Annotated in this window: 47 protein-coding genes (2 of these 47 running past the window's edge); 31 read left to right on the top strand and 16 right to left on the bottom strand. The window is 66.3% G+C overall.

Annotation, left to right across the window (positions count from 1 at the left end; genetic code table 11):
* Both acs and CFP68_RS00505 read left to right on the top strand, forming a co-directional pair.
* Positions 1–155, top strand: the end of a protein-coding gene (gene acs / locus CFP68_RS00510) for an acetate--CoA ligase (RefSeq protein ID WP_099824129.1). The gene continues 1795 nt to the left of window position 1, outside the view; 155 of the gene's 1950 nt are visible here — the last part of the coding sequence; its start codon lies off the left edge, out of view; its stop codon occupies positions 153–155.
* A gap of 137 nt (positions 156–292) precedes the next feature.
* Positions 293–886: a PRC-barrel domain-containing protein gene (locus CFP68_RS00505; RefSeq protein WP_099823345.1), complete on the top strand. Its 594-nt coding sequence runs from the start codon at positions 293–295 to the stop codon at positions 884–886.
* A gap of 125 nt (positions 887–1011) precedes the next feature.
* Here CFP68_RS00505 and CFP68_RS00500 read toward each other — a convergent pair whose 3' ends face one another.
* Both CFP68_RS00500 and CFP68_RS00495 read right to left on the bottom strand, forming a co-directional pair.
* Positions 1012–1245 (bottom strand): hypothetical protein, encoded by a 234-nt coding sequence (locus CFP68_RS00500; protein ID WP_145953369.1) that lies wholly within the window; start codon positions 1243–1245, stop codon positions 1012–1014.
* Positions 1246–1256: 11 nt separating this feature from the next.
* Positions 1257–2483, bottom strand: a complete 1227-nt coding sequence (locus CFP68_RS00495; protein WP_420915806.1) for a Zn-dependent hydrolase — start codon at positions 2481–2483, stop codon at positions 1257–1259.
* 894 nt (positions 2484–3377) lie between these two features.
* On the opposite strand from CFP68_RS00495, the gene accB reads away from it, so the two are divergent.
* From accB to aat, 3 genes are read left to right on the top strand one after another with little or no spacing between them, the layout of a single operon-like run.
* On the top strand, positions 3378–3863 hold the full coding sequence (gene accB / locus CFP68_RS00485; RefSeq protein WP_099823337.1) for an acetyl-CoA carboxylase biotin carboxyl carrier protein: 486 nt from the start codon (positions 3378–3380) through the stop codon (positions 3861–3863).
* Between the two features lie 10 nt (positions 3864–3873).
* Positions 3874–5220: an acetyl-CoA carboxylase biotin carboxylase subunit gene (gene accC / locus CFP68_RS00480; RefSeq protein WP_099823335.1), complete on the top strand. Its 1347-nt coding sequence runs from the start codon at positions 3874–3876 to the stop codon at positions 5218–5220.
* A gap of 10 nt (positions 5221–5230) precedes the next feature.
* Positions 5231–5878 (top strand): leucyl/phenylalanyl-tRNA--protein transferase, encoded by a 648-nt coding sequence (gene aat / locus CFP68_RS00475; protein WP_099823333.1) that lies wholly within the window; start codon positions 5231–5233, stop codon positions 5876–5878.
* Here aat and CFP68_RS00470 read toward each other — a convergent pair.
* From CFP68_RS00470 to CFP68_RS00450, 5 genes are all read right to left on the bottom strand, one after another.
* On the bottom strand, positions 5845–6264 hold the full coding sequence (locus CFP68_RS00470) for a DUF2155 domain-containing protein (RefSeq protein WP_241523897.1): 420 nt from the start codon (positions 6262–6264) through the stop codon (positions 5845–5847). The two genes, aat and CFP68_RS00470, sit on opposite strands and share 34 nt — an antisense overlap.
* A complete protein-coding gene (locus CFP68_RS00465; RefSeq protein WP_099823331.1) occupies positions 6261–6644 on the bottom strand; it encodes an NADH:ubiquinone oxidoreductase subunit NDUFA12 in 384 nt (127 codons plus the stop codon). The genes CFP68_RS00470 and CFP68_RS00465 overlap by 4 nt, the downstream gene beginning before the upstream one ends.
* A 68-nt stretch (positions 6645–6712) precedes the next feature.
* A complete protein-coding gene (locus CFP68_RS00460) occupies positions 6713–7093 on the bottom strand; it encodes a RidA family protein (RefSeq protein ID WP_099823329.1) in 381 nt (126 codons plus the stop codon).
* A gap of 69 nt (positions 7094–7162) precedes the next feature.
* Entirely contained in the window at positions 7163–8428 is a 1266-nt protein-coding gene (clpX, locus tag CFP68_RS00455) for an ATP-dependent Clp protease ATP-binding subunit ClpX (protein WP_099823327.1), read from the bottom strand.
* Between the two features lie 136 nt (positions 8429–8564).
* Entirely contained in the window at positions 8565–9194 is a 630-nt protein-coding gene (locus CFP68_RS00450; RefSeq protein WP_099823325.1) for an ATP-dependent Clp protease proteolytic subunit, read from the bottom strand.
* Positions 9195–9338: 144 nt separating this feature from the next.
* On the opposite strand from CFP68_RS00450, the gene CFP68_RS00445 reads away from it, so the two are divergent.
* The gene (locus CFP68_RS00445; protein ID WP_099823323.1) at positions 9339–10523 is read left to right on the top strand and encodes an FAD-binding domain-containing protein; all 1185 of its coding nucleotides are present in this window, start codon (positions 9339–9341) and stop codon (positions 10521–10523) included.
* 28 nt (positions 10524–10551) lie between these two features.
* Here CFP68_RS00445 and glpK read toward each other — a convergent pair whose 3' ends face one another.
* A complete protein-coding gene (gene glpK, locus CFP68_RS00440; RefSeq protein WP_099823321.1) occupies positions 10552–12036 on the bottom strand; it encodes a glycerol kinase GlpK in 1485 nt (494 codons plus the stop codon).
* A 42-nt stretch (positions 12037–12078) separates the two neighbouring features.
* Entirely contained in the window at positions 12079–13713 is a 1635-nt protein-coding gene (gene glpD, locus CFP68_RS00435; RefSeq protein WP_099823319.1) for a glycerol-3-phosphate dehydrogenase, read from the bottom strand.
* A gap of 203 nt (positions 13714–13916) precedes the next feature.
* Between glpD and CFP68_RS00430 the strand changes: the two genes are divergently transcribed.
* A complete protein-coding gene (locus tag CFP68_RS00430; RefSeq protein WP_099823317.1) occupies positions 13917–14951 on the top strand; it encodes a glycosyltransferase family 2 protein in 1035 nt (344 codons plus the stop codon).
* Positions 14948–15907 carry a glycosyltransferase family 2 protein gene (locus CFP68_RS00425; protein WP_099823314.1) on the top strand — a complete coding sequence of 320 codons (960 nt, stop codon included), beginning with the start codon at positions 14948–14950 and terminating at the stop codon, positions 15905–15907. Before CFP68_RS00430 ends, CFP68_RS00425 begins: the two co-directional genes overlap by 4 nt.
* Before the next feature lies 1 nt (position 15908).
* Here CFP68_RS00425 and CFP68_RS00420 read toward each other — a convergent pair whose 3' ends face one another.
* Entirely contained in the window at positions 15909–16661 is a 753-nt protein-coding gene (locus CFP68_RS00420) for a WecB/TagA/CpsF family glycosyltransferase (RefSeq protein WP_420915805.1), read from the bottom strand.
* Between the two features lie 218 nt (positions 16662–16879).
* Between CFP68_RS00420 and CFP68_RS00415 the strand changes: the two genes are divergently transcribed.
* The 8 genes from CFP68_RS00415 to CFP68_RS00380 all read left to right on the top strand — a co-directional run bounded on the left by CFP68_RS00415 (position 16880) and on the right by CFP68_RS00380 (position 35550).
* Entirely contained in the window at positions 16880–18337 is a 1458-nt protein-coding gene (locus tag CFP68_RS00415) for a hypothetical protein (RefSeq protein ID WP_099823312.1), read from the top strand.
* A gap of 230 nt (positions 18338–18567) precedes the next feature.
* Positions 18568–25020, top strand: a complete 6453-nt coding sequence (locus CFP68_RS00410; RefSeq protein WP_099823310.1) for a type I polyketide synthase — start codon at positions 18568–18570, stop codon at positions 25018–25020.
* 13 nt (positions 25021–25033) lie between these two features.
* Positions 25034–26041, top strand: a complete 1008-nt coding sequence (locus tag CFP68_RS00405) for a glycosyltransferase family 2 protein (protein ID WP_099823308.1) — start codon at positions 25034–25036, stop codon at positions 26039–26041.
* Positions 26038–30582 carry a MupA/Atu3671 family FMN-dependent luciferase-like monooxygenase gene (locus tag CFP68_RS00400; protein ID WP_099823306.1) on the top strand — a complete coding sequence of 1515 codons (4545 nt, stop codon included), beginning with the start codon at positions 26038–26040 and terminating at the stop codon, positions 30580–30582. The genes CFP68_RS00405 and CFP68_RS00400 overlap by 4 nt, the downstream gene beginning before the upstream one ends.
* 11 nt (positions 30583–30593) lie before the next feature.
* Positions 30594–31283 (top strand): 4'-phosphopantetheinyl transferase family protein, encoded by a 690-nt coding sequence (locus tag CFP68_RS00395; protein ID WP_158234108.1) that lies wholly within the window; start codon positions 30594–30596, stop codon positions 31281–31283.
* 3 nt (positions 31284–31286) lie between these two features.
* Complete coding sequence (locus CFP68_RS00390; RefSeq protein ID WP_241523896.1) at positions 31287–32264, top strand: hypothetical protein; 978 nt, start codon at positions 31287–31289, stop codon at positions 32262–32264.
* Positions 32261–34726 (top strand): hypothetical protein, encoded by a 2466-nt coding sequence (locus CFP68_RS00385; protein ID WP_099823302.1) that lies wholly within the window; start codon positions 32261–32263, stop codon positions 34724–34726. Before CFP68_RS00390 ends, CFP68_RS00385 begins: the two co-directional genes overlap by 4 nt.
* Entirely contained in the window at positions 34723–35550 is an 828-nt protein-coding gene (locus CFP68_RS00380) for a glycosyltransferase family 2 protein (RefSeq protein WP_099823300.1), read from the top strand. The genes CFP68_RS00385 and CFP68_RS00380 overlap by 4 nt, the downstream gene beginning before the upstream one ends.
* On the opposite strand, the gene CFP68_RS00375 is transcribed toward CFP68_RS00380, so the two are convergent.
* Entirely contained in the window at positions 35547–36743 is a 1197-nt protein-coding gene (locus CFP68_RS00375) for a glycosyltransferase (RefSeq protein WP_099823298.1), read from the bottom strand. The genes CFP68_RS00380 and CFP68_RS00375 overlap by 4 nt on opposite strands.
* A 150-nt stretch (positions 36744–36893) precedes the next feature.
* Here CFP68_RS00375 and CFP68_RS00370 point away from each other — a divergent pair, with 150 nt between their 5' ends.
* On the top strand, positions 36894–38255 hold the full coding sequence (locus CFP68_RS00370; RefSeq protein ID WP_099823296.1) for an oligosaccharide flippase family protein: 1362 nt from the start codon (positions 36894–36896) through the stop codon (positions 38253–38255).
* A gap of 3 nt (positions 38256–38258) precedes the next feature.
* Here the strand turns inward: CFP68_RS00370 and CFP68_RS00365 are convergent, their stop codons facing one another.
* The 5 genes from CFP68_RS00365 to CFP68_RS00340 all read right to left on the bottom strand — a co-directional run bounded on the left by CFP68_RS00365 (position 38259) and on the right by CFP68_RS00340 (position 43715).
* Entirely contained in the window at positions 38259–39548 is a 1290-nt protein-coding gene (locus CFP68_RS00365) for a GumC domain-containing protein (protein WP_099823293.1), read from the bottom strand.
* A 63-nt stretch (positions 39549–39611) separates the two neighbouring features.
* A complete protein-coding gene (locus CFP68_RS00360; RefSeq protein WP_145953368.1) occupies positions 39612–40505 on the bottom strand; it encodes a P-loop NTPase family protein in 894 nt (297 codons plus the stop codon).
* A 238-nt stretch (positions 40506–40743) separates the two neighbouring features.
* Positions 40744–41553: a sugar transferase gene (locus CFP68_RS00355; protein WP_241523895.1), complete on the bottom strand. Its 810-nt coding sequence runs from the start codon at positions 41551–41553 to the stop codon at positions 40744–40746.
* A 561-nt stretch (positions 41554–42114) separates the two neighbouring features.
* Entirely contained in the window at positions 42115–43017 is a 903-nt protein-coding gene (locus CFP68_RS00345; RefSeq protein WP_099823286.1) for a sugar kinase, read from the bottom strand.
* The gene (locus CFP68_RS00340; protein ID WP_099823283.1) at positions 43017–43715 is read right to left on the bottom strand and encodes a GntR family transcriptional regulator; all 699 of its coding nucleotides are present in this window, start codon (positions 43713–43715) and stop codon (positions 43017–43019) included. Before CFP68_RS00340 ends, CFP68_RS00345 begins: the two co-directional genes overlap by 1 nt.
* Positions 43716–43822: 107 nt before the next feature.
* Here CFP68_RS00340 and uxaC point away from each other — a divergent pair, with 107 nt between their 5' ends.
* From uxaC to selD, 14 genes are all read left to right on the top strand, one after another.
* Positions 43823–45229 (top strand): glucuronate isomerase, encoded by a 1407-nt coding sequence (gene uxaC / locus CFP68_RS00335; protein WP_099823280.1) that lies wholly within the window; start codon positions 43823–43825, stop codon positions 45227–45229.
* A 31-nt stretch (positions 45230–45260) separates the two neighbouring features.
* Positions 45261–46238, top strand: a complete 978-nt coding sequence (locus CFP68_RS00330) for a TRAP transporter substrate-binding protein (RefSeq protein ID WP_099823278.1) — start codon at positions 45261–45263, stop codon at positions 46236–46238.
* A 61-nt stretch (positions 46239–46299) separates the two neighbouring features.
* Entirely contained in the window at positions 46300–46824 is a 525-nt protein-coding gene (locus tag CFP68_RS00325; RefSeq protein WP_206601885.1) for a TRAP transporter small permease, read from the top strand.
* Entirely contained in the window at positions 46824–48104 is a 1281-nt protein-coding gene (locus tag CFP68_RS00320; protein WP_099823273.1) for a TRAP transporter large permease, read from the top strand. Before CFP68_RS00325 ends, CFP68_RS00320 begins: the two co-directional genes overlap by 1 nt.
* A gap of 10 nt (positions 48105–48114) precedes the next feature.
* A complete protein-coding gene (locus tag CFP68_RS00315) occupies positions 48115–48426 on the top strand; it encodes a cupin domain-containing protein (RefSeq protein WP_099823271.1) in 312 nt (103 codons plus the stop codon).
* 11 nt (positions 48427–48437) lie between these two features.
* The gene (gene kduI / locus CFP68_RS00310) at positions 48438–49259 is read left to right on the top strand and encodes a 5-dehydro-4-deoxy-D-glucuronate isomerase (protein ID WP_099823269.1); all 822 of its coding nucleotides are present in this window, start codon (positions 48438–48440) and stop codon (positions 49257–49259) included.
* Positions 49256–49984 carry a 2-dehydro-3-deoxy-D-gluconate 5-dehydrogenase KduD gene (gene kduD, locus CFP68_RS00305; RefSeq protein WP_099823267.1) on the top strand — a complete coding sequence of 243 codons (729 nt, stop codon included), beginning with the start codon at positions 49256–49258 and terminating at the stop codon, positions 49982–49984. Before kduI ends, kduD begins: the two co-directional genes overlap by 4 nt.
* Positions 49962–51398 (top strand): mannitol dehydrogenase family protein, encoded by a 1437-nt coding sequence (locus CFP68_RS00300; protein WP_099823264.1) that lies wholly within the window; start codon positions 49962–49964, stop codon positions 51396–51398. The genes kduD and CFP68_RS00300 overlap by 23 nt, the downstream gene beginning before the upstream one ends.
* A 482-nt stretch (positions 51399–51880) precedes the next feature.
* The gene (locus CFP68_RS00295) at positions 51881–52378 is read left to right on the top strand and encodes a flavin reductase family protein (protein ID WP_099823262.1); all 498 of its coding nucleotides are present in this window, start codon (positions 51881–51883) and stop codon (positions 52376–52378) included.
* 70 nt (positions 52379–52448) lie between these two features.
* Positions 52449–53105 (top strand): ABC transporter ATP-binding protein, encoded by a 657-nt coding sequence (locus CFP68_RS00290; RefSeq protein WP_099823260.1) that lies wholly within the window; start codon positions 52449–52451, stop codon positions 53103–53105.
* Positions 53102–55507: an FtsX-like permease family protein gene (locus CFP68_RS00285; RefSeq protein ID WP_099823258.1), complete on the top strand. Its 2406-nt coding sequence runs from the start codon at positions 53102–53104 to the stop codon at positions 55505–55507. The genes CFP68_RS00290 and CFP68_RS00285 overlap by 4 nt, the downstream gene beginning before the upstream one ends.
* A complete protein-coding gene (locus CFP68_RS00280; RefSeq protein WP_099823255.1) occupies positions 55497–56546 on the top strand; it encodes a lipocalin-like domain-containing protein in 1050 nt (349 codons plus the stop codon). Before CFP68_RS00285 ends, CFP68_RS00280 begins: the two co-directional genes overlap by 11 nt.
* Positions 56539–57096 (top strand): pyridoxamine 5'-phosphate oxidase family protein, encoded by a 558-nt coding sequence (locus CFP68_RS00275; RefSeq protein ID WP_099823253.1) that lies wholly within the window; start codon positions 56539–56541, stop codon positions 57094–57096. Before CFP68_RS00280 ends, CFP68_RS00275 begins: the two co-directional genes overlap by 8 nt.
* A 224-nt stretch (positions 57097–57320) precedes the next feature.
* On the top strand, positions 57321–57671 hold the 5' portion of the coding sequence (gene selD / locus CFP68_RS00270) for a selenide, water dikinase SelD (protein WP_338152791.1). It continues 1845 nt past the right edge of the window; the window shows 351 of its 2196 coding nt (coding positions 1–351); it begins with the start codon at positions 57321–57323; its stop codon lies off the right edge, out of view.

The raw sequence follows: 57671 nt of genomic DNA, 5'->3' as shown, positions 1-57671 counted from the left end.
CGCCGGGTCTGCCCAAGACCCGGTCGGGCAAGATCATGCGCCGGATCCTGCGCAAGATTGCCGAAAACGATCACACCACCCTTGGCGACACGTCGACCCTTGCCGATCCCGATGTGGTGGACGACCTGATCGCCAATCGGATGAACCGCGACTGAAACGCACCGGGCCCGCCCCCACGCGGTCGGGCCCGCACGACACCACCGCGACTCTGTGCGCCGCGCGACGATGCGACGGAACCAGGGGTCGCGTTCGGGCTTGTATCTCCAAACGCCACCTTGCGAAGGAGAACACCATGTTCGACACCAGACACGCCCTTCTCGCGGCAACCGCCTCGCTGGCCCTTGCCGCTGCGCCCGCCTTTGCGGACACCCACACCACCACGGTCGAAGACCCCGACGCGACCACCATGCAGGACGCCGGCACCGCGATCGAGGATGCAGCGGAAACCACCGGCCAAGCCTTGGAAAACGCGGCCGATTCCACCGCCGATGCGACCGCTGAACTGGCCGATGACGCCGCCATCGCGGCCGGCAACCTGGCAGATCGGATCGACAACGAATGGAGCGAGATCGCGGATGCCCGGATGAGCGACCTTGTCGGCGCCAACCTTGTCACCGCCACCGGCGAGGACGTGGGAGAGATCGAGAATTTTGCCCTGCAGAACGGCAATCTCGTTGCGCTTGCGGGGATCGGCGGATTCCTGGGGTTGGGCGAACACGACGTTGCGCTGGACATGTCGCGCCTCGCCTATGACCGGGAAAACGACAATTTCATCGTCGAAGGATACACCCAGGAAGATCTGGAAAACATGCCGCAATACGATGATGCGACAGTGACCGTTCTGGAAAACCCCAACATGACACTGCGTGAGGTCGTCGCCCGCTGACCTCTCGAACGTTCAACGCACAGAAGCAAGCGATCGAGGCCGCAACATCCCACGATGTTGCGGCCTTTTTCATTCATATCGGCGAGAGCGGACGACGGCTTGTCGGCAAGGATCGTCCTTGAGCCTTACTGCGGATCGCAGACCTGCTGACCCGTCGCATCCACAAGGGCGACGCCGGTCTGCGGTTCGGTCGCCTCGATGCCGATACCATAGCATCCGTTCCCATCCTTGATCAGGAAGGACGGATCAACCCCCGGCGGCAAGGCCGCGATCGCTGCGGCCGACGGCCCGCTGGTGGTCTGAACGCATCCCGCCAAAGCAAGGCCCGCCATCACAAAAACCATTCTTTTCAAAGCCATACTGGCCCTCCTTATTCCTGAATCTGAGCTGTCTCGACCACGGCGTGAAACAGAACATTCGTCCCCGCCGCGGCCCATTCGGGGGTGATTTCCTCGGCTTCGTTATGACTCAGCCCATCGACGCAAGGGCACATGATCATGGCCGCCGGAGCGACGCGGTTGATCCAGGCCGCATCGTGACCGGCGCCCGAGATCAGGTCCATATGGCTCAACTCCAGCCGTTCGGCGGCACGGCGCACGGCCGCCACGCAGTCGGCATCGAAGGTGACCGGATCGAACCCGCCGATCTTTTCAAAGCTGACCTCCAGCCCCATGTCGCGACAGATCGCCCCGGCACCTTCCTGCACCTGACGCTCCATATCGCTCAGCGTGGTCAGGTCGGGCGAGCGCAGGTCGATCGTGAACACGGCCCGCCCCGGTATCACGTTGCGCGAATTGGGCGAAATCGCCATGGCCCCCACCGCGCCGCTGGCGTCGGGGGCGTGGATCCAGGCGACTTCATCCACCAGATCGATGATCCGCGCCATGGCCAGTCCGGCATTGCGTCGCATGGCCATCGGGGTCGGGCCGGTATGGCTTTCCTTGCCGGTAATCGTGACCTCGATCCAGGCCAGCCCCTGAACGCCGGTCACGACACCGATGTCGCGGCCTTCGGTTTCAAGGATCGGCCCCTGTTCGATGTGCAGTTCGAAATAGGCATGCATCTTGCGCGCGCCCGTCACCTCGTCACCCGCCCAGCCGATACGGGCCAGTTCATCACCATAGGTCAGACCGTCGGCATCGCGGCGCGCATAGGCCCAATCCTTGTCGTGCAGACCGGCAAAGACGCCCGACGCCAGCATGGCCGGGGCGAACCGCGCGCCTTCCTCGTTGGCGAAATTGGTCACGACGATGGGGTGCTTGGTGCGGATGTCCATGTCGTTCAGGGTGCGGATCACCTCAAGCCCGCCGAGAACGCCCAGCACGCCATCGTATTTGCCGCCCGTCGGCTGGGTGTCGAGGTGGCTGCCGACATAGACCGGCAAGGCGTCGGGGTCCGTCCCCTCACGCCGGGCAAACATGGTGCCCATGGTGTCCAGCCCCATGGTCAGGCCCGCGGCCTCGCACCAGGTGCGAAACAGCGCCCGGCCTTGTGCATCCTCGTCGGTCAGGGTCTGACGGTTGTTGCCGCCTGCCACACCGGGGCCGATCTTGGCCATTTCCATCAGGCTGTCCCACAGGCGGGATCCATCGATCATGAGGTTTGCACCGGGCGATGGCCGTGACGCTGACATTCTGCGTGTTCTCCTTGACGGGCCGGGCCGGTTTCGAAATCTGCCCGACCGGATCGGGCCAAGCTAACAGAGGGGGATCGGCAGTCAAGAACGCCCGCCCATGCCGCAGGCGGCAGGCGTTAACACCTTGGCAAGATTCGCACCCTATCCTTGAGGAAGGATATTCAAGTCACGCGAAACGGACGGAGGAACGAGATGCAGACGATCACACCGGTTGCGACAAGCGGCGTTTCTTCGGCGGATACAGCGGGATGGCGCGATATTCAGGCGGCGTTGCGCAGTGTTCAGAAAAACCGCGGCCTGACGCCCGCCGCCGGATCGGAAACCGTGACCGCCCGGCCGGTCACCGCCGCAACGGGGGCCGAACGGGGCGTCATATTGGCCGCACGAACGCCCGCACATGCCGAAAACCCCCTGGCACCAACCGGTCCGCGTCCGACATTCCAGACAACGCCGCTGGAGAGGTTGCGCATCGACGTGATGGAACGCCGCACGCCCCCCGCGCAGGACGGCCCCGCGCCGACATCCGGCAATGCCGCCGGCATCGAACGGGCAGAAGGTGATACGACCACAACCGTCCATGCGATATATAGAGACACGCAGAACTTCGACCCGGCTGCGAGGCCGAAGCACCAACTGGACATGATAAGCTGAACGCCCGAGCGCTTGCTGCGCACACCATGTCGTGAAGACCTCCCGGCACAAGGCGGCGGTGGTTCATCCCGCGCGCACCATTCCGGGTGGTCCGGAAACCGTCGCGCCATTACGCCTTTTATCCCTTTGTCGTGTGACGTATACCGGGGCAAACCGGCTGGACCCCCGCGCAAGACGGGCGGCGTATCAAGGGATGCACAGAGCATGACAGACGAAACCCACAAATCCGACGTGGCCTTCATTCAGGCGCTGGCGGAATTGCTGCGCGAAAACGACCTGACCGAACTGCGGGTAAAGCGCGAATATGCCGAAGATGACAGTCTTGATGTCCGCGTGCGACGCGGCGGCGCGCCCGTCTATGCCGCCATGCCGGCCCCGGCACAGGCATCCGCGCCCGTTCCGGCATCGGCCGCGGCCCCCGCGCCGGCGCCAGTGAACGACGATCCGGCAAGCCATCCGGGCGCGGTCGGCTCGCCCATGGTGGGAACGGTCTATCTTTCGCCCGAACCCGACAGCGCCCCCTTCGTCAAGGTCGGCGACAGCGTGACCGAAGGTCAGACCCTGCTGATCGTCGAGGCGATGAAGACGATGAACCACATTCCCGCACCGAAGGCCGGCACGGTCAAGCGCATCCTTATCGAGGACGGCGCGCCGGTGGAATATGGTGCACTCCTGATGATCGTCGAATAGGACAGGCCCCATGTTCGAGAAAATTCTGATCGCCAACCGGGGCGAGATCGCCCTGCGCGTGATTCGGGCCTGCCGCGAGATGGGCATCGGATCGGTCGCCGTCCACTCGACCGCCGATGCCGACGCCATGCATGTGCGCATGGCCGACGAATCGGTCTGCATCGGCCCGCCGTCCAGCGCGCATAGCTATCTTTCGGTGCCCGCCATCATTTCGGCGTGCGAGATCACGGGCGCGCAGGCGATTCACCCCGGATACGGTTTCCTGTCGGAAAACGCGAATTTCGTCCAGATCGTCGAAGATCACCAGCTGACGTTCATCGGCCCATCGGCCGAACACATCCGCATCATGGGCGACAAGATCACCGCCAAGGAAACCATGCGCAACCTCGGCGTGCCCTGTGTGCCCGGCTCGGACGGCGGTGTTCCCACGTTGGAAGAGGCGCACAAGGTCGCCAAGGCCATCGGGTTCCCGGTGATCGTCAAGGCCACCGCCGGCGGTGGCGGTCGTGGCATGAAGCTGGCCAAGACCGAAAAGGATCTGGAAAGCGCGTTCAAGACGGCGCGATCGGAATCCAAGGCCGCGTTCGGCAACGACGAAGTCTATCTGGAAAAATACCTCGCCACGCCGCGCCACATCGAAATTCAGGTGTTCGGCGACGGCAAGGGCCGCGCCGTGCATTTGGGCGAGCGCGACTGTTCGCTGCAACGCCGCCATCAGAAGGTTCTGGAAGAAGCGCCCGGCCCCGCCATCAGCGCCGAACAGCGCGCGCGCATCGGCAAGACCTGCGCCGACGCCGTCGCCGCCATCGGCTATTCCGGTGCGGGCACCATCGAGTTTCTGTATGAAAACGATGAGTTCTATTTCATCGAGATGAACACGCGCCTTCAGGTTGAACACCCGGTCACAGAAGCGGTGTTCGGCGTCGATCTGGTGCGCGAACAGATCCGTGTCGCCGCCGGCCTGCCGATGGAACTCAGCCAGGACAATCTGAAATTGACCGGTCACGCCATCGAGGTGCGGATCAATGCCGAAAAACTGCCCAGCTTTTCGCCGTCACCGGGACGGATCACGCAATACCATGCGCCCGGCGGTCTGGGGGTCCGGGTCGATTCGGCGTTGTATGACGGATACCGGATTCCGCCCTATTACGACTCTCTGATCGGCAAGCTGATCGTCCATGGCCGCGACCGGCCCGAGGCGATCGCGCGCCTGTCGCGCGCCCTGGGCGAGTTGATCGTCGACGGCGTCGACACCACGGTGCCACTGTTCATCGCGTTGCTTCAGGAAGAGGCGGTGAAAACCGGTGGCTACAACATTCACTGGCTCGAACACTGGCTTGAAACCAACATGGGCTGACCCGGTGTCGATGCACGCACCGCCCTTGACGCCGGAGCTGGTCTTGCAGGCCTACGCCAGCGGCGTGTTTCCGATGGCCGACAGCCGCGACAGTGCCGAAATCCACTGGATCGACCCGCTGTTTCGCGGCATTTTCCCGCTGAACGAATTTCACCTGTCCCGCTCGCTGAAGCGGCGGGTGCGGCAGGATCCGTTTCGGATCACCTTTGACCAGGATTTCGCGGGCGTCGTTGCCGGCTGCGCCGCGCGCGATGAAACCTGGATCAACACGGCCATCATGCGGACCTATGGCGCGCTCCACCGGGCGGGCTTTGCCCATTCGATCGAGCTGCGCGAGGGCGCCGAGCTGGTGGGCGGCGTTTACGGTGTCTCGATCGGCGCGGCGTTTTTTGGCGAATCGATGTTCTCGCGGCGGCCCGATGCGTCAAAGGTCGCGCTGGTTTACCTGATCGACCGGTTGCGCCAGGGCCGATATCGATTGTTCGACACCCAGTTCCTTACGCCGCATCTGGAAAGCCTCGGCGCGCGAGAAATCAGCCGCGCGCGGTTTCATCGCCTGTTGCGGGCGGCACTGTCGCAAGGTGCGGATTTCGATGCGGCTGGTCCGACTCCGCCATCGCCCGCTCAGGTCTTGCAGCGGATGACCCAGACGTCATAGCGGGGATGTTCGAGGGCGTTCAAGGCCGGGCTCGAGGCGATCATCCAGCCTTGGAACAGAGGCAGATCGACCCCCGCTTCGCGGATCACGATCCAGGCGAACGCGTCGCCCGCGGGGTTGTTGACCGGATAGCGGCATTCCCCCAACGTGATCTGGACATGCCCCAGCGCCAGCGTTTCGCCCACGGCGATGTCGATCTGGCTGACCACGCCCGACACCTTGTCGAGCCCGCGCAGGATGGCGCCGCGCGCCTGCCCGACCTCGACCCGGCTGGTTTCGGTGGTCTGCGCCGCGACCTGCGCCGCGGCCATCAGCAGGATGGCGGCGGACCAGGCCAGACCACGCCTGACCCCGTCGCGGCACGCAGCAATGGAAACGGCTTTCACTCCGGCGACCAAGCCTCGTAATCCGAGCGGGGCTTGGTGTCCGAACGCCGCAAGGATCCCGCCGGGGCATAGGCCAGATCGGTGCCCGTCATGTTGGGGATATGGGGCTTTTCCCAAGGCTTGCGGGCGACCGGCGTTTCGGTCGGCGGAGAATCCCAAGTGTGATGCAACCAGCCGTGCCATTCGGGGCTGACGCGGCTTGCCTCGGATTCGCCGTTGTAGATTACCCAGCGCCGGGACTTGTCGGCGTTCTGATAGAAGATGTTGCCGGCCGCATCTTCACCCACCTTCGTGCCCTTGCGCCACGTCCAGAGTTGGGTGTTCAGGGTTTGCCCGTTCCACCAGGTGAAAACGCGCAGGACTTTGGAAAGAATGCCCATGGATGCCTCCGGATTGCTTGCCCCTGATATGAACGATGCGGGCGCCATGGTCCAGTGGCTAGTGCACATCACGCGCTGCGGCGCGCGGTCACTTCTATCTCGATCTTCATTTCGGGTTCCTGCAGTGCCGCCACGATCATCGTCGCCGCCGGTCGCGCGTTGGCGAATGCCGCCGAAACCGCGGGCCAGCAGGGCGGCCAGTCGGCCGGATCGGTCAGGATGTAGCGCACGCGCACCACATCATCCATCGACGCGCCGGCATCCTCCAACGCCCGCGCAATGGTGGCCAACGTGTTGTCGCATTGCGCCACCACATCTTCGGGCATCGTCATGGTGGCATAATCATACCCCGTCGTGCCCGCCACGAAGATCCAGCCGTCGACCGCCACGGCGCGCGAAAAGCCGATCCGCTCCTCGAACGGTGATCCGGTGGAAAACTTCTTCCGCATATCGTGGCTCCCTACGCAAAGGGGCCGCCGAATGGCGACCCCTGATGGCATGACGGATGGCCCATCAGCTCAGCCCGCAGTGGCGGGGGCCGATTTCTTCTTGCTGTCCGAGTGGATCATCAGCGGACTTGCATCGGATGTGACCGCTTCCTCGTTCACGACCACTTCTTCGACGCTGTCCATGCCGGGCAGTTCGAACATCGTGTCCAGCAGGATATCCTCCATGATCGACCGCAGACCACGCGCACCGGTCTTGCGGGCGATGGCACGCTTGGCGATGGCCTGAAGCGCGTCCTCGGTGAAGGTCAGCGTCGTGTTCTCAAGCTCGAACAGGCGCTGGTATTGCTTGACCAGCGCGTTCTTCGGCTTGGTCAGGATCGTGACCAACGCTTCCTCATCCAGATCGGTCAGCGTCGCGATCACGGGAAGGCGGCCGACGAATTCGGGGATCAGGCCGAATTTCAACAGATCCTCGGGTTCGAGTTCCGTGAATACCTCGCCGATGCCGCGGCTGTCGTTGTCCTTGACGTCGGCGCCGAAACCGATGCCCTGCCCCTTGCCGCGCGCCGCGATGATCTTGTCCAGACCGGCGAACGCACCGCCACAGATGAACAGGATGTTGGTGGTGTCGACCTGAAGGAATTCCTGCTGCGGGTGCTTGCGCCCCCCCTGCGGCGGCACCGACGCCACGGTGCCTTCCATGATCTTCAGCAACGCCTGCTGCACCCCCTCGCCCGAGACGTCGCGGGTGATGCTGGGATTGTCGGACTTGCGCGTGATCTTGTCGACCTCGTCGATATAGACGATGCCGCGTTGCGCGCGTTCGACGTTGTATTCCGACGCCTGCAACAGCTTGAGGATGATGTTCTCGACATCCTCGCCGACATAGCCCGCTTCGGTCAGGGTGGTCGCATCGGCCATGGTGAACGGCACATCCAGGATCCGTGCCAGCGTCTGCGCCAGCAGGGTCTTGCCACAGCCCGTTGGCCCGATCAGCATGATGTTGGATTTCGCAAGTTCGATGTCGGATTTCCCGGCATTGTTCAGGCGCTTGTAGTGGTTGTGCACCGCCACCGAAAGAACCCGCTTGGCATGCATCTGGCCGATCACGTAATCGTCCAGCACCTCGCAGATGTCGCGCGGGTTTGGCACACCGTCGGACGATTTCAGACCGGCGGTCTTGGTTTCCTCGCGGATGATGTCCATGCACAATTCGACGCATTCATCACAGATGAACACGGTCGGACCTGCAATCAGCTTGCGGACCTCGTGCTGGCTCTTGCCACAGAACGAGCAGTAGAGGGTGTTCTTGCCGTCGCTGGAATTGTTCGCCATCGATTTTCCTCTGGGCCGGGGGTCGTCGTGTTTCCGGTCGGTTCGCTCCGACCTGTCCGCCCTTCGGCACAAGCCTAGGGCAGACGATTTTCAGGCACAACGTCAAAATGCCGGTGTGGCGGGGTCGGTCGTTTGCTCAGGTTTCGGCGTCGGGACGCACCCGGTTCTCGACGATCTCGTCGATGTGACCCCATTCCTTCGCCTCTTCCGGAGACATGAAATTGTCACGCTCAAGCGCTTTTTCAACCGCCTTCAGGGTCTGACCGGTATGCTTGACGTAGATCCGGTTCAGCTGGTCCTTGATCTTCTGGGTTTCGGCGGCGTGGATCATGATATCGGTCGCCTGGCCCTGGTATCCCCCCGACGGCTGGTGAACCATGATCCGCGCGTTGGGCAACGCAAAGCGCATGCCCTTTTCGCCGGCCACAGACAGGACCGACCCCATCGACGCCGCCTGTCCGACGACCAGCGTCGACACCTTCGGCTTGATGTATTGCATGGTGTCATAGATCGACAGGCCCGAGGTCACGACACCCCCGGGGCTGTTGATGTACATGCTGATGTCCTTGGTCGGGTTCTCGGCCTCAAGATGCAGAAGCTGTGCGACGATCAGCTGGCTCATCCCGTCGTGGACGGGGCCGTTGACGAAGATGATGCGTTCCTTGAGCAGGCGCGAAAAGATGTCATAGGCCCGTTCCCCGCGCGAGGTCTGTTCGACCACCATGGGCACGAGGTTATTGGTGAAATAGTTTACCGGATCTTGCATTGTGCCTGCCTGCCTTGGGATGGACGTGGAATAACTTGGATTTGCTTACCGGAGTCTTAGTGTTGCGCTCTCCGGGCTGCAAGGGCGCGAGGGCACGAACGCCGCGACAGTTGATCGCCTTGGCGCGCGGCTTACCTGCACGGGATGAACGATTTCACCCCCACCCGCGCCGCCGGTCTTGACCGGATGGCCCGTTTTCTGCCCCGGGCGGCGGCGCATTATGGCGCGCGGCGCAATTACGACGCCGATCCGCCCGCCACGTCGGCCCTGTCGCCGTGGCTGCGTCACCGTCTTGTGACCGAGCCCGAGCTTCTGGCGCAGGTGTTCGACACCCACGGCCGCGACGCGGCGGATCGGTTCGTGACCGAGGTGATCTGGCGGACCTATTGGAAGGGTTGGCTGGAAATGCGCCCCTCGGTCTGGGCGGATTATCGGCGCAACCTGAACGCCGCGCTGCACCGGGTGCAGACCCAAGACGGTCTGCGCGCCCGGTTCCACGCGGCTTGCCGGGGGCAGACCGGCATCGCATGCTTCGATCACTGGGCGCATCAGCTGGCCACCACCGGATGGCTGCACAACCACGCGCGGATGTGGTTCGCGTCGATCTGGATCTTCACCCTGCGTCTGCCTTGGGAGCTGGGCGCCGACCTGTTCCTGCGTCAACTGCTGGACGGCGATCCGGCATCCAACACCCTGGGGTGGCGATGGGTCGCGGGGATACAGTCGCGCGGCAAGCATTATGTCGCCACCGCCGACAACATCCGTCGCTTTACCGAAGGCCGGTTCGACCCGCGCGGCGACCTGGTCGAGGATCCCGCACCGCTTGATGCGCCGGAACCGCCGGCGCCAGGGCCCCTGCCCGTTTCGGCGCCCATCGAGACGGGCACGCGGATCGGGCTGCTGATCACCACCGACGATCTGGGACCGATGCCGTCGATGCCCGGCGATCCGGTCGCGGTTTTCATGCTGGATTGCACCGCCGCGCGATCGCCGTTGCAGGTGTCGGCACCGGTCGCGGCGTTCGGCGCGGGTGCCGCGCAGGACGCGGCCATGCGCGCGCCCCAAGGTGTGCCCCTGAGCCACGGACAAGACCCCGGCGATATCACACGCTGGATCGACGCGAACCGGCTGGATCTTGTCGTGCACCATCACGCGCCGGTCGGCCCGGCCGCAGATACGCTTGCGGCCGTCAGGCCGGTGCGGCGCGTCGGATTTGCGCCGCAGGTGCGCGCCTATGACGCGGCATTGTGGCCCCATGCACGGCGCGGATTCTTCCGCTTTCGCAAGGACATCCCCGACCTTGCGCCACTTGTCCGCCCCGCACGATGAGCGGGGGCGGACAGCGCGCTGATCCCTCTCAGACGGTCAGCGTCGCGCGCACGGCCTTGCCCCATGCGGCATATTTTTCGGCGCGGGTTTCTTCGTCCATCTGCGGCTCGAACTTCCGTTCCAGCGCCCAGCTTTCGGCAAAGCCCGCACAGTCGGGATAGACCCCGGCACGCATCCCGGCCAGCCACGCCGCTCCCAACGCCGTCGTTTCCAGAACCTCGGGGCGGTCCACCGCCGCGCCGATGATGTCGGACAGGAACTGCATGGCATAGTTGCTGGCGCTCATCCCGCCGTCGACCCGCAGGGTGGCATCGCCCGGCGCATCCCAGTCGTCGTGCATCGCCTCGAGCAGATCGCGCGTCTGATATCCGACGGATTCCAGCGCCGCCTTGGCAAATTCGGCCGGGCCGGAATTGCGCGTCAGACCATAGACCGCACCGCGACATTCGGCGTTCCAATAGGGCGCACCAAGACCCGTAAACGCCGGCACCAGGATCACGCCCTGCGACGGATCGGCGCTTTCGGCCAGGGGATGGGTTTCCTTCGCGTCGCGGATGATCTTCAGCCCGTCGCGCAGCCATTGCACCACCGCCCCGGCGATGAAGATCGACCCCTCCAGCGCATAGGTCGGCTTGCCGTCCAGCTGATAGGCGATGGTCGTCAGCAGCCGGTTTTGCGACCGCACGGCGGTATCGCCGGTGTTCAGCAGGGCGAAACAGCCGGTGCCATAGGTCGATTTCAGCATCCCGGGTTCGAAACAGGCCTGCCCGACCGTCGCCGCCTGCTGATCGCCGGCGACGCCGAGGATCGGGATTTCATGCCCGAACAGATCGGCGCGGGTCATGCCGAAATCGGCGGCGCAATCCTTGACCTCGGGCAGCATCTCCATCGGGATGTCCAGAAGCTTGGCGATCGACGTCGACCAGCGTCCCTTGTGGATGTCGTACAGCATCGTGCGACAGGCGTTGGTGGCGTCGGTCACATGGGATTTTCCGCCGGTCAGCTTCCAGATCAGGAAGGTGTCGACGGTGCCGAACAACAGCTTGCCCTGCCGTGCCTTTTCGCGCGCGCCATCGACCTCGTCCAGAATCCACTTCAGCTTGGTGGCCGAGAAATACGGGTCCAGCAACAATCCCGTCCGCGTCGTCACCATGTCCTCGTGACCATCGGCCTTCAGCTTCTGACAGATTTCCGAGGTGCGCCGGTCCTGCCAGACGATGGCGTTGTGAATTGGCTTGCCGGTGTCCTTTTCCCAGACCACCACCGTCTCGCGCTGGTTGGTGATACCGATGGCGGCGATGTCGGCGGCGTCCACGCCGGTCTTTTCGATTACCGCGCGACAGGTGGCGGCGGTGGTCGACCACAGGTCGGAACTGTCGTGTTCGACCCAGCCCGACGCGGGGTAATGCTGGGGAAATTCTTCCTGCGCGCTGCCCACGATCTTCATGTTTTCGTCGAACAGGATCGCCCTGCTGGACGTCGTGCCCTGATCAATGGCAAGTATGTGCGGCATGACGCCTGTCTCCTCCCGGTTTCATCGTTTATTGCCGACGTTTTACGCGTGCTTTTCGCCCGGCGCCACATCCGACATCCAGGCGTCCAGCGCCGCGATCTCCTCCGCGCTCATCCGCAGGCCCAGTTTCGATCGCCGCCAGACCACGTCGTCGGCGGTGCGTGCGTATTCGCGCGTCATCAGCCAGCGCACTTCGGCCTCGCGCAGCGTGCCGCCGAAAGATTGACCCAGATCGTCGGCGGTCCGGGCATCGCCCAAGACCGTCCTAGCCTCGGTGCCATAGGCGCGGATCAGACGCCCGGCCCAATAGTCGTCGAGGAACGGAAACATCGACTTCAGATCGGCCGTCAGGTCATCCACGCCATTCACCGGGAAATCGCCACCGGGCAAGGGCACCCCCGCGGTCCAGTCGCCGCTGGCGCGCGGAAAGAACGGATGCAGCTTGGCAAAACTCTGTTCGGCCAGCTTGCGATAGGTCGTGATCTTGCCGCCGAACACGTTCAGCAGCGGTGGTTCCGACCCCTTGCCGCCATCGGTGTTCGGGCCTGCGTCTAGGCTCAGCACGTAATCGCGGGTCGCGGCCGTGGCCGATTTCGCGCCGTCGTCATAGAGCGGGCGAACGCCGGAATAGGTCCAGACGATATCATCGCGGGTGACCGGCGTGCGGAAATAGCCCGAGGCGAAGGCGCAAAGGTAATCGGCCTCTTCATCGGTGCATCTGGCGGGACGCGACGGATCGTGGCCGTGATCCTTGTCGGTGGTGCCGATCAGCGTGAAGTCAGTCTCATAGGGGATCGCGAAGATGATCCGCCCGTCTTCGCCCTGGAAGAAATACGCCTTGCCGTGATCGAACAGCTTGGGCACCACGATATGGCTGCCGCGCACCAGACGCACGCCTTCGGCGGAATTGATCCCGGCGGTGTGGCGGATCACGTTTTCAACCCAAGGGCCGCCGGCATTGACCAGCGCGCGGGCGCGCACCTCTTGGACGGTGCCGTTTGTCGTATCCTCAAGTGTGACGACCCACTGGCCTTCGTCGCGCCGCGCCTCGGTCACCTTGGTCTGCACCATGATCCGCGCGCCCCGCGCCTCGGCGTCGCGGGCGTTCAGCACGACCAGGCGTGAATCCTCGACCCAGCAGTCGGAATATTCATAGGCTTTCTTGAACTTCGGCAGGATCGGCTTGCCTTCGGGGGCCGTTGTCAGATCCAGCGTTTTCGTTCCGGGCAGGTATTTTCGCCCGCCGAGGTTGTCATAGAGGAACAGCCCGAACCGGATCAGCCAGGCGGGCCGCCGACCCTTCATCCACGGCATCACAGTGTTGAGCAGCTTGCTGGTCGGCGTTTCGCCCTCGAACCGCATGTCGGGGCTGTAGGGCAGCACGAACCGCATGGGCCACGAGATGTGCGGCATCGCCGACAGCAGGGTTTCGCGTTCGATCAGGGCCTTGCGCACCAGCCCGACCTCGAAGAATTCGAGATACCGCAGCCCGCCGTGAAACAGCTTGGTCGAAGCTGACGAGGTGGCCGAGGCCAGGTCGTTCATCTCGGCCAGGGCGACGGACAGGCCGCGCCCCTGCGCGTCGCGCGCAATGCCGGTGCCGTTGATGCCGCCGCCGATCACGAAAATGTCGAACGGATGTGCCTGCGTGCCCTGCGTCTGGGTCGTTTCTGTCATTGTGCCGCCTTGTCATGACCGGCGCCGCACCGGGCGCCTTGTGTCGTTCGGGGTGGGCCGCACGCGCGGCCGCGATGTCGGCTGCAATGGTAAGGGGCACGGACGGATGTTCAACCCCGCCCACCCCGCGACCGGTTCGCCGCACGTCTTAACAATGCCACAGAGCGGGCCTAGGGTGCGCCACGGCATCGGACGGATCAGCAATGCAGAACGACCAACGGCGCACCTTCGGCGACAGGGTGCGCGCAAAACTGGACAGGGTGTGGCACGCGGCACGATTGCGCGCGGGCCTTTCGCATGTTTCGGGGCCAAGGCGGCCGACCCTGCGGGCCGACGACGTGGTGGTGGTGGCGCTGGTGCGCGACGGTGCGTATTACCTTGATCCGTGGCTGGCCCATTACCGCGCCATCGGCGCGCGGCATTTCGTGTTCATCGACAACGGATCGGGCGACGGCACGCGCGCCTTGCTGGCGCGAAATGACGATTGCACCGTGATGCGCGCCGACCTGCCATGGGGCGCGTTCGAGAACGGGTTGCGCGAAACCGTCGCGCGGCGGTTCGCGACCGGCCACTGGGTCCTGTTCGCCGACATGGACGAGCTGTTCGATCTGCCGCCGGGGTTCGACCACCTGTCGGCGCTGGCGCATTCCCTGCGCGCCGAAGGCCAAAGCGCGCTGATCGCCCAGATGCTCGAGATGTTTCCGGCGGCCCCCCTCGGCACCACGAAGGATCTGCCCTTCGACGCGGTGCTGACGGCGTTCGACCGCTATGACATCTCGACCGTCAAACGCTTCGCCTATCACGATCCGGCCATCGGCTTTGCCTGGTATCTGGCGCACAACACCCTGGCCAACCCCGACATTCCGGTGATGTTCGGCGGCGTGCGCGCCCGTGTCTTTGGCGAAGACTGCTGCCTGACCAAGCATCCGCTGGTGTTTCTGGATCACCGCGCGCGCCCCGGCGTGCATCCCCACGCGGCGGCCCATGTGGCCTGCGCGCCGTTCACCGCGCTGATCCGGCATTACAAGTTCGCGGGCGACCCCTTTGGGCGCGACCGTGCACTGGCGGCGCGCGGTGTCATTTTCCACGGCGAGGATCGCAAGCGGCTGGCCGTCGCCGAGGCGGGCGATGTGACGCTGGACGGCCCCGAGGCGCAGACCTTCACGGGACAGGCCGATCTCTACCGTCAGGGGTTTTTGCAGGGTCCGGCACATCTGCCGGACGCACCAGCGCAATGACCCGCATCGCCGCCGTCGTGATCGGACGCAACGAGGGCGCGCGCCTAGCCGCCTGTCTCGACTCGCTGACCGGGCGGGTTCAGCGGATCGTCTATGTCGATTCCGGCTCGCACGACGGCAGCGCGGATCTGGCCCGCGCCAAGGGGGCCGAGGTGGTCGCGCTGGAAATGGCGCAGCCATTCACAGCGGCACGGGCACGCAACGCCGGCCTCACGCGGCTGTCGGCCGACGACACCCCGCTGGTGCAGCTGATCGACGGCGATTGCACCCTGCGCGACGGCTGGCTGGCGGTTGCGACGGCTCATCTGGACGCCCATCCTCAGGTCGGCGTGGTGTGCGGTCGCCGCCGCGAACGCCATCCCGACGCGTCGGTCTATAACCGCCTGTGCGACGCCGAATGGGACACGCCGGTGGGCGACGCGACGGCCTGCGGTGGTGACGCATTGATGCGTCTGGCACCGGTGCAGGCCGTGGGTGGGTTCCGTGCCGACCTGATCGCGGGGGAAGAACCCGAGCTTTGCCTGCGCCTGCGCCGCGCGGGCTGGACGATCCGGCGGCTTGACGCGGAAATGACATGGCATGATGCGGCAATCACCGGCATCGCACAATGGTGGCGGCGCAGCCGGCGCGCCGGCCATGCGTTCGCGGAAGGCGCCGCGCTGCACGGCGCGGGCCCGGAACGCCATTGGGTGCACGAAACGCGCCGGGCGGTGTTCTGGGGCGCGATCCTGCCCCTGGTCACCATGATCGGCGCGCTGATCCATCCCGGCGCGCTGGTCCTGCTGCTGGCCTATCCGGCGCAGATCGCCCGCCTTGCCGCGCGCGGCGGCTTTTCACGCACCGCCTGGCAGGACGCGTGGTTTTCGGTGCTGGGCAAGTTTGCCGAGGCACAGGGGATCGCCGGATACCACATCGCGCGGCGACGGGGCGGGCGCGGCCTGATCGAATACAAGTGACCTAGCGCAAACGCCGACGCAGCGCCTGAACGAACAGCCCCGGCAGGATCGCGAGGCACGCGGCATAGCGCGGGATCATGCGCCGCGGGTTCTGGGCGATACGCCAGACCCATTCCATCGCCAGGGTGCGCACGATTTGCGGCGCGCGGGTCTGATGGCCCGACAGGAAATCCAGCCCCGCCCCGATCGAGGCGAAGCCGACATCGGGCGCCTCGCGGCGGGCGCGTGCGGCAAGGCGCTCCTGCTTGGGGGCGCCAAGCGCCAGAAAGCACAGCCCGACGCCTTCGTCGCGCAACCGCGCCAGAATCGCCCCCGCCTCGGCCCCGTCCGGGTCGAACACGTCCGATGGCGCGATCCGGATCGGGATCGACGCGGTCGGCGCGCCCTGCCGAAGCGCGCGCGCCGCCTGCTCCAGCGACGCCTGCGTGCTGCCCACCAGGGCCACCGTCACGCCGACCTCGGCCGCAAGGCGCGTCAGCGGCACGACAAGGTCAGAGCCGGCGACCAGAGACACCGGCCGGCCCGCAACCCGCGACAACCAGACGATGGGCCGCCCATCGGCCACCACGAAATCCTGTGCGCCGTAAGCGTCGAGAAACGACGCATCGCGCCGCAGCTTGACGATGTGGTCCAGGTTGATGGTGGCCAGTGCGAATCCGGTGCCGGCGGACAGGCGCGCGCGCAGAAGGGTCATCAGCGTCTCACGGTCAGGCACCGTGACGCCGATCGTGCGACGACCAAAGACGAACTCCACGCGTGATCTCCCGGCCGGGTGGCGCTGCTGCCGCGAAACGGCCCCGGCGCGCCCGGTCATAGCATCAGGGCACACCTGTCCGTTTCGCGCGGACAGTTGTCATTCTTCAACATGTCAAAGCGTTGACAGCGCGCAAACCAATATCATGCGACACGCCCGGCCGCCGGTGATAGTGTTGCACGAACACCACCCATTGCCCCGGTCAGAAACGGATCCCGATGCCCAACGCCCTCGCCTATCTGATGCTGGCGCTCTGGCCGTTCGTGGTGCTGGCGTTGTTTCGGCGCCTGCCCCTGGAACGCGCGCTGATCTGGAGCCTGCTGGCCGGCTACCTGATCCTGCCGCCGCTGGCCGAATTCAACCTGCCGCTGGTACCGGCCATGGACAAGACGTCGATACCCACGCTGTCGGCCGCGCTGGTGCTGGCGGTCGTGTTGCGCAAGCGCTTTGCATTGTGGCCACGGTCATGGATCGGACGGGGGCTGATCCTTGCGTATTTCGGCGGAGTCATCCCGACCGTGCTGACCAATTCCGATCCGCTGTTGTTCGAGGTGCTGGCCGACGCCGATCCGATCCGCTTTGTCACCGGCGCCGTGCCGGGGCTGACCCTGCGCGACACGTTGTCGGTCCTGATCGCACAGCTGATCGCGATCCTGCCGTTCCTGTTGGGACGTGCGTTTCTGGCGAACGAGGCCGGAATGCGCGAGATGCTGATCGCGCTGGCGCTGGGCGGTCTTGCCTATTCCATCCCGTCGCTGATCGAGATCCGGCTGTCGCCGCAGCTCAACATCTGGATCTACGGCTTTTTCCAGCACGAATTCGCGCAGACCATGCGCGGTGGCGGGTTCCGCCCCATCGTGTTCCTGCCCCACTCGCTGTGGCTGGCGTTGTTCGTGCTGATGGCGGTGATGGCCGCCGGCACGCTGTGGCGCCATGGCCCCACCGACACCCGCCGCCGGTACATGTTCGCGACCGCCTGGCTGGCGGTGCTGCTGGTCCTGTGCAAGAGCCTGGCATCCTTTGTCTATGGTGTCGTGCTGATCCCGGTGATCCTTCTGGCCTCGCCCCGCATGCAGATCCGCATCGCGCTGATCTTTGCCCTGGTCGCCGTCGTCTATCCGATCCTGCGCAACGCGCAGCTGGTGCCGCTGGATTGGCTGCTCGAGCGGGCGGCGGCGGTTTCGGCCGACCGCGCCCAATCCCTGGGCTTCCGCTTCGGCAACGAGGAGGAGCTGTTGGCGCGGGCCGCCGAAAAGCCGTGGTTCGGCTGGGGCGGCTGGGGGCGCAACCTGTTGCACGATGCCGAAACCGGCCAGCTGACATCGGTGCCCGACGGGCGTTGGATCATCGTGTTCGGCACCTTCGGCTGGCTGGGCTATATCGCCGAGTTCGGCCTGCTGGCCCTGCCTGTCGCGATGATCGCGTGGCGGATGCGACGCGCCGGCACGCCCGACTCGGTGTCGCCGCTTGCGCTGGCGCTGCTGCTCATGCTGACGATCACCATGGTCGACATGCTGCTGAACGCCACCCTTGTCCCGATAACCTGGCTGTGCGCCGGGGCGGTTCTGGGCTATGCTGAAAACCTGGCGGCAGCCGATCGCGCCCATGCCCTGTTCGGCGGCCAGACGGCCATGACCGCAAGCCGGCGCGCGGGTGAGCGACGCACGGTTCTTTAGGGCGCGACCGCCTGGCACTTGCCCGCGCCCCAGGGGGGTGGCACTCTTTCGTTGCGGCGGGCGTGTTCATGGCATGGCGCGGGCGCGGTATTCCTTAAAAATGCCCCGTTCTGTTTTTATGAGGGGGCGGGAACCTGTTGCACCGCCATGCCGTGCGACAGCCGCGACAAGAGGATCCCGCGCCGCGCCACACCAGTCGCCCGGCCAGGGCCGAAACGGGAAAGACCGCCATGCGTGACGATGCAAATAGGGCAAACACCAGCGATATCGCCATTGTCGGCATGGCCATCGACGTGCCGGGGGCGGACACCCTGGATCAATACTGGGCGAACCTGCGCGACGGCGTTGAATCGATCCGCCGCCTGACGGAAGACGAATTGCTTGCCGCCGGTGAAACCCCCGACCGGATCCGTCAGAAGAACTATGTGCCCGCGGCCGCTGTGTTGGAGGGGTTCGACACCTTCGATGCCGATTTCTTCGGCTTTTCCCCGAAAGAGGCCGCGATCCTCGATCCGCAGCATCGCAAGTTTCTTGAGGTGGCGTGGAAAGCGATGGAGAACGCGGGCCACCCGCCCCATTCCGACACCGGCCCCGTGGGCGTCTATGCGGGCTGCGGCATGGGCAGCTATTTCTATTTCAACATCTGCTCGAACCCGGCCCTGGTGAACGAGACGGGGATGTTCCTGTTGCGCCACACCGGCAACGACAAGGATTTCCTGTCGACCCGCGTCAGTCACGTGTTCGATCTGAAAGGCCCGTCGATCAACCTTCAGACGGCCTGTTCCACATCTTTGGTGGCCGTCCACTATGCCTGCCAGGCGCTGCGGCGCGGTGAGATCGACATGGCGCTGGCCGGGGGGGTGACAATCGAATTGCCCCAGGGGCGCGGTTATCTGTTTCAGGAGAACGAGATCCTGTCGCCCGACGGGCATTGCCATGCCTTCGATCACCGGGCGCAGGGCACCGTGTTCGGCTCGGGCGCCGGGGCGGTGACGCTGAAGCGGCTGGACGATGCCGTGGCCGACGGCGATCACATCTGGGCCGTGATCAAGGGTTCCGCCGTCAACAACGACGGCGCGGCCAAAGCGGGATACCTCGCCCCTTCGGTCGATGGTCAGGTGGCGGCGATCCGCGCCGCGCTGGGCGATGCGGGGGTGTCGGCCGCGACGCTGGATTATGTCGAATGTCACGGCACCGGCACCTATCTGGGCGACCCGATCGAGGTGTCGGCCCTGACCGAAGCCTGGCGCAAGGACACCAACGCCACCGATTTCGCGCGCATCGGATCGGTGAAGACCAACATCGGCCATCTGGACACCGCCGCCGGGGTGGCGGGGTTGATCAAGACCGCGCTGGCGCTGCACCACGCGCAGATTCCGCCATCACTGGGCTACGAGGCGCCGAACCCTGCCATCGATTTCGACACCTCGCCGTTCCGCGTCAACGACAGCCTGCGCGACTGGACCACCGCCAACGGCCCGCGCCGCGCCGCGGTCAATGCGCTGGGGGTCGGCGGCACCAACGCCCATGCGATCCTCGAACAGGCCCCCGACCGCACCGCGTCCGACGAAGCGGACTTCCCGTTCCAGATCCTCACGATCTCGGGACGCTCGCGCGCCGCGCTGGATACCAACACCCGCGCGCTGGCCGCGCACCTGCGCGCCCACCCCGAACAACCGCTGGCGGATGTCGCCTTCACCCTGAAGACCGGGCGCCACGGGTTCGACAAGCGCCGCACGCTGGTCGCCCATTCCCACGCCGAAGCCGCCGATCTGCTCGAGTCCGCCGATCCGCGCCGCGTGTTCACGCACGACCGGATCGCCGGCACGCCCGAAGCGGTGTTCATGTTCCCCGGCGGCGGTGCGCAATACCCCGACATGGCGCGCGACCTCTATGAGACCGAACCGGTGTTCGCCGACTGGATGGACCGCGGGCTGGATCATCTTGCGCCGCAACTCGAATATGACCTGCGCGCGCTGTGGCTGCCCGAACCGGGCGCGCGCGACGCCGCCGCCGAGACGCTGAAGAAGCCGTCGGTGCAACTGCCGCTGATCATGATCGTCGAATATGCGCTGGCGCAACTGTGGATGTCGTGGGGGGTGAAGCCCGCGGCGCTGGTCGGACATTCCATGGGCGAAAACACCGCCGCCTGTCTGGCCGGGGTGATGACGTTCGAGGATTGCATCGACCTTGTGCTGCTGCGCGGGCGGCTGTTCGATACCGTGGCACCGGGCGGCATGTTGTCGGTCGCGCTGCCCCTTGCCGAGCTTGAGCCGTTGCTGGGCGACGATCTGGACGTGGCAAGCCTGAACGCGCCCGCCCTGACCGCCGTCACCGGCCCGAACGCGGCGCTGGAGATTCTGGCGGAAACCCTGCGCGCGCGCGACATCGACCACCAGCGGATCGCCATCGACATTGCCGCCCATTCGCGGATGCTGGACCCGATCCTGCCGGAATATCGCAAATTCCTCGCGTCAATCACGCTGTCGGCGCCGAGCCTGCCGGTGCTGTCGAACCGCACCGGCCAGCCGCTGCGCGCGGATCAGGCGACCGATCCCGATTACTGGGTCGGCCAGTTGCGCAACACCGTGTTGTTCGCCGATTGCATCGCCACGCTGGCGACGGTCAGATCCCGCGTCTATCTTGAGGTCGGACCCGGCAAGGCGCTGTCGTCCCTGGCACAGATGTGCGACGCGGTGACGCCGGGCCAGGTGCTGGCGTCCCTGCGCCACCCGGATCAGCAGATTGCCGACGACGCCTATTTCTTCGGCGTGATCGGGCGGCTCTGGGCGTGCGGATACGACGCCGACTGGTCCCAGGTCTGGGGCGAGGCGCGGCGCAATCGCGTGGTCCTGCCCGATTACCAGTTTCAGCGGTCGCGCTATTTCATCGAACCGGGCGCGGTGACGGCCCCAGTCGAATCCACCGCCCTGCCCGTCCGCGCCGACGACATCGCCGACTGGGGATATCGCACCCTGTGGCGCCCGCGGCTGGCCGATCTGGACACCGACATCGACGAGGCGTTGGAAACACCGCGCACCTGGCTGATCTTCACCGACACCAGCGGCATCGGTGCGGCCTTGGCGAAACGGCTGCGCGACGCCGGGCATACGGTGAACACCGTCGCCTCGGGCGACACCTTCACCCGGCGCGGTGTGGGCGATTACACGCTGGCGCCCGAACGCGGGCGCGACGGCTATGAATCGCTGCTGCGCGATCTGGCCGATCGTGACCTGCTGCCCGACCGGATCGTGCACCTGTGGCTGGTGACCGACGGCGAGAGCTTCCGCCCCGGTTCCAGCTTCTTCGACCGCAACCAGGAACACGGCTTCTATTCGCTGATGTTCCTGGCACAGGCATTGTCGGATCACGACCTGTCGGATCTGCACATCACGGCCATCACCAGCGGCGCGGCCCAGATCGATGGTGAACCGCTGCCCCATCCCGAAAAGGCGACGATTGCCGGGCCCCTTGGTGTGATCCCGCGCGAATTGCCCGGCCTGACCTGTTCCGCGCTGGATATCCCTGTCGCACGGGCGACCGGTCTGTTGGGGCGGTTCAGCAAGGCGTCCGACGACCGCGCCCCCCTGATCGACCAGATGCTCGAGGATCTGCTGGCGCCGCCCGCCAATACCGTGGCGGCCCTGCGCGACGGGCGGCGCTTTGCCCAGACGATCCGGCCTGTCGCCCTGCCCGACAGCGGCGAAAACCCGTTCCGCGACGGGGGTACATACCTGATCACCGGCGGTTTCGGCGGCATCGCGCTGAGCGTGGCCGAGGATCTGATCCGCCGCCACCGCGCCAACATCGTGCTGGTGTCGCGCACCGCCCTGCCCGAACCTCAGGATCGCACGCGCTGGATCGAAACCCACGCACCGCAGGATCGCACGAGCCGGGCGATCCGGGCGGTTCAGCGGCTGGAGGAGATGGGGGCGCAGGTGCTCTGCGCCGCCGCCGATGTCTGTGACGTGGGCGCCATGGGCGCCGCCGCCGACGCGGCCCGCGCCCGGTTCGGCGCGATCACCGGCGTGATCCACGCCGCCGGAACGGTGGATGACGCGCCGCTTCTGGGCAAAACGGTTCTGGAAACCGAAGCCGTATTCGCGCCTAAGATCAACGGCCTGCGCGTTCTTGACACCGTGTTTCCCGATGGCGCGCTTGAATTGCTGGTGCTGTCCTCGTCCACGTCCACGTCGATCCGCGCGGCAGGCCAGATCGATTATGTCGCCGCGAACGAATATCTGAACGCCGTGGCACGGTCACGGCGCGGTGCGAAAACCCGGATCGTCGCCGTGAACTGGGGCGTCTGGGCCGATGTCGGCATGGCCGCCGATGCCACGGTTCGCGATGTCGATCTGCCCGAACCGGTGGCGACCGATCAGCCGCTGTTGCACAAGGCCGGGTTCGATGCCGAAGGGCGGCGCATCTTTACCTCTCGGCTCAGGGCCAGCGACACCTGGGTTCTCGACCAGCACCGCACCCGCGCGGGCGATGCCCTGTTGCCGGGCACCGGATACATCGAACTGGCCGCCGAAGCGCGCGCCGCGCATGGCAAGACGGGGCCCTTCGAGATCCGCGATCTGAGCTTCTTCCGCGCGCTCGACGTCGCAGAAACCCCGCGCGAAATCATGGTGCGGCTGGAAGATACCGACGACGGCATCCTGTTCGAAACCCGCAGCGATGTGCAGGTCGACGGGCGGCGCGGCCATGTCCTGAACGCGCAGGCCACCTTGGCCGACCTTGAAGAAACCCCCGGCACGCTGGACCTTGCCGCGATCCGCGCGCGCTGCCCCGATGTTGTCGAACCCGGTGCTGACCGCCTGCGCTCGCCGCAGGAGGCGCAACTGGATTTCGGACCGCGCTGGCATGTGCTGCGCGCCATGGCCACGGGCGACGGCGAAGGCATCGCGCACCTGTCCCTGCCCGAAGACCTGCACGGCGATCTGGCCGACGGTTTCCTGGCCCATCCGGGGCTGATGGACCTTGCCACCGGCTGGGCCGTCGCGCTGGCGCCCGGCTATTCGGATCAGCACTTGTGGGTGCCCGTGTCGTATCGCTCGGTGCGGCTGTTCGGACCGGTGCCCGCGACGCTGCACAGCTGGATGCGGCTGTCGCCAGGTGACGGGATGGACGGGTTCGCCACGTTCGACGTGACCCTGACCGATGACACGGACACCATCGTCGCCGAGATCGAGGAGTTCTCGATGAAGCGCCTGGCCACCGCCGCCGCCTTCGCGAAATCCGCACCGGTCGATGCGCGCGAGGTGATCTTTGCCGACGCGCAGCAAAAGCCCCTCTCGGCGGCCGAGGAAGACCTGGCCGCCATCGTGCAACAGGGCATCCGCGCCGCCGAGGGACCGGCCGCCCTGCGCCGCGCGCTTAGTGTTGCGATGGACCGCGACCTTGCGCAGATCAGCGTCTCGTCCCTGGACCTGCCCGCGCTGGTGCGGCGCGCCGACCATGCCACGCCCCAAGCCAGCGACGATGCCCAAACCTTCGAGCGCCCGCAGCTCGACAGCGCCTATGTCGCACCGCGCAACGCGATCGAGGAGGCGCTGGCCGCAAGCTGGCAGAGCCTGCTGGGCGTGTCGCAGGTCGGCGTCGACGACAGTTTCTTCGACCTCGGCGGTCATTCCCTGATCGCCGTGCGCCTGTTCGCGCAGATCCGCAAGACATGGGACGTGCAGTTCCCGATCTCGCTGCTGTTCGAGGCGCCGACCATCGCCGCCGTTGCCGAAAAGATCGCCGAACGTGTCGGCCATGTGACCGGCGGCGCCGAGGATGCGGGCACCACCGCCGCCGCCGCGGACAGGCAGCGCTTTCATCACCTTGTCGCGCTGCACCAGGGTGATGGTGGCGCGCGCACGCCGCTGTTCATCGTCGCGGGGATGCGCGGCAACGTGATGAACCTGCGCCATCTCGGTCTCGGGCTTGGCACCGAACGGCCCGTTTATGGCGTTCAGGCCAAGGGGTTGGTGGGCGACGAGGAACCGCACACCACGATCGAGGAAGCCGCCCGCGCCTATATCGACGAGATCCGGCAGGTCCAGCCAGAAGGCCCCTATCTGCTGTCGGGATTTTCGGGCGGCGGCATCACCGCCTATGAGATCGCCCAGCAACTGGATGCCGCGGGTGAAGCCGTGGCGATGATCGCCCTGCTGGACACGCCCCTGCCCGTGCGGCCGGTGCTGAATACCACCGACAAGGCGCTGATCAAGAAAGAGGAATTCCGCCGCAAGGGTATCGGATACCTCAAGGAATGGGCGCAGGCCCGGATCGCCTGGGAATTGCAGAAGATCCGCCAGAAGAGCGCCCCCGATCCGGTGGTGGTCGAGAGCGAATTCAACTCGATGAAGATCGAACTGGCGTTTCGCGACGCGGTCGGACGCTATGAACTGCGTCCCTGGGATGGTCCGCTGACCCTGTTCCGCCCGCCGCTGGATCGACATTGGCAGGTTTCCGATGGCAACTGGGTGACGCGCGCCCGCGAATACGCCTGGCACGACAACCAATGGACCCCCTGGGCCCCCGCGATCGAGGTGGTCGAGGTGCCGGGCGATCACGATTCCATGGTGCTGGTGCCGAACGTCAGCGTCCTGACCGCGCGCCTGCGCACCGCGATCCGCGCCGCCGAACGTGCCAGCCGTCCGGCGCGTGTGCCACGCGCGGCGGCCGCGGAGTGAAGGACCGACCTGCATGACATCGCCGACGCTTCTGACCGTGATCCTGAACTATCGCACGGCGCCCTTGACCCTGCGCGCCGCCGATGCCGCGCTGCGTGACATGGAGGGGATCGCGGGCGGTCTGGTGATCGTCGACAACGATTCGCGCGACGGGTCGTTCCGAATGCTGTCGGACGCGGTGCGCGACCGGGGCTGGGACGCCGACGGGCGGGTGCGTGTGATCCAGGCCGGGGTCAACGGCGGCTTCGGCGCCGGCAACAACGTCGGGATCCGCGCCGGCCTGTCCGATGGCACACCGCCCGATTTCATCTATGTCCTGAACTCCGACGCCTTCCCCGATCGGGGCGCGATCCGGGTGCTGATGGAGTTCCTGCGCGACCATCCCCGCGCCGGTTTTGTCGGCAGTCACGTGCGCGGCGAAGACGACGTGCCGCACCCGACGCTGTTCCGTTTTCCAAGTATCGCCGGCGAATTCGAAAGCGCGGCCCGGTTCGGCCCGATCACCCGGTTGCTGAAGAACGCCACCGTGCGCCTGCCGATTCCCGACACCCCGCGCCAGATCGACTGGAGCGCGGGCGCCAGCCTGATGATCCGGCGCGCGGCACTGGACGAGATCGGCCTGTTCGATGAGGGGTTCTTCCTGTATTTCGAGGAAACCGACCTGTGCCGCCGTGCCGCCGCTGCCGGTTGGGAGCGGTGGTATCATCCCGACAGCCGCGTCGTGCACATCGGCAGTGTCTCGACCGGCATGAACAAATGGGATCGGGTTCCGACCTATTTCCTCGACTCCCGCACCCGCTATTTCACCAAGACCCACGGTCGCGCCTATGCGGCCATGGCCACGCTCGGGCTGGTGGCGGGCGGCACGCTGTGGCGGCTGCGCTGCCTGCTGACCAACCGCGCCGTCGGCGCGCCCCGTTGGTTTCTGCGCGACCTTATCGCCCACGCCTGGCGCACCGGCTTCGCATTGCCGCGCCTGCCCCTGCCGCCGGCCCGCACCCTCAGAGAGGATTCAGAATGACCCGTTTTTCAACAGTTCTCATCGGGGGTGAATCCCTGTTGATCGGCTGCGCCGACATGCTGCGCGAACGCGGCCATCGGATCGACGCGGTGATCAGCACCGATCCCGCCATCCGCGACTGGGCGGCGCAGGCGGGCGTGGCCTGCCATGCCCGCGCGGGCGATCTGAACGCCGCCCTGCCCGATGGCACCGACTGGATCCTGTCGATCGCCAACCTGTCCATCATCCCCGACGCGGTTCTGGCGCTGGCGCGACAGGGTGCCGTCAACTTCCACGACGGCCCGTTGCCCGATCGCGCCGGGTTGAACACCCCGGCCTGGGCGCGGATCGAAGGTGCTGCGACCCACGGGATCACCTGGCACGTCATGGAAGGCGGTGTGGACAAGGGCGACATCCTGGAACAACGCCTGTTCGACATCACCCCCGAGGATACGGCGTTCACCCTGAACTCGAAATGCTACGCCGCCGCGATGGACAGCTTTCCGGCGCTGGTCGCACAGCTTGAAGACGGGCTGCGCCGCACGCCACAGGATCTGTCCACCCGCACCTGGTATGCCCGCGACAAGCGGCCGGAACACGGCGGTTTCCTGGAGTTTTCCAAGAACGGAACCGAGATTGCCGCATTGGTGCGCGGGCTGGATTTCGGCGACTACGCCAATCCCCTGACCCGTGCAAAGATCATGGCGCCGTCCGGCCCGCTGATCGTTGTCCGGGCCGAAATCGCCGAAGGGTCCGGCGCACCCGGCACGGTTCTGGCAACCGGCGCGGACAGCGTGACGGTGGCCTGCGGCAACGGCGCGCTGCGCCTGTCGGGACTGTGCGACATGCAGGGGCATGCCGTGGAGGCCGGCGCCGACTTGCCCGTGGGCACGGCCATCGCCCTGCCCTCGCCCGACACGCTGAGCCCCCTGTCGGACCTTGTGTCCGGGGAAAATCACTGGCGCGCGCGGCTGATTGCGGCCGATCCGTTGACGCCCGGCCTTGCGCGACGCGGCACCACCCCGGATTGGCGCGCGACACCGCTGGATTTCGGCCCCTTGCCCAATGACGACCGGCTGGCCGTTGTCGCCCAATGGGCGCGCATGTCCTGCGGTGCGCACGCCGGCGATCTGGGCTATGTCAGCGCCGGATTGGCCGCGATGGTGGCGCAGGCGGGCGATCTGATCGCCCCCATGGCGCTGTTGCATATCGACGACAGCGATCTTGCGGCAACCCGCACCGCCATGGCACCACAGCTTGACAGGATCGCGAAAACGCCGGGGTTCGCCGCGGACCTGATGCGTCGGGATCCCGGGATCGACGCCGCCCTGCCCGATATCGCCGTATCGCACGGTGGCCCGGTCGCGGGCACGGCGGTCACGGTCGCGTTGGGGGATGTTCCCACCTTCCACCATGACGCCGACCGCGTGGATGACGCAGCCGCCGCTCTGCTGATCGCGCGCCTGCACCACATGGCGGTCGAAGCCGCCGCCGGGCGCGCGCTGACGGCCCTGCCCCCGGCCGAGCAGGATCTGACGCTGAACACCTGGAACGCGACCGGGGTGGATCATGATCGCACCCTGACCGTGCACGCCGCGTTCGAGGCGCAGGTGGCCCGCACCCCCGACGCCACCGCCCTGGTGTTCGAGGACCTGAGCCTGAGCTACGGCGCCCTGAACGCCGCCGCCAACCGCATGGCCCATACATTGCGCACCATGGGCGTGGGGCCGGGCGCCCATGTCGGACTGTGCACCGCACGTTCGCCCGACCTGCTGATCGGGGCGCTGGCGATCCTCAAGGCCGGAGGCGCCTATGTGCCGCTGGACCCGGCCTATCCGGCGGATCGCATCGCCCATTACATCTGCGATAGCGAGGCATTGGTGATCGTGGCCCAACCCGACCTGATCGACGGCCTGCCCGCGAACGATGCGGTGGTCCTGTCGACCGACGACGCCCGCATTGCCGACGCGCCCAACACCAAGCCCGAAGGCGGCGCAGGCGCCGATGATCTGGCCTATCTGATCTATACCTCGGGCTCGACCGGCCTGCCCAAGGGGGTGATGGTCGAACACCGCAACGTCGCCAACTTCTTCACCGGCATGGACGCACGGATCGACCACGACGCCGGATCGGTCTGGCTGGCGGTCACGTCGCTGTCCTTCGACATCTCGGTGCTGGAACTGTTCTGGACACTCGCGCGGGGGTTCAAGCTGATCCTGTCGTCCGATGCCGACCGCGCGCTGATCGCCGGGGATGCACCCGCCGTCAGCGACCGGCCCATCGACTTCAACCTGTTCTATTGGGGCAACGACGACGGCGCCGGGCCGAAGAAATACGAATTGCTGCTTGAGGGCGCGAAGTTTGCCGATGCCAACGGCTTCAACGCGGTCTGGACGCCCGAACGCCACTTCCATGCCTTCGGCGGCCCCTATCCCAACCCGTCGGTCACCGGCGCGGCGGTCGCGGCGGTGACGCACAACCTGTCCGTCCGGGCCGGATCCTGTGTCGCACCATTGCACCACCCGGCACGCATCGCCGAGGAATGGGCCGTGATCGACAACCTGATCGACGGGCGCGCCGGCCTTGCCATCGCATCCGGCTGGCAACCCGATGATTTCGTGCTGCGGCCCGAAAACACGCCGCCCGCGAACAAGCCCGCGATGTATGAAGCGATCGACATCCTGCGCAAGCTGTGGCGCGGCGATGCCGTGGCGTTTCCGACGCAGGACGGCACGATGTTCGACGTGGTCACGCAACCCCGCCCGGTCAGCGCGGAACTGCCGATCTGGGTGACGACAGCCGGCAACCCCGAAACCTGGAAGGAAGCGGGGGCGATCGGCGCCAACGTCCTGACCCACCTTCTGGGCCAGAGCATCGACGAGGTGGCGGGCAAGATCACCCTCTATCACGACGCCCTGCGCGCGGCCGGGCACGATCCGGCCGATCACAAGGTCACGGTGATGTTGCACACCTATCTGGCCGACACCCGCGAGGCGGCCGAACAGGTGGCGCGGGGTCCGATGAAGGATTACCTGCGCTCGGCCGCCGGCCTGATCAAGCAATATGCCTGGGCCTTCCCGGCGTTCAAACGTCCGGCCGGTGTGTCGAACCCGTTCGAGGTGGATCTGTCCGGCCTGGCCGAAGACGAGATGGAGGCGATCCTGGAGTTCGCCTTCCTGCGCTATTTCGAGGACTCGGGCCTGTTCGGCACCGTCGACGACGCCGTCGCCCGGGCCGAACAGCTGAAGCGCATCGGCGTCGATGAAATCGCCTGCCTGATCGACTATGGCATCGCGCCTGCCATTGTGATGGAGGGTCTGAAACCCCTGGCCGAGGCCCTGCGCCGCGCCAACGCCGGGTCCATGCCCGCCGAGGATGACTTTTCCATCGCGGCGCAGATCCGCCGCCATGGCGTGACGCACCTGCAATGCACGCCGTCCATGGCGCGGATGATCGCCATGAACGACGATGCCGGTGCCGCGCTGGCGAGGCTGAAAACCCTGATGGTGGGCGGCGAAGCCCTGTCGGGCGACCTGGTCCGCGCGTTGAAAGCGCGCACCGATGCGGCGATCCTGAACATGTATGGCCCGACCGAAACCACCATCTGGTCGACGGTCCAGACGGTCAACGACGCGCCCGACGTCCAGCCGATCGGCACCCCCATCGCCAACACCTCGGTCTATGTGCTGGACGCCGCGCGCCGGCCCGCGCCGGTGGGTGTGGCGGGCGAATTGTTCATCGGCGGCGAAGGGGTCACGCGGGGCTATTGGCGACGCGACGACCTGACGGCGGAACGCTTTCCCGACGATCCGTTCCATCCCGACAGCGGCGCCAGGCGCATGTATGCCACCGGAGATCTGGTGCGCTGGCGGGCCGATGGCACCCTGGATTTCCTTGGCCGCATGGATACCCAGGTCAAGATCCGCGGCCACCGGATCGAGCTGGGCGAGATCGAGGCGCGGCTGGTCGCCATCGACGGCATCGCCCAGGCGGTGGTGATCGCCCGCGACATGGGCGGCGACACGCGGCTGGTCGCCTATCTGACCGGACAGGTGCCCGACGACGCCACCTTGCGCACCCGGCTTGAGGGCGTTCTGCCCGCCATCATGGTGCCGGCACATTTCGTCACGCTGGACACCCTGCCCCTGACCCCGAATCGCAAAATCGACCGCAAGGCATTGCCGGAACCGGTGCAACGTCGCGCCATGTCGCCGGCGAACACGGCCGCGGCCCCCGTTTCGGGAAGGCAGGGCGCGATCGCCGCGATCTGGTCGCGGATCCTGAGTGTTGCCGACATCCGCCCCGACGACAACTTCTTCAGCCTCGGGGGGCATTCCCTGCTGGCGGTGCAGGCCCATCGCGAGATCCGGGCCGATCTGGCTGTGCCGCATCTGTCGATCACGGATATTTTCCGCTATCCGGTTCTGAAATCGCTTGCGGATCACATCGACGGCGCGAACACTGAAAGACCGCAGGCTGCGCCCGAAGACACAAAGGCGCGCAGCGAAACAATGAACAAACGTCGCGCCATGCGCGCAAACCGCGAGGCCCGTACAGGATGAGGATCGACCCAGTGACGGCTGTGCACACCCCCGTTCCGGTGGGTGTGCGTGGGCTGTTTCCATCAGATATTGCCGTTGCGCTGTGTGATCCCCGCCGGCCCCTCGGCGGGCTTCTGGGGCGCGAGGGGCGGGATCTGAATCGGATGGTCGATCGTCGCCAGCGTGAATTCACCGCCGGACGTTATGCGGCGCGCCAGGCCATGGCCGAACTGGGCGTGCCGCCGCAGCCGGTCCTGCCCGGTGCGGACCGCGCGCCGATCTGGCCCGACGGCCTGGTGGGCAGCCTGTCACACGATACCGCCGTCTGCATCTGTGCCATGGGCCGCTCGGATGATGTGCGCAGCATCGGCGTCGATGTCGAAGGCAACACGCCGCTGGATGGCGATCTGGTCGAAACGGTTTGCACGGCCGACGAACGCGACTGGCTGGCCACCCAACCCGACGACCAGCGCGATCGTCTGGCCAAGCTGCTGTTTTCGGCCAAGGAAACCGCATACAAGACGCAATATCCCCTGACCCGCGCGCTGCTGGATTATCACGATATCGCCGTGTCGCCCGATCTGTCGCTCGGCGGCTTTCGCGCGACGTTTCGAATCGACGTCGGCGAGTTTTCTCGCGGCGATACACTCAGCGGGCAGTTCCATCGCGATGATGACCTGATTTTCACTGCGATGTGCCTGCGCCCCGCTGCCGGAGCCTAGGCCATGGCGCCCCCGGTCCGAAAGGCGTTGTCACGGCGCCACGCCCTTGCGCTTGCCGGTGTCGGCACCTTGGCGGCTGCCGGGGCGGTTGCGCTCTGGCCTGCGCGCGGGCCCCGGCTGGCCGGCGCGGGGCAGATGGCAAACGCCTATCGCACCCCCCTTGCACCGCCTGTGGGCGGGCTGAACGTCTATCACCTGGGTCACAGCCTGGTGGGGCGCGACATGCCCGCGATGCTGGCGCAGATGGCCGGTGCCGCCCATCGCTATGACAGCCAGCTGGGTTGGGGCACGTCGCTGCGCGATCATTGGGAACCCTCCATCGGGATCGAGGGGTTCGCCCACGAAAACGATCATCCGCGTTTTCGACCGGCCCGCCCGGCGCTTGAGTCCGGGCTCTACGATGCCGTTGTCCTGACCGAAATGGTCGAGCTGCGCGATGCCATACGCTGGCATGAAAGCGCGCGATATTTCGAATTGTGGGGCGATCTGGCACGGCGCGCCAACCCTGCCGTGCGGGTCTATCTTTACGAAACCTGGCATTGGCTGAACGATCCGGACGGCTTCCGCGTGCGGCTGGATCGCGATTACGCCCCCCTGTGGAAGGGCGAGATCCTGGCCGCCGACGTCGCCGCCCACCCCGACCGGCCGGCCCATGTGATCCCGGCGGGCCAGGTCATGGCGGCCGTTCTGCGCGCCGTCGAAAGCGCCCCCCTGCCGGGACTGTCGCGCGCCGAAGACCTGTTCGCCAAGGAACCCGGCGGCGCCCAGGACAACATACATTTCAACGATATCGGCGCCTATCTTGTGGCCGCGACCCATTACGCGGTGTTGTATCACCGCTCGCCCGTCGGGCTGCCCCATCGGCTGTTGCGCGCCGATGGCATGGTGGCGGACGCGCCGTCGCCCGAAGCGGCCGCGCTGATCCAGCGCACGGTCTGGGACGTGGTGACATCCCTGCCCGAAACCGGCGTCGCGGGATGAGCATGCTGTCGGCCCTTGCCGGTGTGCTGATGGTGGGTCACTCGCTGATCTCGCCCGCCCAGCCACAGATGCTGCAACAGCTTCTGGCGGCGCGGGGCATCGACGCCCCCGTCGCGGCACAGATCATCAACGGCGCGCCGCTGATCTGGAACTGGACCCACGGCGGCGAGGCCGAGGTGGATGCGCGCGCCGAACTGGCGACGGGCCGTTACGACACCCTGATCCTGACCGAAGCGATACCGTTGCAGAACCATCTGGACTGGAGCGAAACGCCCGACCATGTGGCACGCTATGGCACCTTGGCGCACGAGGCGAATCCGGCGGCGCAGGTGTATCTTTTGGAAACCTGGCACAGCCTGAACAGCGGCACCGGCATCGCCATCGAACATGATGCGCGCGGCGACGTGCCATGGCGCCAGCGGCTGGACGACGACTGGCCGCTTTGGCAGGGGGTCGTGCGCGATTCCGGCATCAACGCCATCGTGATCCCCGCCGGTCAGGCCATGGCGGCCCTGGCCGATGCCATTTCGGCCGGCGATGTGCCGGGGTTGGACTCCATCGGCGACGTCTTTGCCGACGATATCCACCCGAACGATGTGGGTCATTATTTCGTTTCGCTGGTCACTTTCGCGGCGATCACCGGGCAGGATCCCGTCGGATTGCCGTTTGAATTGAACGACAGATGGGGCGCCCCGTTCGACGCGCCCGGCGCTGACCTTGCGGCCAGACTGCAACGTATCGCGGGCGACACCGTGGCGCGCATCGCCAACGTGACCCTTGGCTCGGGTGCAGCGCCCGACAGCCCCCGCGCGCCACCGGCGCCGACGGCGGCACCCGACAGGACACCGGAGAACCGAACCGGCGGAATCGGGATCGGCCTGTCCGGCGTGAACGACTGGAGTGTCCAGCAGCCGTTCATTGACGTGATGAAGACCGCCCGCCCCTGGCTGGGTCATCGCCCCGGGCAATTCGGCGGCATGGGGGTCGAGGATCTGGAAGCCGCCGGCCTGTTGGATGATGCGGGCTGGCCGCGCGCGATCCCGCGCACCCTGTCGTCGATCGGCACCCTGATCCTGACCGACCTGCCCGAGGCGGCGATCACCATGGCGGGGCGCTATGTCCTGCGCTTTGACGGCACCGGCATCGTCGAGGTGCAGGGCCGCGTGTCGAACGTCCGTTATGGCCCGGGCGAGGTGCGGTTCGATTACGCCCCCGGCCCCGGTCCGGTCCAGATCCGCATCCAGCGCACCGATCCGAACCGTACCGGCGATCATGTCCGCAACATCACCGTGATGCAGGAACGCCATGCCGACGCCTATGCGGATGGCGCGCGGTTCAATCCCGATTGGCTGGCCCTGCTGGACGGGATGACGGTTCTGCGGTTCATGGACTGGATGGCGACCAACGGATCGACCCAATCCACCTGGGCCGAGCGGCCGCGCGTGTCCGACATGACCTATGCGCGCAAGGGCGTGCCGGTCGAGGTGATGATCGACCTTGCCAATACCGTTGGGGCCGATCCCTGGGTCAACATGCCCCACCTGGCCGACGACGATTACGTGCGCCGGTTCGCCACCGCCATGCGCGACGGGTTGAACCCGGATCTGCGGGTCATGGTCGAATTTTCCAACGAGGTCTGGAATTGGCAGTTCACCCAGACGGCATGGGCCGACGCCCAGGCGACCGAACGGTGGGGCGTGGCGGACGCGGGATATCAGTATTACGGCATGCGCGCGGCCGAGGTCGCGCGCATGTGGTCGTCGATCCTGCCCGAGGATCGGCTGATCAACGTCGTCTCGACGCAAACCGGATGGCTGGGCCTTGAGGATCCGATCCTGAACGCCCCGCTGTTCACCGGCGAAGCGCCGGACAACGCCGCGCCCCACACCGCATTCGACGCCTATGCCGTGTCGGGGTATTTCGGCGGCATCCTGGGCACCGAGGCCGATGCCGAAACCGTGCGCGGCTGGCTGGCCGACAGCCTGGCCATGGCCCGGGACGCGGCCGCCAGGTTGCCCGAGGATGAACGCGCCGCCCATATTGCCGCGCACCGGTTTGACCACGCCAGCGCGCTGGCCGGGCGCGACCTGCTGGACGGCAGCGTCTCGGGCCACCCCGACGCCGCCCTGCCGGATCTGACCGACCGCCTCTGGCCCTATCACAAGGGTGTCGCGGACCGTTACGGTCTGGAGCTGGTGATCTATGAGGGCGGCAGCCACGTCGTCGGCATCGGTGCGATGGTGGATGACGCGGCAATGACCGATTTCCTGATCCACTTCAACTATACTCCTGAAATGGCCGCGCTTTATGAACGCTTGCTGGCAGCATGGGCCGATCTGGATGCCGGGGTGTTCACCCATTACAGCGATGTTTATGCGCCGACGAAATGGGGCAGCTGGGGCGCGCGCCGGCATCTGTTGGACGACAATCCCCGGTGGCGGGCGCTGACGGGCCCGAAATGAGCGTTTCCGTCATCCTGCCGGCCCATGACGAAGCCGGCTATATCGGCCCCTGCCTTGCGGCGCTGCTGGACTCGGACCTTGCGCAGGCCGAAGTGATCGTGATCGCCAATGGATGCCAGGACGACACGGTTGCGGTGGCACAGGGATACGCGGATCGGTTCGCATCGAAGGGATGGCCGTTTCGCGTGATCGACACGCCCGAAGGCGGCAAGCTGAACGCGCTGAACATCGGCGACGCCGCCGCCAGCCATGGCACCCGCGTCTATCTGGATGCCGACGTGATCGTGTCACCGCCGCTTCTGGCCGCTCTGGCGGCCGTGCTGGACACGGATGCACCTCGCTATGCCGGGGGAACGCCGCGCATCGCACCGGCGCAGAGCGCGCTGACCCGCGCCTATGCCCGGTTCTGGGTCACGCTGCCCTTCGTGACCGACGGCGTGCCGGGGTTCGGCATCTTCGCGGTCAATGCGGCCGGTCGCGCGCGTTGGGGCCGCTTTCCCGACATCATCTCGGACGATACCTTCGTGCGGCTGCATTTCGCCGGGCCCGAGCGTCACCGCGTCGCAGCCGTCTATCACTGGCCGATGGTCGAGGGTTTCGCCAACCTTGTCCGCGTGCGCCGCCGCCAGGATCGCGGCGTCGCCGAGATCGCGGCGCGGTTTCCGGGTCTGTTGGCCAATGACGACAAGCAGCGCGTGGGGTTCGGCGGCGTCCTGCGCCGTGCCCTGCGCGATCCGGTGGGTTTCGCGGCCTACGCGACGGTCGCGGTGGCCGTGAGGCTGCCCGTGTTCCGGCACGCCGGGGCCTGGGCGCGGGGCCGCTAGCCGCCCGCGATCAGCGCGCGAAGCCTTGCCGCCTGTTCGTCGATGTCATGGCGGGCCAGAACCCGGTCGCGTCCCGCCTGCCCCATGGCCGCCAGCCGCGACACCGGCAGCGACGCCATCTTCGCCATGGCCCCTGCCAGGGCATCGGCGTCGCCCGCCGCCACAAGAAGGCCGGTATCGGGTGTCACCAGTTCGGGAATGCCCGCGATAAAGGTCGAGATCACCGGACGCCCGGCGGCCATCGCCTCCATGATCACCATGGGCAGACCTTCGGCAAAGCTGGGCATCACCAGCACATGGGCGGCGGCAAGTTCGCCGTTCACGCGCCCTTCATCCAGCCAGCCGGTCAACGCGATCCGGTCTTCCAACCCATGCGCCTCGATCGCCTTTTCCAGGTCCGGGCGCATGGGCCCGTCACCCACCAGGGTCAGGTGGATGTCGGGGTGGCTGTCCTTCAGCGCGGCCATCGCCCGCACCAGGATCATCTGGCCCTTCTGTTCGCAAAACCGGCCGATGTTGACGGCGCGCAGCGGTCCGGCCTGCAACGCCGCCGGATCGGCAAACCGCCAGGGTTCGATTCCGCAATGCACCGTCTCGATGCGATTCCAGGCCGCGAACGGGGCCCATCGGTAAAGCTGTGCGCGCCCGAAGGCGCTGACCGCCACGGCAAAGCGCGCCCTGGCGATCTTCAGCGGCAAGGCAAGGCTGGCGGGCGCGTCGAACTCCTCGGGGCCATGGGTGGTGAAACTGTAGGCCGGACCGCCAAGCGCATGGGCCAGAAGCGCGACGGCGGCCGAATTGGTGGCAAAATGGGCGTGGATGTGATCGACGCCTTCGGCGGCGCAGCGGTCGGCGACATGGGCGGCCTCGGCCAGATAGACCAGGTGGCGCGCGATGTTGCCGCGCGCGGCCGACGCCATGCGCAACGCAAGGCCGGCGGCGCGCGCCGTGCGTCCGGGCGCGCGCAGGGCACGCCCCGCCAGCGCGGCCAGCAGACGCATGCCACCCCGTTTCAGGACGTATTCGGTCGCCTCCCGCTCGTGCGCATTCAGCGGATCGGCCAGCGGGCCGTCGAACGGTCGCATGGCCAGGCGCACGACCGACACACCGGCCCGCTCGTGGGCGTGGATCTCGCGCCGGATGAAGCTCTGGGAGGGCTGCGGATAGGTGTTCAGGACATAGGCAATTTTCATCTCGGGCCTTTTGCAGCGTTCCGGGCGCGCATACGCCGACAGAGTGGGTGAAATCACGCCACTGTGCAAACCGCATGGCAAATCCGTGGTTTTTCTTCCCGCTCTCCGGCATCCGTGGCATCACCCCCACGGGTTCTGAAAGGTTTGGCGATGATGGATGTCTTGGCCGTGTTTCGCGGCAACCGGCTTTTGTCGCGGGCGCTGCGCAGCGCGTCGTTCATCCTGATGGGATATTCCGGCAGCCAGGCATTGCGGCTGGGCGCGAACCTGATCCTGACCCGCCTGCTGTTCCCCGAGGCGTTCGGAATCATGGCGCTGGTCGGCGTCGTCACCGTGGGCCTTGCGATGTTTTCCGACGTCGGCATCGCGCCGTCGATCGCGCAGAGCAAGCGCGGCGATGACCCAGATTTCCTGAACACCGCCTGGACGATCCAGCTGATCCGCGGTTTCGTGCTGTGGGGCGCCGCCTGTGCGCTGGCCTGGCCCGCGGCGGTGTTCTATGACGCGCCCGAGCTGGCGACCTATCTGCCCATTGCAGGGGTGTCGCTGGCCATCGCGGGGTTCAACCCGACCCGGATCGAAACCGCGCAGCGTCATCTGCTGATGGGGCGCCTGACGATGCTGGACCTGGCGGCACAGGCCATCGGCATCGCGGCGATGATCGCGCTGGCCTGGGCGCTGCAATCGGTGATCGCGCTGGTGATCGGCGGCGTGATCGGCGCGCTGGCCAAGCTGGCGCTGACCCATTTCGGGCTGCCGGGTGCCACCAACCGGCTTCGGTGGGACCGGTCCTGCGCGCACGAGCTGATCCGCTTCGGCAAGTGGATCTTTCTATCGACCGCCGCTTGGTTCCTCAGTTCACAGGGCGACAAGGCGATATTGGGCAAGTTCCTGCATCTCGACACCTTGGGCATCTACAACATCGGCTTTTTCCTCGCGTCTTTTCCGCTGGCCCTGGGCCAGGCGGTGACCGGCAAGGTGCTGATCCCGGTCTATCGGGACACGCCGCCGCGCGCGTCACCCGCCAACGCGGCCAAGTTGCGCAAGCTGCGTTACGGGTTGTCGGCGGCGGTGCTGGGGATGGTGATCGTCATGGCCTATGTCGGCCCCGCCCTGGTCGGCGTGCTGTATGACGCACGTTATACCCAGGCCGGCGCGATCCTGGTGGTTCTGGCGGTCGCACAGATGCCGCAGGTGATCGGGCTGTCCTATGATCAGGCGGCGTTGGCGGCCGGGGATTCGCGCCGCTTCTTCGTGTTCACGGCCGTGCGTGCGCTGTTGCAGGTGGGTCTGCTGGTGGTCGGGATCTGGGTGTTCGGGTTGCTGGGCGCGCTGTTCGCCATGGGGATCGCCCTGCTGGCCACCCATGGGGTCGTCATCTGGCTGGCGATCCGGCACGGCGTCTGGGATCCGCTGCATGACGCGCTGTTCCTTGCCATCGCCATCGTCGCTGGCGGGGGCGCGCTGTGGCTGCACCGCGATGGCATTCTGGCGCTGACGACGATGGGCTGACGGTCAGCCGCCCGACCCCGGCAAGCTGCGGCGTCCGCCGCCCAGGGCCGCGCGCAGGCGGCGCAGCCGCGAGGGACGCAGGGGTTTGGCCTTCATCACCGGGATCGAGACCACCGGCGTCAATCCGGTCTCACGTTCCATCTGGGCGGCGGTGCGGATCACGGGCTTGCGCAGATCCAGCAGGAACGCCAGCCCAAGCGCGGCCAGGATGCTGGCCGCCAGACCCATCGCCGCCGTCTTCTTACGGCTGCTGGTGAAGGGGTAATCGGGCACGCTGGCCGCTTCGATCACGGTCAGGCGTTCGGCCTTCTCGGCCGATTCCAGCCGCAGGCCGATTTCGGCCTCGGTGCGGCGGGCGGTGGCGATATCCAGCTGGCTCTGCAACTGGTCGCGTTCGCGCTGAAACTCGATCATGGTGCGTTCGATCTCGGGGCTGGTCTGGATCGTCGCCTGCAATTCGCGCACCCGCGCCTGAAGCAGTTCGGTTTGCCGATCGACGGCGGCGATCTGGGCGTCGATGTCGGCACGCTCGCGCTCGGCGGTCGATGCGCGCCGGGTCGAGCCGTCGATCTGGGCGCGCTGGCGTTCCAGGCCGATCCGCTCGCGTTCGAGCCCGAGGATCGATTGGTTCAGCGTGCCGATCTCGGCCCGGCTGAATTCAACGCTGCCGCCGACCGCGGCCTCGTTGTCAGCGCGGAACGCGGCGATCCGGTCTTCCAGCGCGGCGATTTCCGTGCGCAGCCGATCCTCGCGCCGGGTGAAGAAGTCGAGCGTCGCACGGCTCTGCTCAAGCCGTGACGAGGACGAGGCGGCAATGGTGCGGCGCGAAAATTCCGTCGCGATCTGCTGGGCCAGTTCGGGGGTCGGCATCTCGGCGGTGATGGTCAGCAGTGAAATCGTGCCATCGTCCGCGTATCCCTCGCGTACGGCGGCCACGCCGTTGATGCTGACCGATTGGCGCAGGCGGATCACCTTTTCGCTGTCCGTCAGGGCCGGCAGGTCGGCGTAAAGCCCATAGTCGGCAATGATGTCCAACAGGCTGCTGCGCGACATGATCTGTTGTTCGATCAATTGCAGGCGGCGGGCGGATGACCCGGCCACGGTCGAGGCGGCAAGATCGTCGGCGATCTGCGGGCGTTCGATCTGGATGGTTTCCGATGCGCGATAGGCATGTTGCTGATTCTGCGCATAGATCAGCGACACGAAGCCTCCCAGCAGGACAAGACCCGAGATCAGGCGAAAATGGCGCAACACCATCTCGAGGAAATCGTCGAGCGAATAGATCGGTCCCATTTTCGTTCTTTCCACATCCTCGCAGCGACGTCGTTTCCGACCCCGTCGCAACACCTTCATTCGCTAGCGGCGCAACCGGTCGGTGATCGATCCGCGCGCGCGGTTCAGTATCACGCCCAGCAACTGGGTCTGGCCATCCAGAACCCGTTCGCATTCGGCAATCTGGCGGGCGGTGGTCGCGGTGCCGTCGCTGACCAGAAGCACGCCATCGATCTGTGGCAGGAACGCGCCCAGGTCGTCATAATCCAGGATTGCCGGCATGTCGTAAAGCACGACATCGGGCGCAAGGGCGTCCTGCATCCGCTCCAGCGCAAGCGCGGTGCGCCGGTCGTGCAACAGATCGGCACTGTCACGATAGGGCGTCGCGTTCAGCCCCAGCGCCAAGGTGTCACCCAGACGCACCAGGTGATCGCTCATGCTGGTTTGACCGGTCAGGAAATGGCGCATTTCCCCGGTGCCGCCGACATCCAGCGCATCGGCCACGCCGGGATGGCGTTGGTTCATGTCCATCAGGATTGTCCGCGTGCCCGGCACCCGCGCCAGGCTGAGCGCGAGGTTCACGGCAGTGAACGTCGCCCCCGCCCCGCGCTTTGGCGCGGTGATGGCGATCCGGCTCCAGCCGTGCTGGCGCAGGGTATGCACCAGACGGGTCCGCAACAGATCGAAGGCCTTGGCCACCGGGCCGTCGCGGTGAAACGACACCAGCGGCGCGCCCCGCTCGCGCAGGTTGCGCGCGCGCGGCCGTATTTCGCCCAGCGATGCCCAGCTTTCGACCTGGGGTTGCAGCGGATGATGCTGCACCGTCATCGGTGTCCGGGGGTGCGCCACCCGGGCCTCATCGTCGGGCGGCCGGCGGAAAACCGACACGCGCGACGATTTCTCGACCACGTGGTTCAGCCGCTGCACCCAATCGCTGTCTTTCTTCAACCGTTCGCGCGACTTGCGATCATCGGCCATGTCGCTTTCTCCCGGTCGGTCTTCGGACCCGACGGCTGCATCGTCCCCCGACGCATCGGGGTATGGGGACATATCGTTCATAACCACGCCGGCTTTCGCTGCTGGCCCGTGACCCAAGTGCGCCGCACAGTGAGTCCGAGCCGTCGGTCCCTCTTGTGCGCGGGGAAAGCGGCAGCGATGTGACGATGAGACGTTATTAACCGCTCATCCCCGAAATGTGGAGTTTGATTTTCGGATTTCAATATCCGGTGCGGCGCACCATCACCCCGACAGTCCGGAGCATGACCCGCACATCGCACCAAAGCGACAGGTTGCGGCGGTATTGGGCGTCGATTTCGGCGCGGAAGGAAAAATGGCTCTCGTTGCGGGCCGACACCTGCCAGAAGCCGGTGATGCCGGGACGCAGCGAGAAGTAATCCTGGGGATTGCCATAGATCTCAAGCTGGTCGGGCATCATCGGGCGCGGGCCGACAAGACTCATCTCGCCGGTCAGCACGTTCCAGAACTGCGGCAACTCGTCCAGCGAGGTCGAGCGCAGGATCGCCCCGACCCGGGTGATGCGCGGATCGTTTTTCAGCTTCTGGGTGGTGGCCCATTCGTGACGCAAGGCGGGATCGGCATCGAGATAGGCCTGCAGACAGGTGTCGGCATCCCGCACCATCGTGCGAAGCTTGAGGATCCGGAACCGGTTGCCCTTGGCCCCCAGCCGGTCCTGACGATAAAACGGGTTTCCCCCCTCGATCCACAGTGCAACCGCACAGAGCGCGACGATACTCAGGGTTACCGGCGCCGTCAGCAGCACCAGCGCAACGTCGAGCAGGCGCTTGCCGTATCGCGCATACCATCCGCCGCTTTTTCCGGTGACGGGCGGAACGGGAACGATCGGCGGCTGCGGCGCCGCATGGTGCGCGCCGTATCCGCCGTTCATGGCCATCGCCGGCATCGGCTGACGCAGGGCGATGATCGACAGGAGCTCCGAAATGTTCCGCCGCAGCGGCTCCCGGCCGGTGGGCGGGATCGCGATGTCGTCCTGCAAATAGTCTTTCATCACGGGCACCCCCCCTTGTTGCGCACGGCAGCCGACTTGGCACCCGTGCTGTTCATCTCGATCCCTGGCAGGGGATCGGCGGACGCAAAACCGGTATTGTCGCCGGTCAGAAAACGGTCCGGATTGTTCGGTATGTCACACACCGCCAGCGGCACCGATCGTCCCAGCCACGACCGCGATCCGGAACAGTTGCTCTTATCGCTTGTTTTTTCCGAAACTTTGAATGTTTCGGCGAAAACAGACTGTTTCCATTCCGTGCAGCCCCGGGCACGGGACAATCACCGCCTTGTGGTTGCAAAGAACATACTCAGGAAACATTTCCGCCGCTCCGCTCCCGATGAACCCGGTTCAGGAGGTGCCGACTCCGACCCGGGCAATATCCGTTTCCAATATCGGATGTATCGTCGCGGCATTCATCCGCCAACGAGCAAGCCGGGCGGTTGGAACGATCTTACGCAGCGTCACGGGCCCACGCGTATCGGGAAGGCGGGAATTGGCGGTCAGGCGCGGTGTGAACGGTGCGGTCAGTCCCACCGGCAAGGGCAGGACCGGCGCCGACGGTCAGCCGAGATCGACCAGCGCGCCGCGCCCGCCGATCACCCGACCGGCCAGCGCCGCACCCGCCGCCACCGCATCCCCCAGCGGCGCGCCGGTGAGGTGTGCGGCCAGAAAAGCCGCGTTGAAGCTGTCGCCGGCGGCCGTGGTGTCGACGATGGCTTCGACCTTGGGCGGCGTGAAGCGATGGATCACGCCATCCTGACGCACCAGGATCTCGCCGGCGCCGTTCTTGACCACCACCAGGCCGGCGCCGTCACGACCATAGCGGGCGGCGGTCGCGGCCACATCGGCATCGCCGAAATAGGCGGCCTCGTCGTCATGGGACGGCAGCGCGATGTCGCAATGGGCCGCCGCTTCGGTGATCGCGGCGCACATGGTTTCGGTGTCGGGCCACAGCCGCGGGCGCAGGTTCGGATCGAACACCACGACAGACCCCGCCGCCCGCGCCGCGCCGACGGCGGCAAGCAGACGCGCCCGGGCGGCCGTCGCCAGAATGCCCAGCGTGATGCCCGAGAAATAGATGACATCGGCCCCCGCCAACGCCCGATCCAGCGCATCGGTGTCGTCCGCCAGGCGCCGCGCCGCGCTTTCGCCGCGCCAATAGATGAACGTGCGCTCGCCGTCCTGAAGCTCGATCATGTACAACCCGACGGTGCGCCCGGGCACGCGCACGACGTGGCCGACGCCGATACCGCTGTCGGTCATGAAGCCCAGCATCCGTTCGGAGACCGCATCATCGCCCGCGCCGGTCAGGTAATCGATCGACCACTCGGACGGCAACGCATGGCGCGCATACCATGCCGTGTTGAAGGTATCGCCCGAAAATGCGGTGCCATACAGACCGGCCTGTGCGGCCGGCGCCAGTTCGAGCATGCACTCTCCGATTGAAACAAGCCGTTTTGCCATCATTCTTCCTCACTGAACCAGGTCGGGTTCCGCGCACGCAGCCCCGCGACGATCTTGTCGATTTGCGCCAGATGATCATCCAGCGCGCGCTCGGCGCCATCCGCATCCCGGGCGATGATGGAATCGAGGATCCGGCGATGATCTTCGTAGGCCCGCCGCGACCCGGTGCCAAGCGACAGATACCGCACCCGATCGGTGTGCGCACGGGTTTCGCGGATCACGTCCCAGGCGAAACCGAGATCCGCGGCCTCGCAGATCCGTTGATGAAAGGCGTCGTCCAGCCGATGAAAGCGCGCGCGTTCATCGGCCTCAAGCGCGCCGAGCTGGTCCGACAGGATCCGTTCCAGCGCGGCGATGTCGTCGTCGGCCAACCCGCCTGACGCACGGCGCACGATGCGGATCTCGATGGTCGAGCGGATGAACCGGGCGCGCGACACGTCGCGGGCGGAAATCTGGCTGACGGTGGTGGCGCGCTGGGGCTGGATGATCAGGAACCCCAGCTTGGACAGCCGATAGAAGGCGTCGCGCACGGGTTGGCGCGACACGCCCATCTGGCGCGCCACTTCGGCCTCGGACAGCTTCGTCAGCGGCGGCAGGTCCAGCGAAAGCACCCGCGCATACAGCGCATCGAAAACCTGGTCGGCAATCGTCGGGCGCACCACCGGATCGATCTGGGTCAGGGGGTCTGAGGGCGCCATCGATGTGCCTTTTCAAGATCGTTGACATGCCTGATATACTAACATACCAGTTTGTGAAGGGGTGACGTCAACTTTCAGCAAGCCGCCCGTCCGAACGAAAGTCAGCGATGCCGATCCTGGATCCCGACCGCCTGTTCCCTCTCGATCCCCGCAGCCGGGGACTTGCCCGCGCGCTGTATAAGAGTGTGGGCGACCTGCCGATCATCAGCCCCCATGGCCATACCGACCCGCGCTGGTATGCCGAAAACCCGGCCTTTCCCGATCCCGCGCAGCTGTTCGTGACGCCCGATCACTACGTGTTCCGCATGTTGTTCTCGCAGGGGATCGCGCTGGAAAGGCTGGGGGTGCCCCGGGCCGATGGCGGACCGGTGGAAACCGACGGGCGCACGATCTGGCGCTTGTTTGCCGAAAACTACCACCTGCTGCGCGCGACGCCGTCGGCAATGTGGATCGATCACGCGCTGCAACACGTTTTCGGGGTCGAGGACCGGCTGAACGCCGCCACCGCCGATGCGATCTATGACCACCTGTCCGATTGCCTGGGCCGCGACGATTACCGCCCCCGCGCCCTGTTCGAACGGTTCAACATCGCGGCCATCGCCACCACCGATTCAGCCATCGATCCGCTGGACCATCACAAGGCGATCCGCGCCTCGGGCTGGACCGGCCGCGTGATCCCCACCTATCGCCCCGACGCGGTGGTCGACCCGGACTTTCCCGGCTTTGCCGACAATATCGCGACAATGGGCGAGATGACCGGCGAAGACACCCGGTCGTGGGACGGCTATCTTGCGGCCCACCGGGCGCGGCGTGCGGCGTTCATCGAACTGGGCGCCACGGCGTCCGATCACGGCCATCCCACCGCCCGCACCGAAGACATAGCCCCCGATCAGGCGGCGAGCCTGTTCGCCAAGGCGCTGGCGGGGGATTGCACCGCAGACGAGGCCGACGCCTTTCGCGGCCAGATGCTGACCGAAATGGCGCGGATGTCGCTGGACGACGGGCTGGTGATGCAGATCCACGCCGGCAGCCACCGCAACCATTCCGCCGCGATCTTTTCACAGTTCGGGCGCGACAAGGGGTGCGACATTCCCACGCGCACCGATTACGTGCACGCGCTGAAACCCCTGCTGGACGCCCACGGCACCGATCCGCGCCTGTCGATCATCCTGTTCACCCTGGACGAAACCGTATTCTCCCGCGAACTGGCGCCGTTGGCGGGCGTCTATCCCACGCTGAAACTGGGCCCCGCGTGGTGGTTCCACGACAGTGCCGAGGGCATGCGCCGGTTCCGCGAAACCACCACGGAAACGGCCGGTTTCTATAACACCGTCGGCTTCAACGACGACACGCGCGCCTTCTGTTCGATCCCCGCCCGTCACGACGTCGCGCGCCGGGTCGATTGCGCCTATCTTGCCACGCTGGTCGCCACCGGGCGGCTGGACGAGGGCGACGCATACGAGGTCGCGCAAGACCTCGCATATCGGCTTGCCAAGCAGGCCTATCGGCTCTGATCAACAGGGCTTTTTCTGGGAGGAAAACAAAATGAAGCTCAAGACCCTGACTGCCGCGCTGCTGGCCAGTGCCGCCATGACCGGCGCCGCCTTCGCCTGCGAAACCACGCTGCGTTCGTCCGATACGCACCCCGATGGCTATCCGACCGTGGTCGCCGTAGAGAAGATGGGCGAACTGCTCAAGGAGCGCACCGACGGACGCCTGTGCATCGAGGTGTTCCATTCCGCCCAGCTGGGCGAGGAGAAGGACACGATCGAACAGACCCAGTTCGGCGTGATCGACATGAACCGCGTCAGCCTTGGACCGTTCAACAACATCATCGAGGAAACGCAGGTGCCGTCCCTGCCCTATATCTTCCGCTCGACCGAACACATGCACAAGGTCATGGACGGCCCCGTGGGCCAACAGATCCTGGATGCGTTCGCCGATCACGACCTGATCGGTCTGGCCTTTTACGACGGCGGCTCGCGCAGCTTCTACAACTCGGAAAAGCCGATCAAGTCCATGGAGGATCTGGCCGGCATGAAGTTTCGCGTGATGCAGTCGGACATGTTCGTCGACATGGTGTCGGCGCTCGGCGCCAACGCCACGCCGATGCCGTATGGCGAGGTTTATTCGTCGATCCAGACCGGCGTGATCGACGGCGCCGAAAACAACTGGCCGTCCTATGAATCCTCGGGCCACTTCGAGGTGGCCAAGTATTACACCCTCGATCAGCACCTGATCGTGCCCGAGGTCCTGGTGATGTCGAAAGCCGCCTTCGACAAGCTGTCGCCCGAGGATCAGGAGGCCGTGCGCCAGGCCGCCAAGGATTCGGTTCCCGTGATGCGCGAACTTTGGGCCGAGCGTGAAAAGGCGTCGGAACAGAAGGTCCGCGATGCGGGCGCCGAGATCGTCACCGACATCGACAAGACGCCGTTCATCGAAGCCATGGTGCCGGTTTACGAGAAATACGTCACCTCGGACAAGTTGAAGAAGATGGTGGAAGACATTCAGGCGACTGAATAATTCTTGAACGGCCCGCCCTGAACCGGCGGGCCGCCTTCCGTTCAGCCAGAGGTTTCCGCCCGTGCAAGACACCATGAAATCCGTGGCCCGCGCCACCGGGGCGCTGGCGCGCTTCGCGCTTTGGGTCGCGGGGATCGGTCTGGTCCTGATGACCGTGTTCATCGCCGCGCAGGTGTTCTGGCGATATGTCCTGAACGACAGCATCATCTGGACCGAACCGGCGTCGGTCATGGTCATGGGGTGGTTCATCTTCCTCGGCGCCGCCGTCGGCATCCGCGAGGGGTATCACCTGTCGTTCGATGTGCTGCTCTATATGGTGCCGCACCGGGGCAAGATGGTGTTGTATTCGATCTCGGACGTCGTTGTCGCCGGCTTCGGCATGGGGATGATCTGGTTCGGCACCCAGCTTGCGGTCAAGACGGCGGGCAACCAGTTGCCGTCGCTGGGTATTTCCGGCGCCTTCGATTTCCTGCCGCTGGTCGGGGGCGGCGTTCTGATCGTTCTGTTCTCTGCCGAGCGCATCGCGCGGCGCCTGGCCGGAATGCCCACCGCCCGATTTGGCGACGATCCGATCGAGGACATGTGATGGAGCTTTACGTCCTGTTCGGAACCTTCGTGTTCTTGCTGCTGATCGGCACCCCGGTGGCCTTCTGTCTTGGCGTCAGCAGCTTCGCCACCATCGCGTATCTGGGCCTGCCGCCCGTCGTCGTGTTCCAGCGGCTGAACTCGGGCGTGTCGGTCTTTGCGCTCATGGCGATCCCGTTCTTCATCTATGCGGGCGACCTGATGGTGCGCGGCGATATCGCGCGCCGCCTTGTGGCGTTGGCGGGCGCCTTCGTCGGCCATTTCCGCGGTGGCCTGGGGCAGGTCAACATCCTGTCGTCGGTGATGTTCGGGGGCGTGTCGGGATCCGCTGCCGCCGATGCATCCGCTGTCGGCGGACTGATGGTGCCGCAGATGAAGGAACGCGGATACGGCGTTGATTATGCGGTAAACATCACTGTTACATCATCGATCATCGCGCTGATGCTGCCGCCAAGCCACAACATGATCATCTATTCCATCGCCGCCGGTGGCAAGATTTCCATCGCCGACCTCTTCACGGCGGGCATCATACCCGGCTTCCTGCTTGCCGTGTCGCTGATGGTGGCGGCCTATTTCGTGGCCAAGAAGCGCGGCTATCCGACCGAACCGTTTCCCGGCCTGCGCATGATGGGCCACCTGTTCGTCTCGGCCGCGCCCGGCCTGATCCTTGTCGCGATCATCTTCGGCGGCGTGCGCTCGGGCGTCTTCACGGCGTCGGAATCGTCGAACATCGCCGTGGTCTATGCGCTGTTCGTGACCTTCTTCGTCTATCGCACCCTGTCGTTTCACGATTTCGTCGAAGCGACGTTCGCCGCCGTGCGCACCACTGCGATGGTTCTCATGGTCATCGGATGCGCCGCCGCCTTCGGCTGGCTTCTGGCCTATACCCGCGTGCCGTCGTCCATGGTGGTGATCCTTCAGAACGTGTCGGACAACCCCATCGTGATCCTGCTGCTGCTGAACCTCGTGCTGCTGGTGCTGGGCACGTTCATGGACATGTCACCGCTGATCGTCATCACGACGCCGATCTTCCTGCCCGTCGCCATCGCCTTCGGGGTCGATCCGGTGCACTTCGGGGTGATCCTGATCCTGAACCTCGGGATCGGGCTGTGCACGCCGCCGGTGGGCGCGGTCCTGTTCGTCGGCTGCGCCGTCGGCCGCATCCCGATCTGGGACGCGGTGCGCACAATCTGGCCGTTCTACGGTGCCGCCTTTGCAACGCTTCTGCTTGTCACGTACATTCCGGCACTGTCGCTCTGGCTGCCATCATTGTTCCATTGAGGGGTCCATCATGTTGAAATCGTTTCCGCCCGTGGCGGCCGACGCCGGTGTCGTGCGCCGGGTCCTGTCCGACAGTCCCGAACTGATGGTGGTGTCGTTCACCTTCGATGGCGACGCGATCGGCAAGCTGCACGATCACCCGCACGTTCAGGCCACCTACGTGCAATCGGGCCGCTTTGCCTTTACCATCGGCGCGGACGAGATCGAGGTCGGCGCGGGCGACAGTTTCGTCATCCCCTCGGGCGCGCGCCATGGGTGCCGTTGCCTCGAACCCGGTGTCCTGATCGACACCTTCACACCCCGCCGCGACGATTTTCTCTGAAAGGCCTGCCCATGCTGAGCGTCACCACCCGCCACGCCATCGACCCCGACACCGCAAGCATCATGGACACCGACGCCCTGCGCGACAATTTCCTGGTCGCGGACATGTTCCGCCCCGGCCAGATCAACCTGTGTTACACCCATTACGACCGGATGATCGTCGGCGCGGCGGTGCCGGACGGCGGCACGCTGACGCTGGACCATGTGGCCGAGGCGGGCACCGCCACCATTCTCGAGCGGCGCGAAATGGCCGTGGTCAACATCGGCGACACCGGCAAGGTCTCGGCGCGTGACGATTACACGCTGGAGCATGGCGATGTGCTGTATCTGGGGCGCGGGTCCGGTCCGGTGACCTTCGCGGGCAAGGGACGGTTCTATATCCTGTCGGCCCCCGCCCACACCGATTTTCCATCGCGCCTGATCACCCTGGCCGAGGCGAACAAGGTCGAGCTGGGCGCATCGGAAACCGCCAACAAGCGCACGATCAATCAGTTCGTGCATCCGCTGGTGATGGAATCCTGCCAGCTTGTCTGCGGCTATACGCAGTTTGCGCCGGGGTCGGTCTGGAACACCATGCCCTGCCACACCCATGATCGACGGATGGAGGCCTATCTGTATTTCGACATGGCCGACGACACCCGCATGTTCCATCTGATGGGCGAACCGGACGAAACCCGCCACATCGTGATGAAGAACGAAGAGGCCGTGCTGTCCCCGCCCTGGTCGATTCACGCCGGTGTCGCCACCGGCGGCTATACCTTCATCTGGGCCATGGCCGGCGACAACGTCGATTACACCGACATGGACATGGTCGCGATGGAGGATCTGCGATGAACCCGTTTTCCCTTGCCGGGCAGACCGCCCTTGTCACCGGCGCCAACACCGGCATCGGTCAGGCCATCGCCGTGGCCATGGGCCGCGCGGGCGCCCATGTGATCTGTGCCGGGCGGTCGTCCTGTGCCGACACCGTGGCCATGATCGACGGCGCCCATGAGCTGACCCTGGATTTCGCCGATCCGATGGCCGCGAAGGATACCTTCGCAACGCGCAAGGTGGACATCCTGGTCAACAACGCCGGGATCATCCGGCGCGCCGACAGCATCGAGTTCACCGAAGAAGACTGGGACGCCGTGATCGACGTGAACCTGAAGGCGCTGTTCTTTACCTGCCAGGCCTTTGCCAAGGCGGCGATCGAACGTGACACCGGCGGGCGGATTGTCAACATCGCATCGCTGCTGTCGTTTCAGGGCGGGATCCGCGTGCCGTCCTATACCGCGTCGAAACACGGCGTTGCCGGGCTGACCAAATCCATGGCCAACGAATGGGCCGCCAAGGGGGTGAACGTCAACGCCATCGCGCCGGGCTATATCGAAACCAACAACACCGAGGCGCTGCGCGCCGATCCCGACCGCAACAAGGCGATTCTCGACCGGATCCCGGCGGGCCGCTGGGGCAAGGCCGACGATATCGCGCAGACGGCCGTATTCCTCGCCTCGCCCGCCGCCACCTATATTCACGGCGCGGTCCTCAACGTCGATGGAGGCTGGCTTGCCCGCTGATCTGCCCCGCCTGCGCGCACCCGAAAAACGCCCTGCCATCGGCATCGTCCACCTTGGCCTTGGCGCCTTCTTCCGCGCCCACGGCGCGATCTACATCGCCGAGGCGATGGAGAAGTCAGGCGGCGACTGGTCGATCTGCGGCGTCTCGTTGAAAAGCCCCGGCACCCGTGACGCGCTGGCGCCCCAGGGCGGCGCCTATACCGCCGTGGAGCTGGCCCCCGACGGCACGAAGCCGCGCGTCATCACATCGGTGGCCGAGGTTCTGGTGGCCCCCGAAGACCCGGCGGCAGTGCTGTCGCGCCTGACCGATCCGGCCGTGAAGATCGTGTCGCTGACCGTGACCGAGAAGGGGTATTGCCACGATCCCGCCACGGGCGCTCTGAACCCCGATCACCCCGATATCCGGCACGATTTGGCCGCATCCCTGCCGGCGTCGGCCCCCGGATACGTCGTGCGCGCGCTGGCCCTGCGCCGGGCGGCGGGATTGGCGCCGTTCACCGTGCTGTCCTGTGACAACCTGCCCGACAACGGATCGGTGGTGCGTGGCGTGGTGCTGGACCTCGCCCGCCGGATCGATCCCGACCTCGCCGACTGGATCGCGGCGCACGGCCGCTTTCCGGCCACCATGGTCGATCGCATCGTCCCCGCCACCAGCGCGGAAGATATCGAAGCCACCGCGCGCCTGACCGGATACGACGACCGCGCGCCGGTGATGCACGAACCGTTCCGCCAATGGGTGATCCAGGACGACTTCGTAAACGACGACCGCCCCGACCTGGCCGGCGTCGGTGCGCAACTGGTCGGGGACGTGACGCCGTTCGAGCACATGAAGCTCAGGATGCTGAACGGCACCCATTCGGCGCTGGCCTATCTGGGCTATCTCGCCGGGCACGAAACCATCGCTGATTGCGCCGCCGATCCCGTCATGGCCGGTTACGTCAAGCGCCTGTGGCGGGCCGAGATCATTCCGGCCCTGACGCCGCCCGAAGGCACCGACCTGGACCAACACGCCGATGCGCTGTTCGCGCGCTATGAAAACCCCGCGATCCGGCACCGCACGTGGCAGATTGCCATGGACGGCTCGCAAAAGCTGCCCCAGCGGATCCTTGCGACATTGGCCGAAAACCACGCCGCCGGGCGCGACAGCCACGGACTCTGCCTCGCGGTTGCGGGCTGGATGCGCTACGTGTCGGGCGTCGATCTGGACGGCAACGCGATCGACGTGCGCGATCCGCTGGCCGACCGGCTGCGGCTGGACGGTCAGACCGGCGCCGCGCGCGTTGATGCCCTTTTGGCGCTGCGCGAGGTCTTTCCGCAAACCGTGGCCGAAACCTGGCGCGACCCGATCGTGCAGGCCCTGCATCAGCTTGAGACGAAGGGCGTGCGCGACGCCATCCGCGCCCTGCCCGGCTGATACACTCAGGCTCAGCAGCCGATGATGGCGTGCATCTGGCCTGAATACGCCCGATGCGCGCGACGTCCCGGCCATGCCGATCACGTCCAACGCGAAACCATGAACGCGAATTGCCCGGCGGCGCCTTCATTTTGTCGGCTTATCCGCCTATGGACGGTGCAGATCTTTCGGAACCCGGCCCGTTGCCCGGTTGAAAACCTGTTCGCCGCCCCATGTCTGTGGTCATGGATCCGACGAAACCCCGATGAGCCCCCGTGGGCAGGAGAACACCGCTGATGGTCAACCAGATCGAACTGTCATGGAATTGCGCTGACCATTTTGCCCCCCGTGCGAAACAGCCCCTGCGTCGTGTCGCATCGCGGCCGGCGCATCGCGCACCCGTGCGCCCTGCCGTAACGCCCGCCCCCGCACCGACAGGCCAGATCGCCCGTCGGGCCGCGGCGCCGTGCGGGCGCGCCAGTCACCTGGGCGAGCCCTGAGCGATGTCGAAGATGATCGATTTCACGCCCGGACCCGCCAACAAGCGGCAGTTTCGCACGGCGCTGGGACAGTTCGCCACCGGTGTCACCGTCGTGACCACCCACAGCGCCAGTGGGCCGCTGGGGATCACGGCCAACAGTTTCTCGTCGATATCGCTGGATCCACCCCTGGTGCTCTGGGCTCCGGCCCGTTCGGCAAGCCGCTTTCAGCCCTTTGTCGAGGCGGAACATTTCGCGATTCACGTCATGTCCGAAACCCAGGGCGACATCTGTCGCGCGTTCGTGCATGAGGGTAATGCGTTCGACATGCTGGACTGGCGACCGGGCATCGATGGCACGCCGCTGATCGACAACTGCCTTGCGCGGTTCGTCTGTGCGCGCCATGCCGTCCACGATGGCGGCGATCACGCCATCGTGGTGGGCCGCGTGCTGAGCGCCGCCGTGGGCGACGGCACGCCGCTGATCTTTACGTCGGGTCGGTTTGGCGCACTGAAGGGCTGATCCGGCGCGCACCCGTTTGACCCGGCCGAACCGGGCCTAGGTCTGGGGTTGAGGAAGCAAGGGGACTGGCGTGCTGGATGTATCCGATCTGACCAAGGGTTATTTCGTCGACGGGGTCGATCATCCGGTGTTGCGCGGTGTCGATCTGTCGCTCGATGCGGGTGCGACGATGGCGCTGACCGGCGAAAGCGGGTCGGGCAAATCCACCCTGCTGCACCTGATCGCCGGGCTGGACCGGCCCGATGGCGGCACGATCGCCATCGACGGCCGGGACATCGGCGCGCTGGACGATCGCGGCCGGGCGCAGCTGCGCCGGGGCACGGTGGGCGTCGTGTTTCAGCAGTTCAACCTGATTCCGTCGCTGAACGTGGCCGCCAACATCGCGTTTCAGGCCCGATTGGCCGGCCGGCAGGACGCCGCGTGGGAACGCGCGCTGACCGAGCGCCTGGGGCTGACCGACCACATCCGGAAGTATCCCGAGCAACTGTCGGGCGGGCAACAGCAGCGTGTCGCCATCGGCCGCACACTGGCCGCGCGCCCCAAGCTGGTGCTGGCGGATGAACCCACAGGAAACCTGGACGAGGAAACCGGCGAGCGGGTGCTGCACCTGATGCTGGAGCTTGTGGCGCAGACCGGTGCGGCGCTTTTGATGGTCACCCATTCCATGCGTCTTGCGGAGCGGATGCAGCAGCGCCTGCATCTTCAGCGCGGGCGGATCCGGCCGTGAGACGCGCCGCCCTCATCGCGCTGCTGTCGCACTGGCGCCGCCGTCCGTTCCAGTTGCTGACGCTGCTGCTGGGCCTCGCCACGGCCACGGCCCTGTGGTCGGGCGTGCAGGCGATCAACGCCGAAGCGCGCGCCAGCTATGCGCGCGCCGCCGATGTTCTGGGGGCAGAACCGCGCGCCAGCCTGGTGGCCCTCGACGATGCCCCCTTCGACGATGCGCTGTTCGTCACCCTGCGTCGCGCCGGATGGCTGGTGACCCCGGTCATCGACGGTCGCATCGGCACCCCGAACGGGCCATTGCGGGTGATCGGGATCGACCCCTTCACCCTGCCCGCGCGCGGCCTGCCAGGCGGCATCGGCACCCGCACGCTGGACGCTGCATTCCTGCTCGGCGATGGCCAGTTGATCGTCGCGCCCGACACCGCCGACCGTCTGACCGACAGCGACCTGCCGATGCGGCGCACCCTGGAGGGCGTGGCACCCGGCGTGGCCTATGCCGACATCTCGACCGCCCAGCGCCTGCTGGGGATGGAAGGTCGGCTGAACCGGCTGCTGCTGCTGGACGATCAGCCGCTTTCGCGTCCGCCGCTGGATCAGGTCGCTCCCGGTCTGACCCTGCGCGCGCCGCAACAGGACAACGACATGGCCCGCCTGACCGACAGCTTCCATCTGAACCTGACCGCCTTCGGGCTGTTGTCGTTCGCCGTCGGTCTGTTCATCGTGCGCGGCACCATCGGTCTGGCGTTCGAACAACGCCGCCCGATGTTTCGCACCCTGCGCGCGCTGGGCCTGCCCGCCGCGACGCTGCTGTGGCTGTTGGTCGCGGAACTGCTGGCCTTTGCACTGATCGCCGGGGCGGCGGGAATCGCGCTGGGATATCTCATTGCCGCGCTGCTGATCCCTGACGTGGCGGCCACCCTGCGCGGCCTCTATGGCGCCTCTGTCGAGGGCACGCTGTCGATCCGTCCGCTCTGGTGGGTGGCGGGGCTGGGCATCGCGGTGATCGGCACCGCATTGGCCGCGGTGTCGTCGCTGTGGCGGGTGGCCCGCCTGCCGCTGTTGGCGCCCGCACAACCGCGCGCCTGGGCCCGCGCCAGCGAGGCGGGGCTGATCCGACAGGGTTTGGTCGCCATCGCGCTGGCCGCGCTTTCCGCCCTCACCATGTGGATCGGCAGCGGATTGATCGCCGCGTTCTTCATGCTGGGGGCACTCTTGATCGCGGCGGCGCTGGCCCTGCCGCCGGTGTTGTATGGCGCCCTCTGGCTCGGCGCGCGCCTGTCGCGCGGGCCGCTGGCGCAATGGTTCTGGGCCGACACACGCCAACAGCTTCCCGGCCTGTCGCTGGCGCTGATGGCGTTGCTGCTGGCCCTGGCGGCCAACATCGGCGTCGGCACGATGGTGTCGAGCTTCCGGCTGACCTTCACCGGCTGGCTGGATCAACGCCTGGCGTCCGAGCTGTATGTCACCGCCGAGGATGACGCACAGGCGGCGCGGCTGCTGGCGTTTCTGGCGCCGCGCACCGATGCCGTTCTGCCGATCTGGCACACCGATGCCACGCTGGCCGGGCTGCCCGGCGAACTCTACGGCGTCGCCGATCACCCGACCTATCGCGACAACTGGCCGCTGATCGATGCGCTGCCCGGCGTCTGGGACCGGATCGCGGCGGGCGACGGCGTTCTGGTCAACGAACAGCTGGCCCGGCGCGAGGGCCTGTGGTCGGGCGCCACCATTGCGCTGCCCGATTGGGATGCGCCGGTTCTGGGGGTTTACAGCGATTACGGCAATCCGCTGGGCCAGGTCCTGATCGACACCGATGCCTTGGTCGAAAGGTTTCCACAGACCGAACGTCTGCAGTTCGGCCTGCGTCTTCCCCGCGCCGATGTGCCCGACCTGATCCGCGCGCTGACCGATGATTTCGGGCTGCCCGCCGCGAACATCGTCGATCAGGTGTCGATCAAGGCGTTTTCGCTTGAGGTGTTCGAACGCACCTTCACCGTCTCGCGCGCGCTGAACGTGCTGACCCTGGCGGTCGCCGGGTTCGCCATCCTGACCAGTTTGCTGACCCTGTCGGCCATGCGCCTGCCGCAACTGGCGCCGGTCTGGGCGCTGGGCGTGACGCGGGCCGGTCTGGCGCGGCTCGAACTGCTGCGCGCGCTGGTGCTGGCCGGTCTGACGCTGATCTGCGCGCTGCCCGTGGGGTTGCTTCTGGCCTGGGTGCTGCTGTCGGTCATCAACGTCGAGGCGTTCGGCTGGAAGCTGCCGCTGTTCCTGTTTCCCTCCGACTGGCTGATGCTGGGCGCGCTTTCGCTGCTTGCGGCGTGCCTCGCGGCCCTTGGCCCCGCGCTGTCGATCGCGCGGATGCCGCCGGTGCGTCTGCTGCAGGTTTTTGCCCATGAACGTTAGGATGCTCTTGCTGCCGCTTCTGCTCTGGGCGGCGCCCCTTGGCGCCCAGGGGTTTGCCGGCCTCGGCAATGCGGCCGACGCCTATGCCTTGCCCTCGCGCGACACCGTGCTGACCTTTCCCGCCGATCACGGCCCCCATCCCGCGTTCCGCATCGAATGGTGGTATGTCACTGCCAACCTGAAGGGCGACGACGGCACCGATTACGGTGTCCAGTGGACGCTGTTCCGATCCGCCCTGACGCCGGGCGCACCCCTTCAGGACGGCTGGCAAAGCGCGCAGGCCTGGATGGGACACGCCGCCGTGACAACGCCAACGCGCCATTTCGTGGCCGAGCGCCTGGGGCGCGGCGGCACGGGCCAGGCGGGCGTGTCGACCAGTGACGGCTTCGCGGCCTGGATCGACGAATGGGCGCTGTCCGGACCGGCCCTGTCCGACGTGACGCTGCGCGCGCAGGGGGCCGATTTCGGCTATGACCTGAAGCTCAGCGCCGATGGCCCGCTGGTGTTGCAGGGTGACGCTGGTTTCTCGGTCAAATCCGCCAGCGGCCAGGCCAGCATGTATTACTCGCAACCCTTCTTTCGGGTCAGCGGCACGCTTGATTTGCCCGATGGTGCGGTCGAGGTGACCGGCGCCGCGTGGCTGGACCGCGAATGGTCGTCGCAACTTCTGGACCCGACGCAAAGCGGTTGGGACTGGATCAGCCTCAGCTTCGATGATGGCGCGAAGCTGATGGGCTTCGTGTTGCGGGGGGGCGCCGGCGATTTCACTTCGGCCACCTGGATCGAACCCGACGGCACGGCCACCCCCTATGGCGACGGCGCGCTGGCGATGACGCCGCTCGACATCCACCGCGTCGCCGGGCGCGATGTGCCGGTGGACTGGCGCGTGGAACTGCCCGAGCGGGGCCTCGACGTGACGATCCGCGCCCTAAACCGCGATGCCTGGATGGACACCACGGTGCCCTACTGGGAAGGTCCGGTCACGATCGAGGGCAGCGCGACAGGGCGCGGATACCTGGAGATGACGGGATATGATTGACGAACACACCCTGCCCGCGTGGCGCACCGCCCTGTGGGATCTGCTGGCGGCGGGGGTGGCCGATGGCGATCATCCCTGTCGCACCGGCGTTCTGGCCACGACCGGCATCGATGGCGCCCCCCAGGCCCGCTGGGTCGTGCTGCGCCGCGCCGATGCACGTCTGGCCGAGGTCGAGGTGCACACCGACAGCGCCTCGGAAAAGATCGCCGAACTGACCCGCGATCCGCGCGCCGCGCTGTCGTTCTGGTCGCCCGGTGACGCGGTGCAACTGAGGCTGACCCTGACGATGCAGATCCTGCGCGGTGACGCGGTTCAGGACCGGTGGGCGCGTATCCCCCCCGCCGGGCGCATGGCATACGGCGGAGAACCCGCACCCGGCACCACGATCCCCGCGCCCGAAGATCACACTCCCGGCATTCGGCGCGCCCGGTTCTGCGCGCTGGTCGGCACCATCACGAGAGTCGACATGGTGCATCTGGGCCAGGACCGCCACCGCCGCGCCCTGTTCGCCGGGCACGACGGCTTTGCCGGACGCTGGCTTGCCCCGTGAGGACCGATGAATCCGGCACGCGATCTGATCGCGACCGCGAAACCGGCCTTTCCCGGCAGGGCCGTTGCTTTGGATTTCTTACTGACCGAAATACTCCCGCCGGAGGCATCGACACCAACCACGAACACTGCACTTGACCGGTGCGTCCCGCCGCAAACGCGGCTCGCCAATTCCCCCGCGGGCCTCTATCACCGCACCACCCCTCAACACGCCCGAGACCCACGATGCCCATGTCCCCCGCGCCGCTTCCCCTGACACGCGATCTGCTGCTGGTTGGCGGCGGTCATGCCCATGCGTTGCTCTTGCGTCGCTGGGGGATGGACCCGTTGCCGGGGGTGCGTGTCAGCGTCATCAACCCCGCGCCGACCGCCCCCTATACCGGGATGCTGCCGGGGTTCGTGGCCGGCCATTACGCGCGCGAAACGCTCGAGATCGACCTCGTCCGGCTGGCGCGGTTCGCGGGGGCGCGCCTGATCCTGGGGCGGGCCGATGGGCTGGACCGTGCGGCCAGGACGGTCAACGTCGCCGGGCGCGGGCCGGTGCGCTATGACGCGGTGTCGATCGACGTGGGCATC

The organism is Oceaniglobus indicus (assembly GCF_002751875.1).
Classification (GTDB): domain Bacteria; phylum Pseudomonadota; class Alphaproteobacteria; order Rhodobacterales; family Rhodobacteraceae; genus Oceaniglobus; species Oceaniglobus indicus.
Note: the sequence above shows the minus strand (reverse complement) of the source record. Positions and strands in the feature narration are given on the sequence as shown.

Excerpts from the sequence above, each read along its gene's own strand:
- CFP68_RS00495 (WP_420915806.1), bottom strand. The coding sequence starts at position 2,483 with ATGATCGATGGATCCCGCCTGTGGGACAGCCTGATGGAAATGGCCAAG.
- CFP68_RS00365 (WP_099823293.1), bottom strand. The coding sequence starts at position 39,548 with ATGGGACCGATCTATTCGCTCGACGATTTCCTCGAGATGGTGTTGCGC.
- kduD (WP_099823267.1), top strand. The coding sequence starts at position 49,256 with ATGAACCCGTTTTCCCTTGCCGGGCAGACCGCCCTTGTCACCGGCGCC.
- CFP68_RS00375 (WP_099823298.1), bottom strand. The coding sequence starts at position 36,743 with ATGAAAATTGCCTATGTCCTGAACACCTATCCGCAGCCCTCCCAGAGC.
- CFP68_RS00315 (WP_099823271.1), top strand. The coding sequence starts at position 48,115 with ATGTTGAAATCGTTTCCGCCCGTGGCGGCCGACGCCGGTGTCGTGCGC.
- CFP68_RS00380 (WP_099823300.1), top strand. The coding sequence starts at position 34,723 with ATGAGCGTTTCCGTCATCCTGCCGGCCCATGACGAAGCCGGCTATATC.
- CFP68_RS00425 (WP_099823314.1), top strand. The coding sequence starts at position 14,948 with ATGACCCGCATCGCCGCCGTCGTGATCGGACGCAACGAGGGCGCGCGC.
- CFP68_RS00390 (WP_241523896.1), top strand. The coding sequence starts at position 31,287 with ATGGCGCCCCCGGTCCGAAAGGCGTTGTCACGGCGCCACGCCCTTGCG.
- CFP68_RS00465 (WP_099823331.1), bottom strand. The coding sequence starts at position 6,644 with ATGGGCATTCTTTCCAAAGTCCTGCGCGTTTTCACCTGGTGGAACGGG.
- CFP68_RS00415 (WP_099823312.1), top strand. The coding sequence starts at position 16,880 with ATGCCCAACGCCCTCGCCTATCTGATGCTGGCGCTCTGGCCGTTCGTG.
- kduI (WP_099823269.1), top strand. The coding sequence starts at position 48,438 with ATGCTGAGCGTCACCACCCGCCACGCCATCGACCCCGACACCGCAAGC.
- CFP68_RS00275 (WP_099823253.1), top strand. The coding sequence starts at position 56,539 with ATGATTGACGAACACACCCTGCCCGCGTGGCGCACCGCCCTGTGGGAT.
- CFP68_RS00385 (WP_099823302.1), top strand. The coding sequence starts at position 32,261 with ATGAGCATGCTGTCGGCCCTTGCCGGTGTGCTGATGGTGGGTCACTCG.
- glpK (WP_099823321.1), bottom strand. The coding sequence starts at position 12,036 with ATGCCGCACATACTTGCCATTGATCAGGGCACGACGTCCAGCAGGGCG.
- accB (WP_099823337.1), top strand. The coding sequence starts at position 3,378 with ATGACAGACGAAACCCACAAATCCGACGTGGCCTTCATTCAGGCGCTG.
- glpD (WP_099823319.1), bottom strand. The coding sequence starts at position 13,713 with ATGACAGAAACGACCCAGACGCAGGGCACGCAGGCACATCCGTTCGAC.
- CFP68_RS00460 (WP_099823329.1), bottom strand. The coding sequence starts at position 7,093 with ATGCGGAAGAAGTTTTCCACCGGATCACCGTTCGAGGAGCGGATCGGC.
- uxaC (WP_099823280.1), top strand. The coding sequence starts at position 43,823 with ATGCCGATCCTGGATCCCGACCGCCTGTTCCCTCTCGATCCCCGCAGC.
- CFP68_RS00355 (WP_241523895.1), bottom strand. The coding sequence starts at position 41,553 with ATGAAAGACTATTTGCAGGACGACATCGCGATCCCGCCCACCGGCCGG.
- CFP68_RS00360 (WP_145953368.1), bottom strand. The coding sequence starts at position 40,505 with ATGGCCGATGATCGCAAGTCGCGCGAACGGTTGAAGAAAGACAGCGAT.
- CFP68_RS00370 (WP_099823296.1), top strand. The coding sequence starts at position 36,894 with ATGATGGATGTCTTGGCCGTGTTTCGCGGCAACCGGCTTTTGTCGCGG.
- CFP68_RS00295 (WP_099823262.1), top strand. The coding sequence starts at position 51,881 with ATGTCGAAGATGATCGATTTCACGCCCGGACCCGCCAACAAGCGGCAG.
- CFP68_RS00445 (WP_099823323.1), top strand. The coding sequence starts at position 9,339 with ATGAACGATTTCACCCCCACCCGCGCCGCCGGTCTTGACCGGATGGCC.
- CFP68_RS00405 (WP_099823308.1), top strand. The coding sequence starts at position 25,034 with ATGACATCGCCGACGCTTCTGACCGTGATCCTGAACTATCGCACGGCG.
- CFP68_RS00430 (WP_099823317.1), top strand. The coding sequence starts at position 13,917 with ATGCAGAACGACCAACGGCGCACCTTCGGCGACAGGGTGCGCGCAAAA.
- accC (WP_099823335.1), top strand. The coding sequence starts at position 3,874 with ATGTTCGAGAAAATTCTGATCGCCAACCGGGGCGAGATCGCCCTGCGC.
- clpX (WP_099823327.1), bottom strand. The coding sequence starts at position 8,428 with ATGGCGAACAATTCCAGCGACGGCAAGAACACCCTCTACTGCTCGTTC.
- CFP68_RS00400 (WP_099823306.1), top strand. The coding sequence starts at position 26,038 with ATGACCCGTTTTTCAACAGTTCTCATCGGGGGTGAATCCCTGTTGATC.
- aat (WP_099823333.1), top strand. The coding sequence starts at position 5,231 with ATGCACGCACCGCCCTTGACGCCGGAGCTGGTCTTGCAGGCCTACGCC.
- CFP68_RS00300 (WP_099823264.1), top strand. The coding sequence starts at position 49,962 with ATGGAGGCTGGCTTGCCCGCTGATCTGCCCCGCCTGCGCGCACCCGAA.
- CFP68_RS00280 (WP_099823255.1), top strand. The coding sequence starts at position 55,497 with ATGAACGTTAGGATGCTCTTGCTGCCGCTTCTGCTCTGGGCGGCGCCC.
- CFP68_RS00330 (WP_099823278.1), top strand. The coding sequence starts at position 45,261 with ATGAAGCTCAAGACCCTGACTGCCGCGCTGCTGGCCAGTGCCGCCATG.
- CFP68_RS00340 (WP_099823283.1), bottom strand. The coding sequence starts at position 43,715 with ATGGCGCCCTCAGACCCCCTGACCCAGATCGATCCGGTGGTGCGCCCG.
- CFP68_RS00500 (WP_145953369.1), bottom strand. The coding sequence starts at position 1,245 with ATGGCTTTGAAAAGAATGGTTTTTGTGATGGCGGGCCTTGCTTTGGCG.
- CFP68_RS00505 (WP_099823345.1), top strand. The coding sequence starts at position 293 with ATGTTCGACACCAGACACGCCCTTCTCGCGGCAACCGCCTCGCTGGCC.
- CFP68_RS00320 (WP_099823273.1), top strand. The coding sequence starts at position 46,824 with ATGGAGCTTTACGTCCTGTTCGGAACCTTCGTGTTCTTGCTGCTGATC.
- CFP68_RS00450 (WP_099823325.1), bottom strand. The coding sequence starts at position 9,194 with ATGCAAGATCCGGTAAACTATTTCACCAATAACCTCGTGCCCATGGTG.
- CFP68_RS00410 (WP_099823310.1), top strand. The coding sequence starts at position 18,568 with ATGCGTGACGATGCAAATAGGGCAAACACCAGCGATATCGCCATTGTC.
- CFP68_RS00345 (WP_099823286.1), bottom strand. The coding sequence starts at position 43,017 with ATGGCAAAACGGCTTGTTTCAATCGGAGAGTGCATGCTCGAACTGGCG.